This window comes from Duganella guangzhouensis, assembly GCF_009674535.1.
Lineage (GTDB): Bacteria > Pseudomonadota > Gammaproteobacteria > Burkholderiales > Burkholderiaceae_D > Rugamonas > Rugamonas guangzhouensis.
In genome coordinates, this window is record NZ_WKJK01000009.1 from 173,015 (window position 1) to 230,685 (window position 57,671).

Annotated in this window: 47 protein-coding genes and 1 pseudogene (2 of these 48 running past the window's edge); 26 read left to right on the forward strand and 22 right to left on the reverse strand. The window is 62.6% G+C overall.

All coding sequences use genetic code 11. The features are described from left to right. Positions 1-167: the start of a threonine synthase gene (thrC, locus tag GJ699_RS18370; RefSeq protein ID WP_154378880.1), read on the reverse strand. 1,309 nt of this gene lie to the left of the window's left edge; 167 of the gene's 1,476 nt are visible here — the first part of the coding sequence; its start codon is at positions 165-167; the stop codon falls past the left edge of the window. 180 nt (positions 168-347) lie between these two features. On the opposite strand from thrC, the gene GJ699_RS18375 reads away from it, so the two are divergent. From GJ699_RS18375 to GJ699_RS18385, 3 genes are all read left to right on the forward strand, one after another. Next, positions 348-3,071: a putative bifunctional diguanylate cyclase/phosphodiesterase gene (locus tag GJ699_RS18375; protein WP_154378882.1), complete on the forward strand. Its 2,724-nt coding sequence runs from the start codon at positions 348-350 to the stop codon at positions 3,069-3,071. 64 nt (positions 3,072-3,135) lie between these two features. Continuing rightward, complete coding sequence (locus tag GJ699_RS18380) at positions 3,136-3,513, forward strand: BlaI/MecI/CopY family transcriptional regulator (RefSeq protein ID WP_154378884.1); 378 nt, start codon at positions 3,136-3,138, stop codon at positions 3,511-3,513. Next, on the forward strand, positions 3,506-4,756 hold the full coding sequence (locus GJ699_RS18385; RefSeq protein WP_154378886.1) for a M56 family metallopeptidase: 1,251 nt from the start codon (positions 3,506-3,508) through the stop codon (positions 4,754-4,756). The genes GJ699_RS18380 and GJ699_RS18385 overlap by 8 nt, the downstream gene beginning before the upstream one ends. On the opposite strand, the gene GJ699_RS18390 is transcribed toward GJ699_RS18385, so the two are convergent. Genes GJ699_RS18390 through kbl form a run of 3 tightly spaced genes read right to left on the reverse strand, consistent with a single transcriptional unit; the run spans position 4,737 to position 8,312 of the window. Further along, entirely contained in the window at positions 4,737-6,116 is a 1,380-nt protein-coding gene (locus tag GJ699_RS18390; protein WP_154378888.1) for an L-serine ammonia-lyase, read from the reverse strand. The two genes, GJ699_RS18385 and GJ699_RS18390, sit on opposite strands and share 20 nt — an antisense overlap. After that, positions 6,116-7,084: an NAD-dependent epimerase/dehydratase family protein gene (locus tag GJ699_RS18395; RefSeq protein ID WP_154378890.1), complete on the reverse strand. Its 969-nt coding sequence runs from the start codon at positions 7,082-7,084 to the stop codon at positions 6,116-6,118. The genes GJ699_RS18390 and GJ699_RS18395 overlap by 1 nt, the downstream gene beginning before the upstream one ends. Before the next feature lie 25 nt (positions 7,085-7,109). Then, positions 7,110-8,312, reverse strand: coding sequence for a glycine C-acetyltransferase (kbl, locus tag GJ699_RS18400; RefSeq protein ID WP_229262179.1), 1,203 nt, complete (start codon positions 8,310-8,312; stop codon positions 7,110-7,112). 113 nt (positions 8,313-8,425) lie between these two features. Here kbl and GJ699_RS18405 point away from each other — a divergent pair, with 113 nt between their 5' ends. Then, positions 8,426-8,986, forward strand: coding sequence for a helix-turn-helix domain-containing protein (locus tag GJ699_RS18405; protein ID WP_154378894.1), 561 nt, complete (start codon positions 8,426-8,428; stop codon positions 8,984-8,986). Positions 8,987-8,990: 4 nt separating this feature from the next. Here GJ699_RS18405 and GJ699_RS18410 read toward each other — a convergent pair whose 3' ends face one another. From GJ699_RS18410 to GJ699_RS18430, 5 genes are all read right to left on the reverse strand, one after another. Continuing rightward, positions 8,991-10,193 carry an ammonium transporter gene (locus GJ699_RS18410; protein WP_154378896.1) on the reverse strand — a complete coding sequence of 401 codons (1,203 nt, stop codon included), beginning with the start codon at positions 10,191-10,193 and terminating at the stop codon, positions 8,991-8,993. 178 nt (positions 10,194-10,371) lie between these two features. After that, positions 10,372-12,867, reverse strand: a complete 2,496-nt coding sequence (locus tag GJ699_RS18415; RefSeq protein ID WP_154378898.1) for a zinc-dependent metalloprotease — start codon at positions 12,865-12,867, stop codon at positions 10,372-10,374. After that, on the reverse strand, positions 12,867-15,065 hold the full coding sequence (locus GJ699_RS18420; protein WP_154378900.1) for a prolyl oligopeptidase family serine peptidase: 2,199 nt from the start codon (positions 15,063-15,065) through the stop codon (positions 12,867-12,869). Before GJ699_RS18420 ends, GJ699_RS18415 begins: the two co-directional genes overlap by 1 nt. Before the next feature lie 95 nt (positions 15,066-15,160). Then, on the reverse strand, positions 15,161-17,584 hold the full coding sequence (locus GJ699_RS18425) for a putative bifunctional diguanylate cyclase/phosphodiesterase (protein WP_154378902.1): 2,424 nt from the start codon (positions 17,582-17,584) through the stop codon (positions 15,161-15,163). Positions 17,585-17,602: 18 nt separating this feature from the next. Next, on the reverse strand, positions 17,603-18,232 hold the full coding sequence (locus GJ699_RS18430; RefSeq protein ID WP_154378904.1) for a methylamine utilization protein: 630 nt from the start codon (positions 18,230-18,232) through the stop codon (positions 17,603-17,605). 211 nt (positions 18,233-18,443) lie between these two features. Here GJ699_RS18430 and GJ699_RS18435 point away from each other — a divergent pair, with 211 nt between their 5' ends. Then, a complete protein-coding gene (locus GJ699_RS18435; protein WP_195763587.1) occupies positions 18,444-20,198 on the forward strand; it encodes a GGDEF domain-containing protein in 1,755 nt (584 codons plus the stop codon). On the opposite strand, the gene GJ699_RS18440 is transcribed toward GJ699_RS18435, so the two are convergent. The 3 genes from GJ699_RS18440 to GJ699_RS18450 form a co-directional block, all read right to left on the reverse strand. Then, complete coding sequence (locus GJ699_RS18440) at positions 20,195-21,595, reverse strand: SEL1-like repeat protein (protein ID WP_371867591.1); 1,401 nt, start codon at positions 21,593-21,595, stop codon at positions 20,195-20,197. The two genes, GJ699_RS18435 and GJ699_RS18440, sit on opposite strands and share 4 nt — an antisense overlap. Before the next feature lie 75 nt (positions 21,596-21,670). Further along, the gene (locus GJ699_RS18445) at positions 21,671-22,294 is read right to left on the reverse strand and encodes a 3'-5' exonuclease (protein WP_154378906.1); all 624 of its coding nucleotides are present in this window, start codon (positions 22,292-22,294) and stop codon (positions 21,671-21,673) included. Between the two features lie 9 nt (positions 22,295-22,303). Further along, positions 22,304-23,554, reverse strand: a complete 1,251-nt coding sequence (locus GJ699_RS18450) for an Hsp70 family protein (RefSeq protein ID WP_154378908.1) — start codon at positions 23,552-23,554, stop codon at positions 22,304-22,306. A gap of 205 nt (positions 23,555-23,759) precedes the next feature. On the opposite strand from GJ699_RS18450, the gene GJ699_RS18455 reads away from it, so the two are divergent. From GJ699_RS18455 to GJ699_RS18490, 8 genes are all read left to right on the forward strand, one after another. Continuing rightward, positions 23,760-24,872 carry a LacI family DNA-binding transcriptional regulator gene (locus tag GJ699_RS18455; RefSeq protein WP_154378910.1) on the forward strand — a complete coding sequence of 371 codons (1,113 nt, stop codon included), beginning with the start codon at positions 23,760-23,762 and terminating at the stop codon, positions 24,870-24,872. Positions 24,873-24,875: 3 nt separating this feature from the next. After that, positions 24,876-27,047: an ATP-dependent helicase gene (locus GJ699_RS18460; RefSeq protein WP_154378912.1), complete on the forward strand. Its 2,172-nt coding sequence runs from the start codon at positions 24,876-24,878 to the stop codon at positions 27,045-27,047. A 121-nt stretch (positions 27,048-27,168) separates the two neighbouring features. After that, complete coding sequence (locus tag GJ699_RS18465; protein WP_154378914.1) at positions 27,169-27,699, forward strand: OmpA family protein; 531 nt, start codon at positions 27,169-27,171, stop codon at positions 27,697-27,699. An 80-nt stretch (positions 27,700-27,779) separates the two neighbouring features. Next, complete coding sequence (locus tag GJ699_RS18470; RefSeq protein ID WP_154378916.1) at positions 27,780-29,105, forward strand: chloride channel protein; 1,326 nt, start codon at positions 27,780-27,782, stop codon at positions 29,103-29,105. A 74-nt stretch (positions 29,106-29,179) separates the two neighbouring features. After that, complete coding sequence (locus tag GJ699_RS18475) at positions 29,180-30,619, forward strand: catalase (protein ID WP_154378919.1); 1,440 nt, start codon at positions 29,180-29,182, stop codon at positions 30,617-30,619. 45 nt (positions 30,620-30,664) lie between these two features. Then, positions 30,665-31,384, forward strand: a complete 720-nt coding sequence (locus GJ699_RS18480) for a hypothetical protein (RefSeq protein ID WP_154378921.1) — start codon at positions 30,665-30,667, stop codon at positions 31,382-31,384. Then, a complete protein-coding gene (locus GJ699_RS18485) occupies positions 31,381-33,726 on the forward strand; it encodes a hypothetical protein (protein WP_154378923.1) in 2,346 nt (781 codons plus the stop codon). Before GJ699_RS18480 ends, GJ699_RS18485 begins: the two co-directional genes overlap by 4 nt. Positions 33,727-33,783: 57 nt before the next feature. Then, positions 33,784-34,236, forward strand: coding sequence for a DUF29 domain-containing protein (locus GJ699_RS18490; RefSeq protein ID WP_154378925.1), 453 nt, complete (start codon positions 33,784-33,786; stop codon positions 34,234-34,236). Here the strand turns inward: GJ699_RS18490 and GJ699_RS18495 are convergent. Next, positions 34,226-35,668 (reverse strand): SulP family inorganic anion transporter, encoded by a 1,443-nt coding sequence (locus GJ699_RS18495; protein ID WP_154378927.1) that lies wholly within the window; start codon positions 35,666-35,668, stop codon positions 34,226-34,228. The two genes, GJ699_RS18490 and GJ699_RS18495, sit on opposite strands and share 11 nt — an antisense overlap. A 160-nt stretch (positions 35,669-35,828) precedes the next feature. On the opposite strand from GJ699_RS18495, the gene GJ699_RS18500 reads away from it, so the two are divergent. After that, complete coding sequence (locus GJ699_RS18500; protein ID WP_154378929.1) at positions 35,829-36,056, forward strand: hypothetical protein; 228 nt, start codon at positions 35,829-35,831, stop codon at positions 36,054-36,056. Here GJ699_RS18500 and GJ699_RS18505 read toward each other — a convergent pair whose 3' ends face one another. After that, entirely contained in the window at positions 36,057-36,806 is a 750-nt protein-coding gene (locus tag GJ699_RS18505) for a Crp/Fnr family transcriptional regulator (protein WP_154378931.1), read from the reverse strand. A gap of 227 nt (positions 36,807-37,033) precedes the next feature. On the opposite strand from GJ699_RS18505, the gene GJ699_RS18510 reads away from it, so the two are divergent. Further along, the gene (locus GJ699_RS18510; RefSeq protein ID WP_154378933.1) at positions 37,034-37,867 is read left to right on the forward strand and encodes a transposase; all 834 of its coding nucleotides are present in this window, start codon (positions 37,034-37,036) and stop codon (positions 37,865-37,867) included. A gap of 55 nt (positions 37,868-37,922) precedes the next feature. Here GJ699_RS18510 and GJ699_RS18515 read toward each other — a convergent pair whose 3' ends face one another. Continuing rightward, on the reverse strand, positions 37,923-40,001 hold the full coding sequence (locus GJ699_RS18515; protein WP_154378935.1) for a TonB-dependent receptor family protein: 2,079 nt from the start codon (positions 39,999-40,001) through the stop codon (positions 37,923-37,925). Between the two features lie 92 nt (positions 40,002-40,093). Here GJ699_RS18515 and GJ699_RS18520 point away from each other — a divergent pair, with 92 nt between their 5' ends. From GJ699_RS18520 to GJ699_RS18545, 6 genes are all read left to right on the forward strand, one after another. After that, on the forward strand, positions 40,094-40,453 hold the full coding sequence (locus GJ699_RS18520; RefSeq protein ID WP_154378937.1) for a DUF2946 domain-containing protein: 360 nt from the start codon (positions 40,094-40,096) through the stop codon (positions 40,451-40,453). A gap of 72 nt (positions 40,454-40,525) precedes the next feature. Then, positions 40,526-42,793 (forward strand): TonB-dependent receptor, encoded by a 2,268-nt coding sequence (locus tag GJ699_RS18525; protein ID WP_154378939.1) that lies wholly within the window; start codon positions 40,526-40,528, stop codon positions 42,791-42,793. 90 nt (positions 42,794-42,883) lie between these two features. Continuing rightward, complete coding sequence (gene hmpA / locus GJ699_RS18530) at positions 42,884-44,065, forward strand: NO-inducible flavohemoprotein (protein WP_154378941.1); 1,182 nt, start codon at positions 42,884-42,886, stop codon at positions 44,063-44,065. 97 nt (positions 44,066-44,162) lie between these two features. Beyond that, the gene (locus GJ699_RS18535; RefSeq protein WP_154378943.1) at positions 44,163-45,137 is read left to right on the forward strand and encodes an aliphatic sulfonate ABC transporter substrate-binding protein; all 975 of its coding nucleotides are present in this window, start codon (positions 44,163-44,165) and stop codon (positions 45,135-45,137) included. Between the two features lie 285 nt (positions 45,138-45,422). Further along, on the forward strand, positions 45,423-46,211 hold the full coding sequence (locus tag GJ699_RS18540; protein ID WP_371867597.1) for an ABC transporter permease: 789 nt from the start codon (positions 45,423-45,425) through the stop codon (positions 46,209-46,211). After that, positions 46,208-46,915, forward strand: coding sequence for an ABC transporter ATP-binding protein (locus tag GJ699_RS18545; RefSeq protein ID WP_154378945.1), 708 nt, complete (start codon positions 46,208-46,210; stop codon positions 46,913-46,915). Before GJ699_RS18540 ends, GJ699_RS18545 begins: the two co-directional genes overlap by 4 nt. Positions 46,916-46,929: 14 nt before the next feature. On the opposite strand, the gene GJ699_RS18550 is transcribed toward GJ699_RS18545, so the two are convergent. Together GJ699_RS18550 and GJ699_RS18555 are read right to left on the reverse strand one after the other, a co-directional pair. After that, on the reverse strand, positions 46,930-47,694 hold the full coding sequence (locus tag GJ699_RS18550; RefSeq protein ID WP_154378947.1) for a substrate-binding periplasmic protein: 765 nt from the start codon (positions 47,692-47,694) through the stop codon (positions 46,930-46,932). Beyond that, on the reverse strand, positions 47,694-49,298 hold the full coding sequence (locus tag GJ699_RS18555) for a methyl-accepting chemotaxis protein (RefSeq protein ID WP_154378949.1): 1,605 nt from the start codon (positions 49,296-49,298) through the stop codon (positions 47,694-47,696). The genes GJ699_RS18550 and GJ699_RS18555 overlap by 1 nt, the downstream gene beginning before the upstream one ends. 151 nt (positions 49,299-49,449) lie before the next feature. Between GJ699_RS18555 and GJ699_RS18560 the strand changes: the two genes are divergently transcribed. Next, positions 49,450-50,022 carry a TetR/AcrR family transcriptional regulator gene (locus GJ699_RS18560; protein ID WP_154378951.1) on the forward strand — a complete coding sequence of 191 codons (573 nt, stop codon included), beginning with the start codon at positions 49,450-49,452 and terminating at the stop codon, positions 50,020-50,022. Between the two features lie 3 nt (positions 50,023-50,025). Here the strand turns inward: GJ699_RS18560 and GJ699_RS18565 are convergent, their stop codons facing one another. Together GJ699_RS18565 and GJ699_RS18570 are read right to left on the reverse strand one after the other, a co-directional pair. Next, positions 50,026-52,002: a TonB-dependent receptor gene (locus tag GJ699_RS18565; protein WP_154378953.1), complete on the reverse strand. Its 1,977-nt coding sequence runs from the start codon at positions 52,000-52,002 to the stop codon at positions 50,026-50,028. 93 nt (positions 52,003-52,095) lie between these two features. After that, complete coding sequence (locus GJ699_RS18570) at positions 52,096-52,437, reverse strand: hypothetical protein (protein ID WP_154378956.1); 342 nt, start codon at positions 52,435-52,437, stop codon at positions 52,096-52,098. Between the two features lie 72 nt (positions 52,438-52,509). Between GJ699_RS18570 and GJ699_RS18575 the strand changes: the two genes are divergently transcribed. The 3 genes and pseudogenes from GJ699_RS18575 to GJ699_RS34635 all read left to right on the forward strand — a co-directional run. Next, the gene (locus GJ699_RS18575; protein ID WP_154378958.1) at positions 52,510-52,935 is read left to right on the forward strand and encodes a Fur family transcriptional regulator; all 426 of its coding nucleotides are present in this window, start codon (positions 52,510-52,512) and stop codon (positions 52,933-52,935) included. Between the two features lie 76 nt (positions 52,936-53,011). Then, positions 53,012-54,160: a GTP-binding protein gene (locus tag GJ699_RS18580; RefSeq protein ID WP_154378960.1), complete on the forward strand. Its 1,149-nt coding sequence runs from the start codon at positions 53,012-53,014 to the stop codon at positions 54,158-54,160. A 215-nt stretch (positions 54,161-54,375) separates the two neighbouring features. Then, positions 54,376-55,200: pseudogene (locus tag GJ699_RS34635) on the forward strand (esterase-like activity of phytase family protein); the annotation flags it as partial. On the opposite strand, the gene GJ699_RS18590 reads toward GJ699_RS34635, so the two are convergent. After that, positions 55,162-56,541 (reverse strand): RecQ family ATP-dependent DNA helicase, encoded by a 1,380-nt coding sequence (locus tag GJ699_RS18590; protein WP_154378964.1) that lies wholly within the window; start codon positions 56,539-56,541, stop codon positions 55,162-55,164. The pseudogene GJ699_RS34635 and the gene GJ699_RS18590 overlap by 39 nt on opposite strands. A gap of 112 nt (positions 56,542-56,653) precedes the next feature. Between GJ699_RS18590 and GJ699_RS18595 the strand changes: the two genes are divergently transcribed. Then, positions 56,654-56,986: a PilZ domain-containing protein gene (locus GJ699_RS18595; RefSeq protein ID WP_154378966.1), complete on the forward strand. Its 333-nt coding sequence runs from the start codon at positions 56,654-56,656 to the stop codon at positions 56,984-56,986. 3 nt (positions 56,987-56,989) lie between these two features. Here the strand turns inward: GJ699_RS18595 and GJ699_RS18600 are convergent, their stop codons facing one another. Further along, positions 56,990-57,370 (reverse strand): hypothetical protein, encoded by a 381-nt coding sequence (locus GJ699_RS18600; RefSeq protein WP_154378968.1) that lies wholly within the window; start codon positions 57,368-57,370, stop codon positions 56,990-56,992. Then, on the reverse strand, positions 57,351-57,671 hold the 3' portion of the coding sequence (locus tag GJ699_RS18605) for a DUF6036 family nucleotidyltransferase (RefSeq protein WP_154378970.1). It continues 285 nt past the right edge of the window; the window shows 321 of its 606 coding nt (coding positions 286-606); its start codon lies off the right edge, out of view; it ends in the stop codon at positions 57,351-57,353. The genes GJ699_RS18600 and GJ699_RS18605 overlap by 20 nt, the downstream gene beginning before the upstream one ends.

The following is a 57,671-nucleotide window of genomic DNA, read 5'->3' on the forward strand; positions in this document are numbered from 1 at the left end:
TAGGACAGCTTGCGCCAGGCATCCAGCTCGGCGCCGGTCACTTGCGGGTAAGCGGTCGGCAGGAACAGGCCGCCGTCAGCGGCGAGGCCACCCAGCAGAATATCGGAAAATTGTTGGGAAGACGAAGCGGCGGCCGACGACGCGGCACGGGTAGACACGTATTGCATAAAATAGAAAAAGTCCGGTTGGGCTGCAGAACGGTACAAAGGCGAGCGGGTATTATAGTGCCCCCGACGCCATCCCGTGAAATTCACGTTGTTTTATGGTCATGCCTCGCAGTTGCGGTGCTGGCCGCTGCGCTAAGCAGGCCATATACTGTCGAACTCCGCCGCTCGTCGTACAACACCATGAAGTCTTCGCCACCTTCCCCCTTCGCCAGCTATCTGTGGGCCTGTTTCGGCACCCTGCTGCTGGTGGCGGCGGCCTTCATGCTGTACGTCTGGACCGAGAAGCGCATCGACCATGCCAATGAACTGCGCTACACCTCGCACAATCTGATCGAGGAACTGCGCCAGTCGTCCGACGATCTGACCCGCATGGCGCGCACCTATGTCGCCACCGGCGAGGCGCAATACCGCAAGAATTATCAGGAAATCGTCGACATCCGCGAAGGCCGCGCGGCGCGCCCCAAGAATTATGAAAACGTCTACTGGGATCTGGTGATGGCCAACGACCGGCGGCCACGCCAGGGCGAGCTCACCGCGCCACTGATGCAACTGATGCGCGAAGCCCATTTCGCGCCGGAAGAACTGGCGCTACTGGCCGCCGCCAAGAACGAATCGGACAAGCTGATAGGACTGGAGACCACCGCCATGGACCTGCGCGCTGGCGGCGGCGACGTGGTCCAGGCCACCGCTATGCTGCACGATGCGGTCTACCACCGCGCCAAGGCCGACATCATGCGCCCGATCGGAGAAGTCAGCGAGAGCGTGGACCGCCGCACCCGCCTGCTGGTGGAGGAAACCTCGCTGGACGCCAACGTGGCGCGCATCGCCTTCATGGTCAGCTCAGTGGTGCTGGTGCTGCTGGTGTGGCGCACCAAGCGTCAGCTGAATGCCTCACTGGGCTGCTCGGTCGACCAGTTGCGCGCCGCCATGGAAAAACTGGGGCGCGGCGATTTCAGCGTGGCGCTACAGGCATCGGCGCAGGCACAGGACAGCATCTGGGGCTGGCTGGTCCACACCCAGCAAAGCCTGGCGCGGCTGGATGCCGAACGCTCGGCGGCGCTGGAGCGCACGCAGCGCGTCAGCCGACTGTACTCGGCGCTCAGCCAATGCAACCAGGCCATCGTGCGCAGTCACAGCGAGGCCGAGCTGTTCGAGCGTATCTGCCGCGACGTGGTCTGCTACGGCGGCATGGCGATGGCGTGGATAGGATTGATCGACAAGGAGCATGGACGCATCGTGGTGGCGGCATCGTTTGGCGGCGGCGTTGAATATCTGGACCAGTTGGAGGTCTCGCTCGATGCCGGCACGCCGGAGGGGCGCGGGCCGATCGGCCTGTCCTACCGCAGCGGCCAGCCTTACTGGTGTCAGGATTACCAGCACGCGCCGGAAACCGCCTACTGGCACGCGCACGGCGCGCGTTACGGCTGGTCCTCGTCGGCCGCGATTCCGCTGCGTCGCGACGGTGAGATCATCGGCTTCTTCGCGCCCTATTCCAGCGCGCTCAATGCCTTCGACCAGGAGGTGCGCGAGCTGCTGTTGGAAATGACGCTGGATATCGAATTCGCGCTGAAGAACTTCGACCGCGAAGCGATCCGCCAGCAGGCCGACCAGCGCGTGCAGTATCTGGCGCACTACGACGTGCTGACCGGCCTGCCGAACCGCTCGCAGTTGCACGAACGCGCGCGCCAATTGGTGGAGCAGGCGCGCAGCAAGCGCACGCCAATGGCGCTGATGATGCTGGACCTGGATCACTTCAAGGACATCAACGATTCGCTCGGCCACACGGTAGGCGATGCGTTGCTGTCGGAACTGGCGCTGCGCCTGACCGGCTGCCTGCGCGACGGCGACATGGTCGCCCGCCTCGGCGGCGACGAGTTCATTTTCGTGCTGCCGGATGTGAGCAGCAGCGAGGCCAGCGACGTGGCCCGCCAGTTGCTGGAGATGGCCGGCCAGTCCTACACCGTGGGGCCGCACGATCTGAAAGTATCGGCATCGATCGGCATCGCCATGTATCCGGATGATGGCGCCGATGTCGAAACCCTGCTGCAGCGCGCCGACGCGGCGATGTATCAGGTAAAGCGCGCCGGCCGGCACGACTTCCGTTTCTTCACGGCGGCCATGCAGCAGCGGGCGGCGCGCCATCTGCAGTTGGTGAATGCGCTGCGCTATGCGGTGGAGCGCGATCAGTTGCGGGTGGTGTATCAGCCGCAGGTGTCGCTGAAGAGCGGCCGCGTGGTCGGCGCCGAGGCGCTGCTGCGCTGGAGTACGCCGGAGCTGGGCGCGGTGTCGCCGGTCGAGTTCATTCCGGCGGCGGAGGAAAGCGGCTTGATTATCCCGATTGGCGAATGGGTGCTGCGTCAGGCGGTGCGTCAGGCGCGGGTTTGGCTGGATGCCGGGCTGCCGCCGCTGGTGATGGCGGTGAACCTGTCAGCGATCCAGTTCCGCAGCGCCGACCTGCCGTCGCGGGTGGCGCAGATCCTGTACGAGGAGGGTTTGCCGCCCGAGTATCTGGAGCTGGAATTGACCGAGGGCGTGGCGCTGCAGGATCCGCAAGGCGCCATCAACACCATGACGCAGCTGCACGATCGCGGCATCCGCATGTCGATCGATGATTTCGGCACCGGCTTCTCGTCGCTCAGCCATCTGAAGAAATTCAAGGTGTACAAGCTGAAGATCGACCAGTCCTTCGTGCGCGATATCAGCACCGACGCCGAGGACAAGGCCATCGTCAGCGCCATCATCAACATGGCGCGCAGCTTGGGCTTGACCACCATCGCCGAAGGCGTCGAAACGGTCGAGCAGCTGGACTTCCTGCGCGAACAGCTGTGCGACGAAATCCAGGGCTACCACTTCAGCAAGCCCCTGCTACCCGAAGCCTTCCGCGCCCTGCTCGAAAAAGAATAAGCGGTTGACGGCATCGATTACACATGTAATCATCCAATCGTTTACACTCGTAATCGATTAAGCCATGAAACCAATACCGATCAGCGAAGCAGAATCGCAGGTGATGGAAGTGCTGTGGAGCGGCAGCCCGCGCACGGCGGAGGATGTGGTGGCCGCCTTGAGCGAACGGCAGGACTGGCAGGAAGCCACCATCAAGACGCTACTCAACCGCCTGCTGAAAAAAGGTGCCTTGCGCGCCACGAAAGATGGTCGGCGCTTTCTCTATTCGCCGGTGCTGACGCGCGAGCGCTGGGTGGCGGCGGAAAGCGGCAGCCTGGTCGACCGCCTGTTCGGAGGCCGCATTGCGCCGCTGGTGGCGCATTTCGGCCAGCATGGCAAGCTGAGTGCCAGCGACATCAAAGACCTGAAGCGGCTCATCAAGGAGCTGGAAGACGATGCTTGAGCCGCATGCGTCGAGCACCGACATTGGCACCATCATTGGCGCCAGCATAGACGCGGCCCCAGGCATCGCAGCTCTCGCCCTCGCGGCCATGACCTGCGTGCTTTTGCTGATCTGCGCATTGCGACTACCGACGCGACGCGTATTCGGCGCCGTCATCGCCTACACGCTATGGGCGGCGGCACCAGCCACGTTATTGGCCATCTTGCTACCCGCCGCGCAGCTGGCCGCAGGCATCGCCGCACACATTGGCGCGCCAGGGCAGTTGGTGTTCGCGCCGTTGCACCGCGTGATCAGCATCGCCCCATCGCCCGCCAGCACACCATGGCAATCATGGCTGCTAGCCGCCTGGCTGGCCGGCACGGTAGCGATGGTGGCCAGGCTGTGGCGCACGCACGCCTCCTATCATGCCTACCTTGGCCCGCTGAGCCAGCGGCACGGTATCCACAACAGCGCATGCGACGACCACAGCCCCGCAGTCGTCGGCTTGTGGCGCCCCATCATCGTGGTTCCGCGAAATTTCGCAACGCGTTACACAAAACAGGAACAGCAGCTGATCCTGGCGCATGAAACCATCCACGCCCGCCGTCACGATCCACTGGCAAACGCCACGTGCGCCCTGCTGCAATGCCTGTTCTGGTTTCACCCGCTAGTCCACTACGCCGCCCGCAGATTCAGGCTCGATCAGGAACTGGCGTGCGACGCCGCCGTCATGCGCGTGCATCCGGGCCGCAAGCGCTGCTACGCGGAAGCCATGCTGAAGACCCAGCTCTCAACCCAGGGCGCGCTGATTCATTGCCACTGGCAGTCCATCCACCCACTGAAGGAGCGCATCATGCAATTGAACGCAAACCCGCCACGCACGCTACGCCGCTGGTCTGGCCGTATCGCCATCATTGGCAGCTGCGGCTTGGCCGCGCTGGCCGCGCATGCGGACGTCGAGCCATCAGCGGCCAGCTACGCCATCGACATGCGACTGGACGCCAGCGGCGAATCGGCCACGCCGAAACTGCTTGTGAAAGAAGGAGTACCCTTCGCTGTCGCCAGCGAAGGCAAAGGCGGCGCGTGGCGCACCGAGTTCGTCTTGAATCAGGCCGGTGAGAATACCGTGTTCCTGAAAGCCATCATCAAGCATGACAGCCAAGTGGTCAGCCAACCGGGCCTGCTGGTGCGGCTTGGCGAAAAAGCCGCCGTCACCGGCGACGATTTCAGGCTGACCGTCGCCGTCAGCAGGCAGCGTGATTGACGGTGATGACGTGGATCGCCAGGCCGCCCAGTGAGGTCTCTTTGTACTTGGCCTGCATGTCGGCGCCGGTCTGGCGCATGGTTTCAATCACTTCGTCGAGGCTGACGAAGTGGGTGCCGTCACCCTTCAACGCCAGCGAGGCGGCGGTGATAGCTTTGACCGCACCCATGCCGTTACGCTCGATGCACGGAATCTGCACCAGACCACCGATAGGATCGCAGGTCATGCCCAGATGGTGCTCGATGCCGATTTCGGCGGCGTTCTCGATCTGGCCATTGCTGCCGCCCAGCGCCGCCACCAGGCCAGCGGCGGCCATGGCACACGCCACACCAACCTCGCCCTGACAGCCGATTTCCGCGCCGGAGATCGACGCGTTACGCTTGCACAGCATGCCGATCGCCGCCGCCGTCAGCAGGAAATTGTGCACACCTGTGGCGGGATCGCTAGGCTTGCAGTCTTCCGCGTAATAGCGCAGCACCGCCGGGATGATGCCGGCCGCACCATTGGTCGGCGCCGTGACCACCCGGCCGCCGGCCGCGTTTTCCTCATTGACCGCCATCGCATACAGGCTGACCTGATGCAACGCGTCGTGCGGCAGAGCGTTGGCGTGATTGGTGTTGGCCTTGGCCTGCGACCACAGACTGGCGGCGCGGCGCTTAACGTTCAAGCCACCCGGCAGTTGGCCCGGCGTCTCCAGGCCATGCGTTATGCAATCGCGCATCACCTGCCAGATTTTATCCAGGCCGGCGTTAAGCGCTTCGTCGCTGATGCGCACACGCTCGTTCGCGCGCAGCATCTGCGGAATCGTCAGTCCACTGCGTACGCCATGCGCCAGCAGCTCGTCCATGGTGCCGAAGGAATACGGCACACTGACCGCCGCCGCTGCCGCCACGGGCGGTTCACCCTCCTCGCGGATAAAGCCACCACCCACCGAGTAATAGACTTTGGACACGCTGCTGCCATCCTTGCGCGTCAGCGTGAAGCGCATGCCGTTCGGATGCTCGGGCAGCGATTCAGCCATGTGAAACACCAGATGCGTGCCACGCTTGAACGGCACCGCGTGCGCGCCCAGCAGCTTCAACGTGCCAGCCGCTTCGGCTTCCGCCAGTTGCGCATCGACGCGGGTCGGCACCACACCCTGCGGCGTCTCGCCCATCAGGCCAAGCAGCACGGCTTTGTCGGTGGCGTGGCCGACGCCAGTCAAGGCCAGCGAGCCATACAGCTCGGCCTTGACCTCGACCACCTCGTCCAACGGAGCGTTATCCAGCAAAAAGCGGCGTGCCGCCACCATCGGCCCCACCGTGTGCGAGCTCGAAGGGCCGATGCCGATCTTGAACAGATCGAAAACGCTCATGTCCATCAGGCGGCCTTACCCAGATCAACCTTGATATTGGCCAGCATGTCGGCCACCATTTCGTCCACGCCGATGCGCGCTTTCCAGCCCCAGTCGGCGGCAGCGGCACTGTCGTCCAGGCTATGCGGCCACGAATCAGCGATGGCGTGGCGGCTATCCGGCTTGTAGGCGATTTTAAAGTCCGGCAGCTTGCGCGCGATGGCCGCAGCCAGTTGCTCGGGGTTGAACGACACACCAGCCACGTTGTACGAGGAACGCGCTTTCACCTGCTCGGCCGGCGCATCCATCAACTCGATGGTGGCGCGGATCGCATCGGGCATGTAGATCATCGGCAGCGTGGTTTGCGGGCCGAGGAAGCATTCATAACGCTCGCCGCGCAGCGCCGAGTGGAAGATCGCGATCGCGTAATCAGTGGTGCCGCCGCCCGGTGGCGACTTGAAGCTGATGATGCCTGGGTAGCGAATCGAACGCACGTCCACGCCATACTTCAGGAAGTAGTACTCGCACAGGCGCTCGCCGGCCAGCTTGCTGATGCCGTAGATGGTGGTTGGATCCATCACCGTCAGTTGCGGCGTGGCGTCTTGTGGCGTGTTCGGGCCGAAAGCGGCGATCGACGACGGCCAGAATACTTTCAGCGGCTTGCCGATGGCGCCACGTTCGCGCGCGGTTTCCAGAATATTCAGCAGGCCGTCCATGTTCAACGTCCACGCCTTCAGCGGAGCCGCTTCGCCGGTGGCCGACAGCATCGCCGCCAGTTGGTAGACCTGGGTGATACCCTCTTCGGTAATCAGTTCGCACAGCGCCTGCTTATCCAGCACGTTCAGCGTGGTGTAGCGCGCCGCGTTGTAGACATTGGTCGGGCTGATGTCGGCGGCGATGACGTTCTGCGCGCCGTGCTGCGCGGCCAAGGCTTCCACCAGTTCACTGCCGATCTGGCCATTGGCACCGATGACGAGAATTTTTTGCTGAGTCATTTCATTATTCCTGACGATTTTCATGTTAGTTCTTCAGCAGGCCCAATTCATGGCCTGCCTGTTCGAATGCTTTGAGCACGATATCCAGCTGCTCGCGGGTATGCGCGGCAGACAGTTGGACCCGCACCCGCGCCTGGCCCATCGGGACCACGGGGTAGAAGAAGCCGCTGAGCAGAACGCCCAGCTCATACATTCGCGCCGCGAACTTCTGCGCCACCGGCGCATCGAACAACATGACAGGAACTACAGGGTGCGTACCCGGCTTGATGGTGAAGCCGATACGCTCGATCTCCTTGCGGAAGTAAGCGGTGTTTTCGTGCAGGCGGTCGCGCAGTTCGGTCGACGAGGACAGGCGCTCCAGCACCGCCAGCGAGGCTCCGGCAATCGATGGCGCCAGCGTGTTCGAGAACAGATAAGGACGCGATTTCTGGCGCAACATCTCGATCACTTCCTTGCGGCCCGAGGTGAAGCCACCCATGGCGCCGCCCAGCGCCTTGCCCAGCGTGCCGGTGATGATGTCGATCTTGCCGATCACATTGTGATGTTCGTGCGTGCCGCGACCGGTCTTGCCCATGAAGCCGGAGGCGTGGCATTCGTCGATCATCACCAGCGCGCCGTATTGTTCGGCCAGCGCCACAATCTTGTCCAACTGAGCGATGGTGCCGTCCATCGAGAACACGCCATCGGTGACGATGATCTTGTGGCGCTTGTCGGCGGCAGCCTGCAGCTGCTTTTCCAGATCGGCCATGTCATTATGCGCGTAGCGGAAGCGCGCCGCCTTGCACAGACGGATGCCATCGATGATCGAGGCGTGGTTCAGCGCATCGGAGATGATGGCGTCGTTCTCGTCGAACAGCGGCTCGAACACGCCGCCGTTGGCATCGAAGGCAGCCGCGTACAGGATGGTGTCTTCGGTGCCGAGGAATTTGGAGATCGCCTGCTCCAGTTGCTTGTGCACGGTCTGGGTGCCGCAGATGAAGCGTACCGACGACAGGCCGTAGCCGTATTTTTCGGTGGCGGCGATCGACGCCTGCGCCACCCATTCCTGGCCAGACAGGCCGAGATAATTGTTGGCGCACATATTAATCAGCATTCGACCATCATCGCCCATCACTTCCGAACCTTGGCGGGAAGCCAGCACGCGCTCCGGCTTGTACAGGCCCTGTTCGCGCAGTTGATCCAGATTTTCCTGGAGACCGCTATAGAAAGTATGTTTTTGATTGCTCATCATGGTCCTTGTCTGTGATACGATTTCGCCATCTTATGCGAAATTCGTTATTTCGAATTCAAATTCGATATATTGAATTTTATAGAGAACCAGTGAACTCCGCAACCAATATAATGAACAACGCACCTCCCGAAGTCGGCGCCGCCCTGCAGCGCCTGCGTCTCGCCCGTGGCCTGACGCTGGAAGACCTGTCGCGCATCGCCGGCGTATCGAAATCAATGTTGTCGCAAATAGAACGCGAAAAGGCCAATCCGACCATCGCCATCACGTGGCGCCTGGCCAATGCATTGGGCGTACAGATCGGTGAACTGCTGGCCACCGCCGAACGGGCGACCGAGACCATCCGCGTCATCGACGCGCACGAAACGCCCACCCTGCCCGGCCATCACGCCGGCTACGTGCTGCGCATCCTCGGCCCGCTGGAACTGGCCAGTAAATATGAGTGGTATGAATTGACGCTGGCGCCGGGCGGCATACTGGATTCGCAAGGCCACGATCCAGGCGCGCAGGAGCACCTGACGCTGTTACACGGCTCGGTGGAAGTGGAAGTGGATGGGGACAAGAAGAAGGTCAAACTGGGCGGCACCGCGCGCTACCCGGGGGACCAGCAGCACATCATCCGCAACGTCGGCAAGACCGAAGCGAAGGCGCTGCTGGTGGTGATACACCGCTAGCCGATTACCAGTTCGACTCGCGCTCGGGAGTCGAGGTAATGCGGTGGATCGACAGGTCGGCGCCCTGGAATTCCTCTTCTGGATCCAGGCGCAGGCCCAGCGTGGCTTTCAGCAGGCCGTAAACAGCCGCGCCGCCCGCCAGCGCGATCACCACGCCCAGCGCGGTACCGGCCAGTTGCGACAGCAGCGACACGCCGCCCATCCCGCCCAGCGCCTTCATGCCAAATATACCAGCCGCGATGCCGCCCCAGGCGCCGCACAGGCCGTGCAGCGGCCACACGCCCAGCACGTCGTCGATCTTCCATTTATTTTGCGCCAGCGTGAACATCCAGACGAATACCGCGCCGGCGATGCCGCCGGTGACCAGCGCCCCCAGCGGATGCATCAGGTCCGAGCCGGCGCACACCGCCACCAGGCCGGCCAGCGGGCCGTTGTAAGCAAAGCCCGGGTCATTCTTGCCCATCGAGAGCGCGACCAGCGTGCCACCCACCATCGCCATCAGCGAGTTGACGGCCACCAGGCCATTCATTTTATCCAGCGACTGCGCGCTCATTACATTGAAGCCGAACCAGCCCACGGTCAGAATCCAGGCGCCCAGCGCCAGGAAGGGAATCGACGATGGTGGATGGGCGGCGATGGCACCGTTTTTCATGTAACGACCACGACGCGCGCCTAGCAACAGCACCGCCGGCAGCGCAATCCAGCCGCCGACCGCGTGCACCACCACCGAGCCGGCGAAGTCGTGGAAGGCGAAGCCGAAAGTGTGGGTCAGCCAGTCCTGCACGCCAAAACGGTTATTCCAGCTGATGCCCTCAAAGAAGGGATAAACCAGGCCGACCAGCAAGGCGGTGGCGATGGTCTGTGGATGGAAACGCGCGCGCTCGGCGATGCCGCCCGAGATAATCGCCGGAATGGCGGCGGCAAAGGTCAGCAGGAAGAAGAACTTCACCAGTTCGTAGCCGTTCTTTTCAGCCAGCACATCGGCCGAGGAGAAGAAATTGATGCCGTAAGCAATGCTGTAGCCGACGAAAAAATAGGCGATGGTCGATACGGCAAAGTCGACCAGAATTTTTACCAGGGCGTTGACCTGATTCTTTTTGCGTACGGTACCAAGCTCCAGAAATGCGAAACCGGCGTGCATGGCCAAAATCATGATGGCGCCGAGCAATATAAACAAGGCATTGGCGCCGTCTTTGTGTGCATCCATTTAAAACCCACTCCCCAAAACAATGCAAAAGTTAAGAACGTTTCATGCTGAAAGCAATATTCGTTCCACTTTGGTGCAAATTTTAAGTGACTGATTTCAATAGATTTTCAAATGGTGCAAAAATGCGCACCGCGTGGGTGCGCACTAAAACGAGGCATTATTTTGGTGCGATCACCAATCAAATCGGTGCGCCGGGCGGCACTGGTGGTGCACCGCACAGTTTGACGCTACGTGGATCTTTCAGATAGGCGGCCACCAGCTCGGCCAGCTGCTTGCGGCTGGCAGCAGTGACATCCTTGCCGGGATTTTTCTGCGTCCACTGGGTCAGGTCCAGCAGCGACTGACGCACCTCGGCCGCCACCTGCGGATGCAGCTTGCCGCCTTCCAGCAGGTTCAGTAACGCATCCGACACCACCCAGTTAGCGGTCAACTGCACCGCCTCGCCGCCAATCACCGAGGCCGGTACTGGCTCGCGCTTCCAGGTCCGGTCCAGTACCTGCGCCAGCACTTCGCGCACGCCCGGCTGCTGGACGTCGCGCGCATGCTGCCAGGCGACGCGGTTCAGACGACCCGGATCGAGCAGGAAGCCGACGGTCTGGCCGGCGCCCGCTTCGGCGATCGAGAAGGCGTCGAATACCGAATCCATGCGGGTGGCGAAGTATTCGCGATTGCGCTCGTAGCCGGCGGCCGGCGGCGTCAGCACATCCAGCACGTTGGCGGGCAGCGCAAGGTACTCGGCGCGCAGGCTGTCGGTCAGGCGTTTGAGTGCCTGGCGCTGCACCTCGGCCGGCGTGACGTTGATGCCGGCCTTGCCGGCGCCGGCGCGCACGTCGCCGGCGCTGGTGTAATCGAAGTCGCCACCGCCGATCAGACGTGCCACCGCTTCGGCCTGATAGCGCTGCAGCAGATACACCGGCACCAGGCGCGCTTCCAGTTCACCGATCTGGCGCGCGTCCGGCAGCACGCCGGGAGAGAAGGTTTGCAGCGCGCGCTGACGTACGCCGCCCAGCTGATCCCAGGTTTTAAGTGTGTCCGGACCGAAGTCCCACAGCAGGCCATCCGGATGGCTGGCGCCGGGCGTGCGGGCATCCTGATCGCTGGAATACAGCATGCCGGCGGCACGGGCGTCCGCGCGCAGCTTGGCCAGCGCCGCCTGCTCCTGCGCGCCGCTGCCGAAATCGCCGTAGATGTATTTGACGATGTAGTCGTCCCACGGGCCGACGCCAACGCCATAGGCATCGGCCAGATCGACCTCGCCCTTTGCGTTCAGCTTGAGGATCGGATGCGGATAATCCATCACCGAGCCATTGCCCATGCGGCTGGCGGCAAAGTTGTGGGCAAAGCCCAGCGTATGACCGACTTCGTGCGCGGCCAGTTGACGCAAGCGGGCCAGCGCCATTTCCTCGGCCAGCTTGTGCTTGTCGGCCGGGGCGTCTTTGCCATACGGGGCCAGCAGCGCTTCGGCGATCAGGATGTCCTGGCGCACGCGCTGAGAGCCCAGCGTGACGGCGCCGCGCAGGATTTGACCAGTGCGCGGATCGGCCACCGCATTCCCGTAGGACCAGCCGCGCGTGGCGCGGTGTACCCAAGTGATGACGTTGTAGCGGATATCCTGCGCATCCACGCCTTCCGGCAACAGCTCGACGCGGTACGCATCCTTGAAGCCGGCCTTTTCAAACGCGCTGGCCCACCACGAGGCACCGGCGATCAGCGCCGAGCGCACCGGCTCCGGCGCGCCACGGTCGACGTAGTAAACGATAGGCTTCTTTACGCTGCTGACGGCGGCCGTAGGATCGGTCTTTTCCAGCTTGTGGCGCACCTGCCAGTGCACGTCGATGCTGCTGGCCAGTGGCGTGGCGAAGTCGACGTAATTGGCGTCGAAGCCGCCGGAATACGGATGATAGGGGCGCGGATGCCAGCTGTCCGTTTCTAGTTTGGGCAGGCGCACCATGCTGATACGCTGCCGCATCGACAGGCTAGCCGGATCGGCGCCCACCTGGCGCACGTATTCAGCCTGCCCCGGACCGCTGAAGGTCAGCAACGATTCGAGTTCGACGTTGTCGGGGAAGGCTTTGGCTTCAGCGGCCAGCACCGCGCTGCGCGCGGCATCCACCGCATAGCCGCCCTGCTTGGCATCGGCCAGCCGCGCCGCGATGCCGTGGCGGTCGGTCAGCAGGAAGCTGGAGAAGTCCACCAGGTGATGGCCATTGTCGCTGGCCAGAATCTCGCCCGACCACAGCACCGAGTTGGAGAACGATTCGCGCACGGCGGCGCGCTCGTCGCGGTCCGGCGAATTGGCGACATAGTTGGTGTTCTCCTGCACCAGGAGCAGTTTGGCGCCGTGTTTTTCGAAATGGACCATGCGCGTTTCGCCCATCTGCGCGCGGTCCAGGCCTACGTCGTTGGAGCCCAGCGCGTACGGCAAGGAGCTCGCCAGTATGAACGGCTGTTCCAGCGCGCTGACCGACAGCAGCACCCTGCCCTTGTCGATATCGCGCCAGACGTCGATGAAGCCGGGCTGTGATTGCAAGCCGCGCGTCAGGTCGGCCAGTTGCGGCATAGTCGGCGCGGCTGGCGCGGCGCCGGCCGGTGCGGCGGCTTGCACCGCCACCGGCACGGCGCCAGCCATCAGCGCCGCCAGCAGCAGCGGCATTGCGTTCGATGCGGCGCGCATTATTGAGCCACCGTTGCGGTGGTGGTGGCCGCGCTGTGCGCGGCAGTCGCAGTCGCGGGATCGCCGCCCGGCATATGCAGCGCGCGAGTCAGGAAGCCCCAGCGGTCCGCCACTTCTTCGATCTGCTTGTTGGTCGGCTTGCCGGCGCCATGACCGGCCTTGCTGTCGATGCGGATCAGGATAGGCGCACCATTCGGCGCCTGGTCGGCCTGCGCGGTGGCGGCAAACTTGAAGCTGTGCGCCGGCACCACGCGGTCGTCATGGTCGGCGGTGGTAATCATGGTGGCCGGGTAGCACACGCCCTTCTTCAGGTTGTGCAGCGGCGAATATTTGACCAGCGCCTTGAACTCGTCCGCATTGTCGGACGAACCGTAATCCGAGGTCCACGCCCAGCCGATGGTGAATTTGTGGAAGCGCAGCATATCCAGCACGCCCACCTGCGGGATCGCCGCCGCGAACAGGTCGGGACGCTGGGTCATGGTGGCGCCAACCAGCAGGCCACCATTGCTGCCGCCGCCGATCGACAGCTTGGCTGGCGACGTGACCTTGTGCGCGATCAGCCATTCAGCCGCGCCGATGAAGTCATCGAACACGTTCTGCTTTTGCAGCTTGGTGCCGGCCGCGTGCCACGATTCTCCGTATTCGCCGCCGCCGCGCAGATTGGCCATCACGTACACGCCGCCCATTTCCAGCCAGGCCAGATTGGCCACCGAGAAGGTCGGCGTCAACGAGATATTGAAGCCGCCGTAGCCATACAGGTAGGTCGGGTTGCGGCCATCCAGCTTCAGCCCCTTTTTCGAGACGATGAACATCGGCACCTTGGTGCCGTCGCGAGAAGTGTAGAACTCCTGGCGGGTTTCAAACGCCGCCGGGTCAAAGTCCACCTTGGGCTGACGGTACACGCTGCTCTTGTTGGCCTTCAGGTCGTAACGGTAGATGGTCGATGGCGTGGTGAAGCTGGTGTACGAATAGAAGGTCTCGCTGTCCGAGCGCTTGCCGCTGAAGCCACCGGCGGTGCCCAGGCCAGGCAGTTCGATATCGTGCAGCGGCTTGCCTTTCAGGTCGTAGACCTTGACCAGGCTATGCGCGTCGCTCAGGTAATCGACCAGCAGTTGATTGTTCACCAGCGAGGCCGACACCAGGGTATTGCTGCTTTCCGGGACAATCTGGTGCCAGCTCAGCACACCCGGCTTGCGGGTATCGATGCTGACGATGCGGCCGCGCGGCGCATTGCGCTCGGTGCGGAACAGGAACACCGGGCCGTCGTTGCCGATAAAGTCGTAGGCCGCGTCGAAGTCTTCCAACAGGCCGATCACCTTGCTGTCCTTTTTGCTCAAGTCCTTGTAGAACACGCGGTTCTTGTTCTCGGTGCCTTGAGAAGCGTGGATCACCAGGAAGTGGCCATCTTCGGTGACTTCGGCGCTGAAGCCCCAGTCCTTGTGGTCTGGACGTTCGTACACCAGCACGTCCGCGCTTTGCGGCGTGCCCAGTTTGTGGAAGTACAGCTTCTGGAAGTAATTGACGTCGGCCAGCTTGGTGGCCTCTTTCGGCTCGTCGTAGCGGCTGTAGAAGAAGCCGGACGCGTCGTGCAGCCAGGCGGTTTGCGAGAACTTGACCCACTTGATGTGGTCATCGACATCCTTGCCGGTATCGATGTCGCGCACCTTGATCTCGTTCCAGTCCGAGCCGGAAGCGGCGGTACTGTAGGCCAGGTATTTGCCGTTCGGGCTCACCGCCAGGCCGGCCAGCGCCACGGTGCCGTCGGCGGCCAGCGTGTTCGGGTCCAGCAGCAGGCGCGGCACCTCGGCCAGCGTCTTCATGGTGTACAGCACCGACTGATTTTGCAGGCCGTCGTTACGGCTGTAGAAATAGCGGCCACCTTCCTTGAACGGCACGCTGAAGCGTTCGAAGTTCCACAGCTTGGTCAGACGGGTCTTGATCGCCTCGCGGCTCGGAATCTGTGACAGATAATTTTGCGTCAGCTTGTTCTGCGCTTCTACCCAGTCCTTGGTCTCGGCGCTGTTGGCATCTTCCAGCCAACGGTACGGATCGGCGATGACGGTGCCGTGGTAATCGTCCTGCTGGTCCACGGTGCGCGTCAGTGGGTAGCTCACCGGCGCGCCGGGTGCGGGACAATTTTGCGCCATGACGGCGGCCTGGGTAAACATCAGCGAAGCCAGTAATGCTTTACGTTGCATGTGTGATCCGTATCGAGGTAAGGTTCATCAGGAACACAGATCATAACGTGAACTATGACAAATAGGACACGTTAGCAGAAATACCAAAGCGATTTTTATTTGGCGCAGCTGACATCCACCTCCACCACCGGCGTCGCCACCGCCACCGGCGCACGCCATTTCTCCAGCCAGCCAAACAGCTGATCAGCCGGAATTGGACGGCTCATGAAGTAGCCCTGGCCCTGGTCGCAGCCCAAATCCGCCAGCAGCCGCCACACCGCTTCGCTCTCGATGCCCTCGGCCACCACGCGCAGGCCCATGTTGTGCCCCAGGTCGATGGTGGAACGGACGATCTTGGTGTCGCCCACATCGTTTTCCATGTTCAGCACGAAGGACTTGTCGATCTTCAGCTCATTGACCGGCAGGCGCTTGAGGTAGGCCAGCGACGAATAGCCAGTGCCGAAATCGTCGATCGACAGATCCAGGCCCATCGCGCTCAGACGCTCCAGCGTGTGCTGGGCGCGCACCGGATCGTCCATGATGGCGCTCTCGGTGATCTCGAGGCAGAACGAGCCGGAGGTCAGCTTGTAACGGGTCAGCAGGTCGGCAAACTTGGCCGGCAAGTCCTGATCCAGCAAGTCGCGCGTGGACAGATTGACCGACACCTTGAGATGGTGGCCACGGCTGGTCAGTTCGCGGCACAACTCGGCCGACTTCTCCAGCACCCAGCGCGTCAGGATGCGGATAAAGCCGGTCTGCTCGGCGAACGGAATGAACTCGTCGGGGAACACATTGCCGCGCTCCGGATGCACCCAGCGCACCAGCGATTCCATCCCCACCACCTTGCCGGTCTCCAGCGAAATCTTCGGCTGCACGTACAGCCGGAACTCGTCGCGCTCTGCGGCGTGACGCAGTTCGGTCAGCAGCGACAGGCTCTTGGCGCTCGACTTGTCCATCGCCGCGTCGTACACCACCGGGCCTTCGGTGCGCTGCTTGGCGGCGTACATCGCCACCTCGGCCATGCTCAGCAGGGTTTCGCCATCGTCCGAGTGATCCGGGTAGCCGGCGATGCCCAGGCCAGCGCCGATGTCGACCATCTGGTCTTCCAGCGACAACGGGGTTTCCAGCGCCTGCAGGATATCGGCCGCCATCAGCTGCGCCGCATCCAGCCCGGCGGCCGGCAGCAGCACGGCGAATTCGTCGCCGCCCAACCGCGCCACCTGCGCCGACGATTGGCGCCGGTTGGCCAGCAGCAGCTGCAAGCGCCCCGCCACCTGGCGCAGCAAGGCGTCGCCAAAGGTGTGGCCCATAACGTCGTTGACGTGTTTGAAGCGGTCCAGGTCCATCATCAACACGTACAGTCCTTCACCACGGCGCTGCGCCTCCAGCAGCGCGTCGTTCAGCAGCAGCACGAACTGGGCGCGGTTCGGCAGATTGGTCAGCGTGTCCCAATATGCCAGGCGGCGGATTTCCTGTTCGCGCTTGGCGATCCCCTCGCGCATCGAGTCGAAGGCATGCGCCAGCGCGCCGATTTCGTCCTCGCGCCGGCTGTCGATCTGCACCTTGTAATCGCCATCCTCCAGCCGTTTGGCGGTCACCGCCAGCGCGCTGATCGGCTGGGCGATGCGCTTGGCGGTGAACACAATAGCCAGCGCCGAAACGAAAATGCCGCCCAGCGTCAGCGCCACCAGCCAGCGCTCAAGACGGCGGTAGTCGGCGGTCGATTCATCGATCGAGCGCGCCAGCAGTACGCTGGCGGTCTGGCCGTTGTCTTCACCGATCGACATCACGCGCGCGCTGTACTGCGCGGTTTCCACCGTCAGGTCGAACGGGCCGGTCGGGGTTTCCTTGCCCAGCGCCTGCAACTGGTCGACCACCACCTGCGCCGACGGGCCGACAAAGGTGGAACCGGCCGACAGCCAGTGCCCCTGCTGATCGCGCGTCAGCACCGAGGTATGCAGCGAGCTAACCTGACGCATGTCGTTGGCCAACTGGCGATCGATCGGAAAGGTCATGACGATCCAGCCGATGGTAATCGGCGCCTTGACCGGCATGGCGACGATCTGGAACGGACGATGGTCGACGATGGCGATGCCGATCGCGCCATCGGCCGCTTCGGCCGCATCCAGCATGCTGAGCGCCATTTTCTGCAGGCCGGCCGATTGCACCGGATTGGTGGTGGCGGTGATCTTGCGTTCGTCGTTAATCAGCATCGACAGCGACGCCTTGATGCGGCGGCCGCTGTTCTCCAGCGCCGACTCGATGGTGGCGCGGTCACCCTCGTCGTTGTTGCCGATGGCGGCCACGAAGGCGGTGTCGCGCGCCAGCAAGCGGGCGCCGAAACGCAGGTTCTGCGCATTCTGCTCCAGCAACCGGCGGAACACCTTGGCGCCGTTATTCAATTCGCCGCTGATCGCCTGCCGCGCATTGGCGTCGATGCCACGCTGGATCACCATCAGGCCGGTCACCTGCACAGCCACAATCAGCACCAGGAATAGCGTGACGATACGGCTTTCGAGGCTGCGGAAACGAAGCTGCATGCTCAGTCCAGTCCTTTACTAAGAGGATGGAGAATCACCGGCCACCGGCGGTTTCAGGGCCAGCTTGAACACCGTGGTGGCCAGCTCGCCGCTCTTCACCGTCAGTACCTGTTCCGGCGTGGCGCCGCCGGCGGCGTTGTAATGCCATGCCTTGACTACGTACTTGCCACCGGCCGGCAGTTCGATGCGGGCCGCGCCGGAACCATCGGTCTTGGCAAACCAGGGCGTGTCGACCACTTTGACGTAGGCGATCATTTTGTCATGAATATTGCAACCCAGGACCACGGTACCGGCTTTATCGAATACCTGTGGCGCAGCTGCCTCGCCGGAATACAGTTTTTGATCGAATTTGTGCGCCGGCGAGAACGAATAGATATGGTGCCGGACTTTGTCATTGTTGGGGAAGTTGATGGTGGCGCCGACCTGCACCACCGTCACCAGCGGCACGAATTTCAGTCCCTTTTGCTCGATCTGGGCGGCCGGGCCGGACCTGCCGGCCGCCGTGCCGCTTTCAGGCTCGACGTAGATCACGGTATCGGGTAGCACCTTGCCATTAACATCCTGGACTTGCACTGCAACGCCGGTGGCGGCAGCGGCCGCGCCGGAAACAAACAAGCAGACAACGAGACAACCGGTATAACGATGCATAGCGATCCTGCTTTCTCTGGCAACCAGCCTATTGTAGCGCTGTCCTGAACAAAATGTTTCCCCAATTCATCATGGCGTCATAAATCACCAATATGATCGTACAGTTAAAGCGATATTCGGCAAACGGTTCAACGTGAATTCCACATTCCAGGCCGGCGGCGGCGCCACAGTCACTTACCTGCAACCTCGCGAAGATGACGAGGAGGCGGTGTTGCGCGCCCACTTGTACGACATTCTGGCGCGGCGCCAGCTCAGCGCGCTGTTTCAACCGATTGTACACATGCAGAGCGGCGAAATCATCGCCTACGAGGGATTGATACGTGGTCCGTCCGACAGTCCACTGCATGCTCCGCTGAATCTGTTCAAGGCGGCGCGCGCCAACGACTTGACGGTGGAGCTGGAACACCTGTGCCGCAAAGTGGTACTGGAGCGTTTTGCGGAGTTACAACTGCCCGGCAAGCTGTTCCTCAACGTCAGCCCGGAATGCCTGCTGCAGCGCGACGCGCGCCATGGCGAAACGCTGGAAGTGATCCAGCAGATCGGTATCAATCCGGAACGCGTCATCATCGAGCTGACCGAAAACCAGCCGACCTACGATTATGACCTGATGCGCGAAGCGGTACTGCATTACCGCAAAATGGGCTTTCAGATCGCTATCGACGACTTGGGCGAAGGCTTTTCCAGCCTGCGCTTGTGGTCCGAGCTGCGGCCGGAATACGTCAAGATCGACATGCACTTCATCCAGGGCATCAACCACGATCCGGTGAAACTGCAATTCGTGCGCTCGATCCAGGAAATCGCGGAAAAATCCAATACCCGGGTGATTGCCGAAGGCATCGAAACCCAGGCCGAGCTGCTGGTGTTGCGCGATGTCGGGGTGGCCTGCGGCCAGGGCTACCATTTGGGCCGGCCGCATCCGCTGCCGGCGCGCACCGCTCCGGCCGAGGTGATCAAGGCGCTGGCGCGCGGCGGGGTCGCGGTCTATCCGCAACGCGCGGTCGACAAGCAGGCCACGGTGCAAAAACTGCTGCACGAGGTGACGGCGGTGCCGCCGTCAATGAACAACAACGAAGTGGTGGAAATCTTCCAGCGCGCGCCCAAGCTGATGATATTGCCGGTGGTGGATGGCGAGCAGCCGCTGGGCCTGATCACGCGCGCGGTAATGATCGAGCACTTCGCCCGCCCCTACGAGCGCGAGCTGTACGGCAAAAAGTCCTGCACCCAGTTCATGGACCACAAGCCGCTGATCGCCGACAAGAACACCAGCCTGCAGGAACTGAGCTTCCGCATGGCCGAGGCCGACGCCCATCATCTGTTCAACGGCTTCATCATCACCGACCAGGGCCGCTATCTGGGCATGGGCACCGGCCACGACCTGATGCGCGAGATCACGCAGATGCAGATCCACGCCGCACGCTATGCCAATCCGCTGACCCAACTGCCGGGCAACGTCCCGATCAACGAGCACATCGACCGGCTGCTGGAAAGCGGCTGCCGCTTCGCCGCCTGCTATTTCGACCTCGACCACTTCAAACCCTTCAACGACGTCTACGGCTACCGCCGTGGCGACGACGTGATCCAGCTGACCGGCAACATCCTCAGCGGGTATTGCGATCCCGACCGCGACTTCATCGGCCACATCGGCGGCGATGATTTCATGGTGCTGTTCCAGAGCGAGGATTGGGAGCGGCGCTGCGAGGCGGTGCTGGAACAATTCAGCCGCCACGTGCAAGACTTCTACAGCACCGACGACCGCGAGCGCGGCGGCTACATCAGCGAAGATCGCCAGGGCAAGAAGGTGTTTTATTCGCTGATGAGCCTGTCGATCGGCGCGATCCGGGTCGAACCGCACCAGTACTACACCCACCACCAGATCGCGGCCGCCGCCACCGAATCCAAGAAGCAAGCCAAGAAAATCCACGGCAACAGCCTGTTCCTCGACCGCCGCCACGCCGGTTCGCTTTAGTCCAGGACCTGGTTGCCTTGCTGCGGCTGGCGCGGATGGGCATCGCGCCAGCGCCGCGCCAGCGCCTGCGCGTCGGCCACGGCTTGCGGTGTCATCGCCAGCGCCATGCGGCGGCGATTGCTGAGCGCAGCCATGTCCCCGGCCTGCGCGGCCAAGGTCAGCCACATGAACGACAGCGCCGGATCGCGCCGCACGCCACGGCCGCTGCCGTACATGCCGCCCAGATTGAACTGGGCCAGCGCGTGATCCTGTTCGGCCGCCTTGCCATACCAGTCCACCGCCTGCACATCGTCGTGCTCGACGCCGACGCCGTTGGCGTACATGGCGCCGAGATTGTTCTGGGCACTGGCGTCGCCCTGCTCGGCGGCGCTGCGGTACCAGGCGGCGGCCAGCACGTCGTCGCGCTCCACGCCGTGGCCGTTGGCGTACATCACCGCGACATTGAACTGAGCGTGCGCCGTGCCCTGCTCGGCTGCCTTGCGGTACCACTCCAGCGCACGCCGCTCGTCACGCGCCACGCCCCGGCCGCGTGCGTACAGACCGCCCAGATTGTACTGGGCCAGCGCATGGCCGCCCTCGGCGGCGCGCCGATACCAGGTGTAAGCCTGTTCCTCGTCCTGATCGACACCCTTGCCGGTGGCCAGCATCACGCCCAGGTTGAACTGGGCGTCGGCATCGTCCTGTTCGGCGGCGCGCAGCAGCCAGGCGAAGGCGCGGCGCGGCTCGGCCCGCACGCCCAGTCCCTCGGCATAGGCGACGCCGATCAGGCGCTGTGCCACCGGATGATCCTGCGCCGCCGCCTGCTTGAACCAGGCCACCGCCTGCGATTCGCTGCGCGCCACACCGCGCGCGTGCTTGTACATCAGCCCCAGCTGCAACTGCGCGCTGGCGTCATTCTGCAGCGCGGCCTTGCGGAACCACGCTAGCGCCATCGGATAATTGCGCGCCAGGCCACAGCCGTGCAGATAGGCTTCGCCCAGCAGCGTCTGCGCGCTGGCCAGCCCCTGCTCGGCGGCGCGCGCGAACCAGCCCAGCGCCAGCTCGTCGCTTTGCACCAGTCCGCGTCCCTTCTTGTACATTTGGCCGAGATTTTGCTGGGCCGAGGCGTCGCCCTGGCGCGCGGCGGCGCGGAACCAGTAGGCGGCGTGATAATCGTTGAGGTCGACGCCACGACCGTAGTAGTACATGGCGCCCAGGTGGTTCTGCGCGTAGGCCAGCCCCTGGCAGGCGGCCTTGATCATCCATTCGAAGGCGCGCGCCTCGTCGCGCGCCACGCCGTCGCCGGACTTGAACATGCGGCCGAGATTGAATTGGGCATAGGCGTTGCCGCCCTCGGCGGCTTCGAGAAACCACAGATAACTGTCATAACCGTCTTTGGCCGTGCATTGTTTTTTCACGATACACCTCTGACCAACATGGCAACATTGTTGATTAAAGTGTAAAACGCGCCCCCAGCGGGGATTTGACGGCGGTCAAACGGGTTGGCCGCGCTTTTGCAGGAATTGCGGTACTTTGGCGGCCGCCAACTTGTTGACTGATACCAGCAGATCGGAATCGACCTGGCGGATGCCATAGGCCGAGCGCAAATGCTGGCCGATATGGATCAACACCTGCGCCGCCACCTCGGCATCGGCCTCGGCGCGGTGGGCGGTGCCACGGAAGCGGATGCCGAGCGCACTGGACAGATTGCCCAGCTTGTAGCTGCCCAGTTCGGGAAACACGCGGCGCGACAGTTTCAGCGAGCACACCAGCGAGGCATGACGCGGCGCCAGTTGCAGCCGCGCCGCTTCAGCCAGCAGGAATTTCTCGTCGAAACTGGCGTTGTGGGCCGACAGCGTATCTGCGCCGATGAAGTCGAGCAACTGCGGCACCACTTCATCCACTGGCGGCGCGTTGTCAACCATCTGCTGGGTGATGCCGGTCAGGCCGGTGATGAAGGCCGGAATGCGCACGCCGCAATTCACCAGCGACACATAGCGCCCGACCACTTCGCCGCCCACAATACGCAGCGCCGCCACTTCGGTGATGCGGTCGCCCTGCACTGGCGACAGCCCGGTGGTTTCAAAGTCCAGCATGATGATGGGTTGGTCGAGCATGCTCCGTCCTTAACCGAACTTGCGTACCGCATCCAGCGCCAGGCCGGCGCCGATGCTGCCAAACAGATCGCCCTCGACCTTGCGCGCCGACGGTACCAGCGCGCCGATGCGCTCGCGCAGCTTGAGCACGCCGCTGGAGCCGCCGGTGAAGAATACCGTGTCGACGTCTTCGGCCTTGACGCCGGCGTCACGCAGCAAACTCAACACCGTGCCTTCCACCGAGCCGACCAGATGGTCGATGGCGCCATCGAATTGATCGCGCCGCAGTTCCAGCGTCACCGGCGGCGCCAGACGATCCAGTTCCAGCTGCACCACAGCGTCGCTGGACAGGGCGATCTTGCCCTCTTCCGCCTTCATCGCCAGCCAGTGACCGGCGCGCTCATCGATCAGGCGCTGCAGGCGGCCCAGCTTTTCCTGCTCGGCCGAATCGCGCAGCAGGTCGGACAGCTGGCTCCACATCTTCTTGGTGTAGACCTGGTTGATGGTATGCCAGGTGGCCAGGTTGAAGTAATAGCTGGACGGAATCTCGCTGTTATTGCGCAGACGGCTGCCATACCCCAGCAGCGGCATCACGGACGACAGGCTCAGGTACTTATCGAAATCGGTACCGCCGATGTGGACGCCGCCGTTGGCCAGGATATCGTCGCGGCGCTCGGCCTTTTTGGCACGCTCGGGCGACAGCCGCACCAGCGAAAAGTCGGAGGTACCGCCGCCGATGTCGGCGATCAGCACCAGCTCTTCGCGGTCGATTTGCGACTCGTAGTCAAATGCCGCCGCAATCGGCTCGAACTGGAAGGCGATATCCTTGAAGCCAACCGAACGGGCAATCTCGGCCAGCGTATCTTCGGCCAGCTGGTCGCTATCCTTGTTATCGTCGATGAAATGCACCGGACGGCCGAACACGGCGGAAGTGAACTGACGGCCGCCGGCACGCTCGGCGCGGCGCTTCAGTTCACCGATGAACTGGGCCAGCAGCATGCGAAACGGCAGCGCCCGGCCACCGACCTCGGTCTGGCCGTCAATCAGGCTGGTGCCCAGCAGACTCTTCATCGAGCGCATCAAGCGCCCTTCGTAACCGGCCAGGTATTCGGCCAGCGCGGCGCGGCCGTAACTCACCTGGTCGTCATCCGCATTGAAGAAGACCACCGACGGCAAGGTAGTCTTGCCCTCTTCCAGTTCCAGCATCACCGGCTGGCCGGGACGTACCCACCCCACGGTGGAATTGGACGTGCCGAAATCGACGCCGCAAGCAATGGTCATCTTGCCCCTTCCGTTCGCTAAAGGGGCGATATGTTATCAGAAAAAGCCCCGGGACTCCAAAAATTGCATCATAGCCACACAGACAGCACTATTTCTTTTCAGAAAGGCGATATTTATTGCCATTGGGTAAGATTTTTATTATGCTGGGACAACATGAAAATTATGCAAGCTTAGCGCTGCGCCAGATGAGACGAAGAGCCCAACCATGTCGACAGTAGAGCATCGCGCCGCTGCGCTGAAAGCCTTGATCGCCAGTGAACATCGCCGCGTGACCTCGTATGATGTGGCGACGCTGGCTGGCGTCTCGCAATCGGCGGTGTCACGCTGCTTCAAGCCGGGCGCCAGCGTGTCCAAGACGACTTATGAGCTGGTGATGAAGGTCGCCGCATTGCTGGACTATATCCCCAACGCCGCCGCCCGCAGCCTGATTACCCGCCGCTCCAATATGGTGGCGCTGATCATCACCAATCAAGCCAATCTATACTACCCCGAGTTGCTGGCCGAAGTCAGCCAGCAAATCAATGCGCGCGGCAAGCGGGTGCTGCTGTTTACATTGCAGCGAGAATCCCAGGTCGACCACGTGCTGGCCGACGTCTGGCAGTACCAGGTGGATGGCGTGATCGCCGCCGCCCAGCTGTCGCCGGTGCACATTGCCGAATTTGAGCGGCGCGGCATGCCGCTGGTGCTGTTCAACCGCACCATGCGCGACCAAATCGTCAACACCGTCACCTGCGACCATCTGGAAGCCGGGCGCCTGCTGGCCTCGCGGCTGGCGGCCGCCGGCCATCGCCAGTTCGGCATCATTGGCGGCGGCCGCGATTCCAGCGTCGCCACCGAGCGCCAGCGCGGCGCCTGCGAACGGCTGGCGGAACTGGGCCTGCCACCGCCGGTGGTGGTGCCGGGCCAGTACGATTACCGCAGCGGCGCGGCCGGCCTGAAAGCCGTCATCGCGCAACTGGGCACGGTGCCGGACGCGGTCATCTGCGGCAGCGACGTGATGGCGATCGGCTGCCTGGACTGCGCCCGCCACGAACTGGGACTGGACGTGCCGGGCCAGCTGTCGGTGGCCGGTTTCGACGCGGTCGAGCCGTCCAACTGGGCCAGCTACAATCTGACCACGCTGCGCCAGCCGGTGCCACGCATGGCGGCGGCCGCCGCCGACCTGCTGTGCGAGCGCATCGACAGCCATGACCCCGGCACCGAAAAGCGCGTCTTCAGCGTCGAATTCATCGACGGCGCCACCGCGCGACTGACGCCGGCCGGCGCCACGCCGCCGCGTGTCGCTACCGGCTTGCCGCGGCCGGTCGCTATAATGTAGCGGATGAACCAACCCACTCCGCAAAATACGCCCCGCTTCACGCCGCAAGGACTGATCCCCACCGCCGAACAGACCGCCATTCAACTGGCGCAAAACAAGGTGGTGCTGGTGGACGCCAACGCCGGCGCCGCCAAAACCACCACGCTGGCACTGCGCATCGGCGAGGCGCTGGCGCGCAAGCTGGCGCCGGAGCAGATCCTGGCGCTGACCTTCACGCCGGAGGCGCGCGAAGTGCTGCGCCGTCGCTTGCTGGAAGTCGGCGTGCCGCCGGCCGTGGCGGCGCGGGTGCCGGTGCTCAGCTTTGAGGACTTCGCAGCCTGGATGATGGACCTGGCCGATGGCGACCAAGTCCGCCAGTGCGGCGAGACGCGCGCGCTGAAGGATTTTGCGCTGCAGGCGGTGGACCGCACCGGCGAACGCTACGCCGGCAGCATCGAAGGACTGGAACTGCATACGCACAGCGTGGCGCTGGCGCAGTTCCTCGAAGTTCAGCAGACCTTGAAAGCCACCATGGCGCTGGACGCCGACGTTGAATTCCTGGGCCTTGATGAAGCCGCCGAACTGCTGGGCATACCGTTGACCGACTATCTGACCACCATCGAATACGAAACGCTGCGCCTGGACGGCGGCGCCGGCGCGGTGTTTCGCGGCCCGTTCGACGCCACCTACGACCTGGCCTGCAATCTGCACGACGGCGCGCGTCTGGCCGAGCAATTCCCTGATTACCGGCTGGTGCTGTGCGACGAGCTGCACGACTTGAACGAAGCCTCGTTCCGTATTCTCGAAGCACTGATCGACCGCCCGCAAAGCTTCTTCGTCGGCGCCGGCGACAAAGACCAGGTGATCCACGCCAAACTGGGTGCCAGCGACGAATACCTGCGGCGCCGCTTCAGCGAACGCTTCCCGCGCCTGACCCGTTATCCGCTGACGCAAACCTGGCGCCACGGCCCGCATCTGGCCTATGCCATGGCGGAGTTCAAGCAAAAGACGGTGGAATCGGCGCTGCCGCAGCGCACAGAGATCCGCCACGCGCACTACGCCAGCGCGGCCGAATGCGCGCAGCGCGTGGTAGCTGCGGTACGCGAGTGGAAGGCCGACGGCCATGACTACGACGGCTGCGCCATCCTGATCCGCGACCGCCATCAGTCGATGGACATCGAAAACGCGCTGATCGAGGCCGACATCGATTACCGCACGCCGCCGATGGCCGGCTACCTGCAGCGCGACGAAATCCTGTTCCTGCGCGGCCTGCTGGCGATTGCGCTCAAGGACTTCGGCGCAATCAAATCCGAGCAGGTGCGCACCGCCATCGTTGACGCGCTGGTGGCCTTCAGCGAAATGAAGTTCTCCGCGCACAGCATGGACAACTTCAAGCAGCAGATCCTGAAAAGCCCGGACCTGCTGGGTGAACTATTCCTGATCGAAGACGAGCGCCGCGACGGCGTGCTCCCCGGCTACCGCGATGTCGCCAGCGAAGGCACCAAGCGCGCGGTGATCGCGGCGCTGGCGTGGCTGTCGCAAGTCGATCCGGCCACGCCGGCCGCCGCCGTGCTGACCGAATTGTGCGAACGGGTACAACTGGTGGCCACCGCGCGCCGCATCTTTGTGCGGCCTTACGACGCCGGCGTCATCAACAAATCGGTGGCCAGCCTGCTGGCGGCGGCCGCCGCTTCCGGCCACAGCCTGCGCGAGTTCTGGAACGCGGTCAACGCGCGCGAAGCCTTCGTGCGCCGCAAGCGCGACCGCAAGTCGGTGCTGATCGAATGCGCGGCCAATGCCAAGGGCAAGGAATTCGAACATGTCATCTTGCCCTTCCTGCAAGATGGCGAATTCCCTAACACCAGCCAGCCACGCGGCGAGGAAGAAAACCTGTTCTACGTGGCCGCCACCCGCACCCGCGCTCGCCTGACGCTGGTGTCGCCAGCCGAGACGGCGCAGCGCAGCAGCTTCATCAACCAGATGCGTTTGCCCAAATCTTCAGCAGCCGCCGAGGCCGCGATGACGCGCAACCAGCACGTCGTCCCGGCCGCGACCAGCCGTCACTATTTGAACGCCAGCTTCCACGACAAGGACCAGGTCAAGGCGCTGGGCGCCAAGTTTGACATCGCCAGACGGGCTTGGTACGTGGAAAACGACAGGGATTTAAGTCCTTTTTCAGCTTGGTTGAAAAAATAATGCATTCGACCAATTATTTCCAAGGGAAACCCTTATATAATATTGGTCGCGGCTGCAGAACAGCCACACACCTAGCGTGTATCTTTAGTCCCTCAAACAAAACCAATTCGGGAGTTTTTCCATGAAAGCTAAAACCCAAAGTCTGCTGGCAGCCTGCACCGTAGCTCTGCTGAGCGCCTGCTCGACCCCAGCACCTGCTCCAACCCCAGTTCCACCAGCACCAGCCCCGGCGCCGGCACCTGCTCCAGCGCCAGTTGCTGCTCCGGCACCAGCTCCAGCACCAGCACCGCTGCCAGCCTACCTGGATCCAAACAGCTCGATCTACAAAAACCGTAGCGTTTACTTCGACTTCGACAAGTACACCGTCAAGTCGGACTTCGACGCGCTGGTCGCCGATCACGGCAAATTCCTGGCTGCTAACCCGAACGTAGCGGTTAAAGTCGAAGGCAACACCGATGACCGTGGCACCACCGAGTACAACCTGGCCCTGGGTCAGAAACGTGCTCAAGCCCTGATCACCGCCCTGAAAGTACAAGGCGTGAAAGAAGGCCAGCTGGAAGCCGTATCGTACGGTAAAGAAAAAACCACCGGCACCGACGACGCAGCCCGCGCGCACGACCGTCGTGACGACATCGTCTACCCAAGCAAGTAATTTATCACTGCTAGACTGATGTAAGATAGAACGCCCGGCCCCAAGCCGGGCGTTTTTCATTTCCAGCCACCGATACCACCATGAAGACCCGCCACGATATCCGCCACGCCTTCCGCCAAGAGTTCAGCGATTGGAAGATCTGGCGGGCGCGCGGCGTGGTGATGGCCTTCGCGGCGTTGGCCGGGTTGGCGGTGGTCGGCTTCAGCAGCGTTTCCGAATTCGCCTTTGCCCAATTTTTCGGCATTTATCAACGCTGGTGGTGGGCGCCGCTGCTGTGGACGCCGGCCTGCGCCGCCGCCATCGTCTGGCTGACGCGCCGCTTTGCCGCCGGCGCCGGCGGCTCCGGCATTCCGCAGGTGATGGCGGCGCTGGAGCCGGTCACCGTGCCGGACACGCAAGGCTTGTTCGTCTCGCTCAAACTCAGCATCGCCAAAGTGTTGCTGACCACCTGGGGCTTGCTGGCCGGCCTGTCGCTGGGCCGCGAAGGGCCGTCGGTGCAAGTGGCAGCCGGCGTGATGCTGAGCGCACGCCGCTGGCTGCCCGAGCGCAGCGGCGTCAGCGCCCACGGCTTGCTGGTGGCGGGCGGCGCGGCCGGCATCGCGGCCGCGTTCAATACACCGCTGGGCGGCGTGATGTTCGCCATCGAGGAATTGTCACGCACACCAGAACAACGCAGCAGCGGCCTGCTGATGGGCGCGATCGTGCTGGCCGGCCTGATGGCGGTTTCCATCAACGGCAACGCCACTTACTTTGGCCTGATCCCGGCCAGCGTCATCGACACCACGCTGATCGTGCCCGGCCTGATGGTGGCCTTGCTGAGTGGCCTGTGTGGTGGACTGTTTTCGCGCCTGCTGATCGCCTCGCTGAGCGGTCCGCCGCGCGACTGGTTCAGCCGCCTGCGTGCGCGGCGGCCGGTTTGGTTTGCGGCAGGCTGCGGCCTGGCGGTAGCCGTGATCGGCGTCTATTCGGGCGGCGCGGTGTTTGGCAGCAGCTCGGATCACACCCGCGCCATGCTGACCGGCGGCGAGCATGAACCGGGCCTGTTTTTCTTCCTGAAGTTTATCGCCACCTGGTTCACCGCATGGTCCGGCGTGCCGGCCGGGATCTTCGCCCCCTCGCTGTCGATCGGCGCGGCGCTGGGTAATGACATCGCGCTGCTGCTGCACTATCCACACGCCAGCGCACTGATCGCGCTGGGCATGGTCGGCTTTTTGGCGGCCGCCACCCAGGCGCCGCTTACCTCATTTATCATCGTGATGGAAATGGTGGATGGGCATGCGATGGTATTGAGCCTGATGGCTTGCGCCGTGGTGGCGCGCACCGTGTCCCATGTACTGAGTCCACCGCTGTATGCGAATCTGGCGCAGGCGCAATTACTGCGTTTGCCCCAGGCGTCCTCTCCCTAAAGAGAGCGGCGCGAACCTGCTGTAGTCGTTAAGCTGGAAGTTTCCATTCAACCCATTCAGGCGAAGGAAGTTTCATGAAGAATCTCACTACTGCTGCCGGCGCGCCGGTCGTCGACAACCAGAATACCCAGACCGCCGGCCCGCGCGGCCCGGTCCTGCTGCAGGATGTGTGGCACCTCGAAAAGCTGGCCCACTTCGCGCGCGAAGTGATCCCGGAACGCCGCATGCACGCCAAGGGTTCCGGCGCTTACGGCACCTTCACCGTCACCCACGACATCAGCCAATATACGCGCGCCGCGCTGTTCTCCGAGATCGGCAAAAAGACCGACGTGTTCCTGCGTTTCTCCACCGTGGCTGGCGAACGCGGTGCGGCCGATGCGGAACGCGATATCCGCGGCTTCGCCGTCAAGTTCTACACCGAGCAAGGCAACTGGGACATCGTCGGCAATAACACGCCGGTGTTCTTCTTCCGCGATCCGCTCAAGTTCCCGGACCTGAACCACGTGGTCAAGCGCGATCCGAAGACCAATCTGCGTAGCGCCGAAAATAACTGGGACTTCTGGACCCTGCTGCCGGAAGCGCTGCACCAGATCACCATCGTCATGAGCGATCGCGGTATTCCGAAGGGCTACCGCCATATGCACGGTTTCGGCAGCCACACCTTCTCGTTCATCAACGCCGCCAATGAGCGCTTCTGGGTCAAGTTCCACTTCGTGTCGCAGCAAGGCATCGAGAATCTGAGCGATGCCGAAGCGGCGGCTCTGGTCGGCGCCGACCGCGAAAGCTCGCAGCGCGACCTGTTCGACGCCATCGAACGCAATGAATACCCGCGCTGGAAACTGGCGGTGCAGATCATGCCGGAAGCCGATGCCGCCAAAGTGCCTTACCATCCGTTCGATCTGACCAAGATATGGCCACATGGCGATTACCCGCTGATCGACGTCGGCGTTCTGGAACTGAACCGCAATCCGGAAAACTACTTCGCGGAAGTGGAGCAATCGGCCTTCTCGCCGGCCAACGTGGTGCCGGGTGTTAGCTTCTCGCCGGACAAGATGCTGCAATCGCGCCTGTTCTCATACGGCGACGCGGCGCGCTATCGTCTGGGTGTGAACCATCACCAGATTCCGGTCAACGCGCCCAAGTGCCCGTTCCACAGCTACCATCGCGACGGCGCCATGCGCGTGACGCCGAACGGCGGCGGCCACACGCCATATGAGCCGAACAGCCGTGGCGAATGGCAGCAGCAGTCGCAGTTTGCCGAACCGCCGCTGCCGCTGGAAGGCGCGGCCGGCCACTGGGATCACCGCGTCGACACCGACTACTACTCGCAGCCGGGCAATCTGTTCCGCCTGCTGACCGACGAGAAGAAGCAGCTGCTGTTCGAGAACACGGCGCGCGCGATTCATGGCGTGTCGAAGCCGGTGCAGGAACGTCACATCCACAACTGCACCCAGGCCGATCCGGCCTACGGTGCTGGCGTGGCGGCCGCCATCGCGGCGCTCGAAGCCAAGTAAAAATCGGTACAATGGGGCGGCCTGATTCTTCCGCCCCATTGTCCGATGCCCTTCATTTTTTTGTTCATCGCCCTGCTCTTTCCTGGCGCCGCCAAGGCGCAGCAAATCGCATGGCTGTGGGACGAAGCGCAAGCGCCGGCATGGTCGCTGCGCGAGGTCGCGGTGCTGCAGCGTCATATCCTGCTGTCCGGCGACCAGATTCAGATGCGGCCGCGCATGCGCTGGCCGGCGCTGCCGCCCGGCGCATTGGTGACGCCGGTGCTGCATGTGGAAGTCAGCATTGTTAATCCACCCGTACAGATTGAACGCGCGCGTCCGCTGATTCTGCATGCGATGATGGATGCCGCCGCCGTCAGCAGCACCGGTTGGGTGCAGCTGGATATGGAAGCGCGGCCGTCGCAGCGGGCTTTCTACCGCGCGCTGGTGAAGGAGCTGCGCGCCGCGCTACCATCTCATATCAAACTCAGTGTCACCGCCTTAGCCTGGTGGTGCCGTTCGCCGGCTTGGCTGGACGATCTGGCCGCCGATGAAGTGGTGCCGATGTTCTTCCGCATGGGGCGAGATAGCACCGCCATGCACGCCCTGCTCGACCTATCCCCCGACACCCTGCACCCAAGCTGCCGCGCCGGCGCTGCCGGCTTCTCGCCGCAGGAACCGTTTGCACGCAATGTCGTAACGCGTTACACAAAGACCTACTGGTTCGATCGCCACGCGTGGAAGCGCGGTGATGCCGACCTGCCGCCACTTTCAAGGAATTCGCCATGATATCTGCCTTACGCCACCTGTTCGCCGCTGCCGCCGTTGTGGCTTGCGCCGGTGCTTACGCCAGCGGCGGCGGTACGACATGGGACCCCTACGTCAACCGCGATGCGCCCGATATTGCACTGAGCCGCTATCAGTCCGGTGAGCTGGGCGTGGTGGTGAACAGCTACGATCGACTGTATCTGTACACCGCGTGGCGCAGCGTAATGCTCGGCGCGGAAGGTGTGAAGAAAGCGCCCAATCCGGATGGCGGCCTGCTGCGCGCACTCGGTGCGCGCGATGGCGGCTGGACCGGCAGCACACAAAGCGCCAACGCCTATCGTGTCTGGGAGGATGCCATCGCCAACGCGCTGCATCAGGCGCCGCTGAAGGCCAAGGATGGCAATGGCCTGGGTTATGGCTACGTCCAATGTCCGCTGGCCAGTTATGCGTTTGCGACCGACACGCTGAACGGCCTGGCCAAGCGCGACGACGCCACACCGGCACGGCTGGCGGCGTGGGTGGCGTCGCAACGGCAGGTGTTCAAGGTGTGCGGCGACGACCCGACTTCGACCCGTCCACCGTACAGCAGCGAGAAACCGGTGATCGCGGCGCCGCCCGAACTGCCGGCCAGCGAGGCGCTGTACTGGCGTCAGATGCAGCAGTATCACCTGGCCTCCTTCGCTTTCTATAACAACGACTATGAGCGCGCGGCCGCGCTGTTTGGCGCGATCGGCGCCACCGACAAGCATCCACTCCGTCAGTGGGGCGAATATCTGGCGTTGCGCGCGCAAGCTCGCGCGGCCGACTATGTGCCGGAAGACGAGCGCTGGAAGCAAATGCAGGCCATGCGCCAGGAAGGTCCGCAGGAAGCGGCCGCGCGTCAGGCCGTTCAGCAGAAAAAACTGGCGGCGATCCAGGCCAGCATCGCGCACATTCTCGCCAAGCCGGAGCTGGCATCACTGCACGAAGCCAGCCGCGCCATCGGCCGCTCCATGCAGGTGCGTTTGACGCCTGCGCTGCGCTTCGCGGAGCTGGGCAAGCTGCTGGACGATCCGCGCGCCAATCCGTATCTGGACGATCACCTGGGCGACTGGCGCGTGCTGGCCAGGAGCGAGTTGGAAGCGCCCGGTCGCAATCAAGCCGACAAGCGCGACGCCGTGCGCGCGCAAGCCGGTTTTGTCGACTGGATCCAGACGATCGGGCAGTGCCGCGAATTTGAAGCGCAACGCGATTGCGCCGTCGAGCGCCAGCATGCGCTGGAGATCTGGCGCCGCTACGTCAAGGAAGACAACAAGCCGCAGGCGCGCGCGTGGCTACTGGCATCGGTGCTGATGTCGGACCGTCTGACGGCGGAACAGGAGCAGGCCGCATCGCAAGTGGCGGCGTCGGCACCCGAATACCTGACCATGCGCCACGCGCTGGCGCGCCACTACCGCCTCACCGGTGCCGCCGACAAGGCACGAGCGATTGCGGATGCGGTGCTGGCCAGCCCCGCGCTGGCCGCAGCTAGCTCCACCAGCGCGCGCAACCTGTTCCTGCAAGAGCGCTTTGCGCTCGCAACCTCGCCGGCCGACGCGGCCAAATACCTGATGCGCGCACATAGTCGCAATCTGGATCCGGATACCGGTGAACAAGTTAAAAAGGAAGAAGCGCAGATCGACATCGCGGCCGATGGTCAGCGTTGGCTGAACAGCGGCCTGTCGGCGGCGGATATCCAGACAGTCGCCGCCGAGCCATCGCTGCCGGCGACCTGGCGCGCACGCATCGCCGTTGCGGCGTGGCTGCGCTTCGACCTGCTCGGCCGCCAGGATGCGGCGCTGACTGCAGCCAAACTGGCAGAACAAAGCGCACCCGAACTGGCGCCGGCGGTACAGGCATATCGCAATCAGCCAGCCGCTCCGGAGCGGCATTACACATTGCTCGTGAACGCCCTGAAATACGGCATGTCGCCGGTATTCCAGAGCTATGCCCAGCCACCGCAACTGCGCGCCGCCGATGACACTCTGGCCGACATGTGGTGCAAGCTGCCGGCCAAGACGGGCGACAGCTACAACGAAAACGTCGATGCCGAATTCTCTCTGCCGACGCCGCAGTTGGGCGACATCGCCACGCGCGACAAGGAACTGGCGCAACTGGGCGCACTGAAAACCGCCACCGGCTACATCGGAGAGGCCGTGCTGGCTCGCGTGAAAGCCACACCGACCGATCCGGATCTGCCATGGCTGCTGTACGTCACCGTGCAATCCACGCGCGGCGGCTGCCTGGACGGCGACGCCAAAACACTGTCGCGCAATGCGTTCTCCGTGCTGCACAAGCGCTACGGCAAAAGCGAATGGGCGACCAAGACGCCGTATTACTATTGATTGATCTCAAACGCGGGGCAAACCGCCGGCCTAAGCTGAAGCTTTGGGAGGCGCATCATGCAAACACTGGCCCAGCCCCGCACTATTTCATGCTACGACGAAGATTGGGTACTGTGGATAGACGCGCAGATCCGTTTACTGTCGAAAAAAAGATACTCCGAGCTGGACCTGGAGAATCTGGTCGAGGAGCTCGACGGCATGAAAAAACAATTTTCGCGCGAACTAAAACACAGACTCATCGTGCTAGTCATGCATTTACTCAAGTGTGAATATCAGCAAGATCACGCCAAAAACAAATGGCGCTCCACGCTAATCGAGCAGCGCTGCCGGATACTACTGCTATTGGAAGACAGCCCGAGCACTCGCAGCAAAGTCTTGCCGTATGCGATAAAGCACTATCCAGAGGCCAGGCGCATGGCGGCGGTAGAAACGCGAATGGCGATAGAAGCATTTCCGCCCCAACTTCCTTATTCCGTCGAGCAACTGCTCGACCACGACTTCATGCCGTAGCCATCACGCCCGAGCGCTGCAACAGGGATTCGCAGCGCTGCGACAGATGGCGCACCTGCAGCGCCTTGCCGGCTTTGGCGTAACGTTCGCTGAGCGCAGCCACCGCCACCACGGCGGAATGATCGGCCAGCCGCAGATGACGGCAGTCCAGTACCACCTGTTGCGGATCGGTCGCCACCTCGAACAGCTCATTGAAGTGCGCGATCGAGGCGAAGAACAGCGTGCCATGCGGGGTATAAGTCTTGACGCCGTCCACCACCGCCACCTCGCTGCGTACCTCGCGCGCGTGGCGCCACGAAAAGCTCAGTGCCGCGATGACGATACCGCACAACACCGCAGTCGCCAGATCGGTGGCCACCGTAATCGCCGTCACCGCCACAATCAGCAAGGCATCATGGCGCGGCACCTTGCCCAGCACCCGCAAGGAGCCCCAGGCGAAAGTCTGCTGCGCCACCACGAACATCACGCCCACCAATGCCGCCAGCGGAATGCGCTCGATCAGCGGCGACAAAAACAGGATAAACAGTAATACCATTATGCCCGCCACCGCACCCGACACCCTGGTGCGGCCGCCGGAACTCAGGTTGATCATGGTCTGACCGATCATCGCGCAGCCGCCCATGCCGCCGAACAGGCCGGACGCCACATTCGCCGCACCCAGCGCCACGCACTCCCGGTTTGGCAGGCCACGTGACTCGGTAATCTCATCGGTCAGATTAAAGGTCAGCAGCGTTTCCAGCAGGCCAACCATCGCCATCAACAACGCGTACGGCAGCACGATACGCAAAGTCTCCAGATTCAGCGGCACCGCCGGCAAAGCAAACACCGGCAGGCCGCCAGCGATATGCGCCATGTCGCCCAAGGTGTGCACCGGCAGATGCAGCACGGCCGCCAGCACGCCAACGCCCACAATCGCCACCAGCGCCGGCGGCAGCGCCTTGGTCAGGCGTGGCAGCAGATACACCACCAGCATGGTCAACGCCACCAGTCCGATCATCCACGCCAGCGCGCTGCCCTGCAGCCAGGCGCCATCGGCCTTGAAATGCTGCAGTTGCGACCACGCGATCACAATCGCCAGGCCGTTGACGAAGCCCAGCATCACCGGATGCGGCACCATGGTCACCAGCTTGCCCAGCCGCAGCGCGCCAAACAGCAGCATGATCAGGCCGCTCAACACCACGGTCGCCAGGAAATACTGCAGACCATGCTGGGCCACCAGCGCCACGATCACCACCGCCATCGAACCAGCGGCGCCGGACACCATGCCCGGCCGGCCGCCAAACAGCGCGGTAATCGTGCAAATAAAGAAAGCCCCGTACAAACCGGTCAAGGGATTGAGATGCGCAACCAGCGCAAAAGCGATGCACTCAGGCACCAGCGCAAATGACGTGGTCAAGCCCGCCAGCGCGTTTTTGGAAAAATTGGATGACATGAAAGAGGAAAGGAACGATGCGAAAAAGCAACAGCAACGATATTTTACACTCGCGGCTGTGTTTACTGATCGTTATGGGTGAACTGGCGCACATTCAGGCGGGGGCGCAAGCGTGCACAATGGCAACGTCTAACCGATCAACTCACAGTCAAACTACGCCATGACTACCTTGCTCACCGCCAGCCGTGCCCTGCACCGCCAGAAAATCGCCGTGGAAAGAACGCTGTATGCGCGTTCGGCCGAAGAATCCCAGTTGGCGGCCCGTTGGGCCAGCGCCTGGCACAAGCTGGTGCAGCGCAAGCTGGACCAGAATCTGGCCATGCGTCCCATGACGCAGGTCGATTTTGGCGGCTTCCTGATCCAGCCGCCGTCCCGCGTACTGCACTGATTAAGCCGCGTAGCGCTGCGACTGCGTGCCAGTGGTGCTGACCCGGCCCTGATAGCAGCTACCGGCGCGGCGTTCCATGCCATCCCGATCCAGCACCGTGACGCAACCGCGACGGTAGGTAATCAGCCCTTCCTGGGCCAGCTTGCCAGCGGCGCCGGTGATGCTTTCACGGCGCACGCCCAGCATATTGGCGATCATCTCCTGCGTCACCTTCAGCTCATTGCTCAGCGAACGGTCGAGGCGTTCCAGCAGCCAGCGGCACAGCTTCTGCTCGATGCTGGTGTGACGGCTGCCGGCCACGCTCTGCGCCAGCTGGGCGAACATCGCGCTGGTATAACGCATCAGCTGCTGGGCCAGCGGGCCGCCGGTATAAAACACCTCACGCAACAGCGAGGTTTTCAAGCGATAACCATAACCGGCGGTTTGCACCACAGCGGCATAGCTGGCACGCTCGGTTGGATGCAGCGCCACGCCAACCACGCCCTCACGGCCGACCACCGCAATTTCGGTGGTGGCGCCATCTTCCATCACATACTGCAGCGAGACGATAGCGTTGGTCGGGAAATAGGTGTACTCGACAGCATCGCCATAATCGAACAGATGCTTACCTTCCGACAACGTCACCAACTCCAGATCGCCGAACAGCGCGAGTAAATCCTCGCGGGACAGCGCGCGCAGCAAATCATTCTGTTGCGCGCCGATCAGGCTGACGGATTGTGGTGCGGCTGGGGAAGTATGGATAGCGTTCATAGTAAGCCTCGGAAAGTGTCTTATGTGTGGTTGATGTAGACACTATATCCAGCGGCCTTAACTGCCGGTATAGGAGCACTTTGTCATCCTATGTAGGCTGCGAACATTGCAAAATGTCATCTTAGTCCTACACCCACTCCGGGGTCAGGTCCATCATTTCTACACGACCTCGTCCGTATCTGCGGCAAAACAAGGTTTCGTTGCTGCAATTGCCGTAATTTGGCGCAATGACTCGGCCACTCAGAATTGAATTTCCAGGCGCCCTCTACCACGTCACCAGTCGCGGTAACAGGAAGGCGGCGCTATATCGCGATGACACCGACCGCGCGGTGTGGTTGCAGACCCTGGCCAACGTGTGTTCGCGATTCAACTTCTCCATCCACGCGTTTTGTCAGATGGGAAATCATTATCATTTGTTGGTGGAAACCTGGGATGGCCATCTGGGGAAAGGGATGCGCCAACTCAACGGCGTGTATTCGCAGTACTTCAACCGGCGGCATGAGCTCGTCGGCCACGTGTTTCAGGGGCGCTATCAGGCCATTCTGGTCGACAAGGAAAGCTATCTGCTTGAGCTGGCGCGCTATATCGTGCTGAATCCGGTCCGCGCCGGACTGGTGGAGCGGCCTGAGCAATGGCGCTGGAGTAGCTACAACCTCACCACGTCCCGCCATCCGCCGCCGGAATGGCTGGAAATTGACTGGCTGCTGGCCAAATTCGGCCCGCCGCAGGCAGAGACGATCGAGGCGTATCGCCATTTCGTCTACGCAGGGATCGGCGCGACCAGCCCGCTAGCAAACACATACCGGCAACTGATACTTGGCAGTGAAGAATTTATCAAACGCCTTCAACTGCCGAACTGCCCGCCTGCCGGCGCAGGCATCAACAAGACACACCGCAGCAGCCTTGCCCTCCCCTTGCTGAGCTACCAGCAAAACTTCCAGGACCGCGATACCGCGATGGCGGAAGCCTATCGCAGCAATGCCTACAGCATGAGCGAAATCGCCCGCCACTTCGGCGTCTGCGCCGCAACGGTCAGCCGCGCGGTCAAAAAACGCGGCTGATGCCGTTGAGCTCGTGTAGAAATGATGGACCTGACCCCGGAGTTGACCCCGGAGTTTAGTAGGTGGCGCGGAGTTGCAGGTAGGCGGTGCGGGGTGCGCCTGCCATGCGGCCGGCGTTGCCGTCGACGTTGCGGGTGTAGTAGCGCTTGTCGGCGATGTTGTTGATGCCGGCGCCGATTTCGTACGCGCGCAGTTTCCACGTCAGGTTGGCGTTCCACAGCCGGAAGCCGGGGATCAGGCCGGCGCCGCCGTTGGCCGCTTCGGCCACGGTGTTGGCGGTGTCGGAATACTGTTTGGTCTGGTGCGTGGTGGACAGGTTGGCGGTCCACGTGCCTACCCGGTAGCGCGCGCCGATGGTGTCGGTGTTGCGCGAGTAGAACGGCACATCCAGACCCGCCGTGGCGCCAGACTCCTGGATCGCTTTGGTGTAGCTGTAGTTGGCGTAGACGTTCAGGCCGGCCAGCACGCTGGCATCGTCAAAGCTGTAGTCGACGGCGCTTTCGATGCCTTCGTGATTGGTGGCGCCGATGTTCTGGAAGGTCGCCGGCGTTACGCCCGCCACTTGCACGATCTGGTTGTCGAACTTGAGTTTGAATACGGTGACTTCGGCACTCACCGCGCGATCCTTCCAGCGCGCGCCCAGTTCGGTGGTCTTGGCCAGTTCCGGTTTCAGCGGATTGGCCGGCGTCTGCGAGTTCAACTGGGTGTTCTGCACCGCGCCAAACGAGGTGGTGTAGCTGGTGAACACGGTCAGCGCCGGCGTCAGCAGATAGCCGATGTTCAGCGATGGCAGCGCTTTGTTATTGTCGGTCTCGAAGCTCGATTTGGCGGCAATGTCGTCACGCGTCGACGAGATTTTCTCGTAGCGTACGCCCGGCGTGATGCGCCATTGGCCCAAGGCGATGCGGTCGTCGATGTAAGCGGCGTGGGCATCGGTGCTGTTGACGAAGGTGCTGGTGGCGCCGAATGCGCCGCTGGCCACGGTCTGGATGTAGCTGTTGTCGTCGCCACGCTCGCGCAGGTAGCGGTAGCCGACCGTGACGTCATGCGTCATGCCTGCGGCCTTGAAGCGCTGGGTGTAGCGCGGTTCGATGCCCAGCACTTCGTAGTTGCGCGGCTGCCAGGTGATCTGGGTCTTGGCGGTGTTGATCAGCGCGCTCTGGCGGAAGCTTTCGTTGTAGTACGCCTTGATTTCGAATTCCTGATTGGCGGACAAAGTATTCAAATAACCGACGTCCACGCCCTTGCGGTCACCGCTCCAGAAGTCGGTCGGACGGGTGTTCTGGTACGGGTCGGCGTTGTACTGCGCCACGGTCAAACCACCCGGCGTGCGCGACAGCACGTCGTAGTAGGAGATCTTGCCGTACACCTCGCTGTGCTGGTCCAGCGGATAGCGGAATTTCAGTGCGACGTCGCTGACGCGCTCGCCACTGCCCTGGCGCCATTCGCTGCCTTCCATGCCGGAGTACAGCAGTGCGACACCGAGGCCGTTGCTGGCGGTGCCGCCGACAAAGGCGCTGTACTGGCGGTTGCTACCGCCCTCGCCAAAATCGTTGTAGCGCACGCTGGCGTCGCCATGCACGCCGTCGCCCGTAGGGATGGCGCGGCTGCTGAAGTTGATGATGCCGCCGACGTTCTGCGGGCCGTAGCGCACCGCGCCGCCGCCACGCACGACGTCAATCGAGTCGATGTTGTTCAGGCTGACCGGCGCGAACGACAGTTGCGGCTGGCCGTATGGCGCCACCGCCAGCGGGATGCCGTCCAGCAGCACGGTGGAGCGCGGCGAATAGCGCCCGGTCAGGCCGCGCACGCCGATGTTCAGCGAGATAGCGCTGCCCGCCGTGCCCGAGTTGTCGGTCGATTGCACGCCGGGGATGCGGCGCAACACGTCGCCAATGTTGGCGGCGCCGGTGTCGGCGATGTCTTCCCGGTCCACCACGCTACGCGCGCCGGCAAAGTTCTTCACGCTGTTCTGCAGGCCGGAACCCAGCCAGCTGCCGGACACCTGGATCGATTCGATCGGTGCATCGTCGGCTTGCTGCGCGTGCAGCGCGCCGGAGACGGTCAACAGGGATACCGCGGCGGCCAGCGCGGTCAGTTTGAAAGGCGCAACGTTCAAGGCAAAAGCAGGCATGGGAAGAAATGTTGTCATGTTAAACAGTCTGAATGATAACACTTCTCATTCTCAGTTGCCAAGAAAAAACATGGTTAAGCTATAATTGCCACATGCTGAAATCTCTCCGTCGCCAAACGCTGCATTTATGGATCGCCATGTTGGCCGTCCTGTTTGCCGCGCTCGCGCCGACGGTGTCCCATGCGCTGGCCTCGACCACCGAGGCGGCGCTGGCGGAGATGTGTACCGTCGGCGGCCCGTCCAAGAAGGCGCCGACCAACACCATGCACGGCATGGAGCATTGCCCTTACTGCGCCACCCATGGTGGCGCGCCAGTACTGCCACCGCCGGCCGCGCTGAGTTTCGCTGTCATCGGCGGCCATGACTTCTATCCGCCGCTGTTCTACACGGCGCCGCAACCGCTACACACCTGGAGTGCCAGCAGCCCGCGCGGGCCGCCCGTTTTCGCCTGATCGTTCGCTTTGTGCCGCTGCCCTGCGCTGTGCGTGGGCGGCGGTGTATCTCTACGCATCATCAGGATTAACATGAAAACCAATCTGTCTCCATTGGCATTGGCGCTTTTTGCCGCCTTTGCCGCCTCCGCTCACGCCGACGACGCGCCTGAACATCAACTGGGCACGGTTACCGTGATCGGCAACCGCCCTACTTCGCTGCCTTCGCAGATCCCCACCACCATTGAAGGCATCACGCGCGAAGAGATCGAGCGCGATATCAACGCCACCGACGCCGAGGACGCGCTGAAGTATCTGCCGTCGCTACTGGTCCGCAAGCGCTATATCGGCGATTACAATCATGCGGTGCTGTCGACCCGCGCTTCCGGCACCGGCAACAGCGCGCGTTCGATGGTGTATGCGGATGGCATCCTGCTGTCCAACTATCTGGGCAACGGCGCCACCTTCGCGCCGCGCTGGGGCATGGTCAGCCCGGACGAAATCGAACGGGTAGATGTGCTGTATGGCCCCTTCTCCGCTGCCTATGGCGGCAATTCAGTGGGCGCGGTGGTCGATTACATCACGCGCATGCCGACCAAGTTCGAGATGCACGCCAAGCTGACGCTGACGCATCAGCCTTTCAAGCTGTATGGCACCAACGATAATTACGATGGCAAGCAAGGCAGCATCGCGGTCGGCAATCGCAGCGGCGCGTGGTCGTGGTATGTGGATGTGAGCCACACCGACAGCGAGGGCCAGCCGCTGACCTTCCCGGCCAAGGCGGTCAGCGCCGGCGCGGTCGGCAACGCGGGCACGGTGGTGACGGGCGCGGTGGCGGGACTGGACCGCACCAACAATCCCTGGTACCTGCTAGGCGCCGGCACGCAGTATCACACGGTGCAGGATCAGGTCAAAGCCAAGCTAGCCTACGACTTCTCGCCCACCATGCGCGCGACCTATACCTTCGGCTTGTGGCGCAATGATTCGGAAGGTCGCCCGACCACGTATCTGCGCGACACCGCCGGCAATCCGGTCTACAGCGGGACAGTGAATATCAATGGCCGCAGCTACACGCTGGCTCCGACCGACTTCAATCTCTCCAACGAAGATCTGCAGCACGTCATGCACGGCCTGACCTTGAAAACCAATACCAAGGGCGTGTTCGATTGGGAAGTCGCGGCCAGCCTGTATGACTACGATAAGGACCAACTGCGCGCCGCCACCGTGGCGCTGCCGGCCGCGCTGAACGGCGGTGCCGGCCGGCTGGTGGACCAGCATGGCACCGGCTGGAATACGCTAGCGGCACGCGGCGTGTGGCGGCCGGATGCGGATCACATCGCGGAATTCGGTTATCAGCGCGAAGCCTACAAGCTGAGTACCGTCGAATATCCGACCATCAACTGGATCGACGGCGCGCCGGGCGCCACGGCCAACTCGCGCTTCGCCGGCAAGACCGAGACCAACAGCCTGTATGCGCAGGATACGTGGAAGTTCGCGCCGTTGTGGAAGACGGTGCTGGGCGCGCGCTTCGAACATTGGCACGCGCACGATGGCCTGACCGCCAACAGCTACGGCACTTACCACCATCCCGAGCGCAGCGAGAATTACGTCTCGCCCAAGGCGGCGCTGGCTTACCAGGCCAGCGAGGACTGGGTACTGAAAGCTTCGCTGGGCCGCGCGGTGCGCATGCCGACGGTGTCCGAGCTGTATCAGGGCAGCGTCAACGCGCAAGGCATACTGACTGCGGGCGATCCGAATCTGAAGCCGGAAAAATCGTGGACCACGGAGTTGAGCGGCGAACGCAAACTGGCCAGCGGCTATCTGCGCCTGACCGCGTTTGGCGAGCGCACCACGGACTCGCTGTACTCGCAGACCAACGCGCAAACGCTGGTGACCAATATTCAGAACATCGATCTGGTGCGCACCAAGGGGCTGGAAGTTTCTTACGCCGCGAATGACGTCGGCTTGCATGGCCTGGATCTGAGTTCCAGCCTGACCTGGACCGACTCCAAGATCATCCGCAATGCGAAGATGCCGACCAGCGTCGGCAAGTGGCAGCCGCGCATTCCGGAATGGCGCGCAACCGGCGTGGCCAGTTACGCCTTCAGCGACCGGCTGTCGGCAACGCTGGCGGCGCGCTACAGCGGCAAGCAGTATTCAACGTTGGATAACTCGGACGTCAACGGCTTCGCCTATATGGGCGCCAGCAAATACTTCACGGTCGACACCCGACTGCGTTATCGCTTCAATCAGCAGTGGAGCATGGCGCTGGGCGTGGACAACCTGAATAACTACCAGTACTGGAATTTCCACCCCTACCCTCAGCGCACTTACGTCGCTGAGCTGAAGTTCGATCTGTAAGCATGGAGGGCGCCATTTCGGCGCCTGCACGCCAAAACATTCATATGATATACTTCTTTACGTCGAAACTTCCTGAAGACAGAGATCATCATGCTGAGCACCGAACACAAAGCCATTATTAGCGCCACCGTCCCTATCCTGGAGCAAGGCGGCGAAACCCTGACCCGCCACTTCTACCAGTCCTTGTTCCGCGACTATCCGGGGGTGAAGCCACTGTTCAACCAATCGAATCAGCAGGACGGCAACCAGCAGCGCGCGCTGGCCAATGCGGTGCTGATGTATGCGAAGAATATCGAGAAGCTGGAGAATCTGGGGCCGCTGGTCAGCACCATCATCAACAAGCACGTGTCGCTGCAGATCCAGCCGGAGCACTATCCTATCGTTGGCGCCTCGCTGCTGAAGGCGATCCGCGAGGTGCTGGGCGCGGAAGTGGCCACCGACGCGGTGCTGGAAGCCTGGGGCGCGGCCTATGGTCAGTTGGCCGATATCCTGATCGGTGCGGAAGAAAACATCTATAAACAGAACGAGCAGGCCGAAGGCGGCTGGCGCGGCGCGCGTGCGTTCAAGGTGGTCGCCAAGGTTGAGGAAAGCGAAGAGATCACTTCCTTCGTGATGGCGCCGGCCGATGGTGGCAAGGTGGTGGCGCATCAGCCGGGCCAGTACATCGGTATGCTGGCCAACGTGAACGGTGGCGAGCAACGCCGCCAGTATTCGCTGTCCGCAGCGGCCAATGGCGAGACCTATCGCATCAGCGTGAAGCGTGAGCCGGGCGGCCTGGTGTCGAACTTCCTGCACGATCAGGTGAAGGTCGGCGACAGTATTCAGGTGTTCCCGCCGGCCGGCGACTTTGTGCTGGCGGACAGCGACAAGCCGCTGGTGCTGATCAGCGGTGGCGTGGGCATTACGCCAACGCTGGCGATGCTGACGGCTGCCTTGAGCGCCAAGCGTCCGGTGCACTTCATTCACGCGGCACGTCACGCCGGCGTGCATGCCTTCCGCCAGCATATCGATGCGCTGGCGGAGCAGCATCCGCAACTGCAGCGGTTCTACTGCTATGAGAAGGCCGACGCTGCGGCGCCTCAGCCGCATGCGACTGGTTATCTGAATCCACAGCAGTTGTCACAATGGCTGCCGCAGTCGCGCGACGTGGATGCCTACTTCCTCGGCCCCACGCCGTTCATGAAGGCGATCAAGGCGCATCTGGCGGAGCTGGGCGTGCCGGCGGCGCAGACGCATTACGAGTTCTTCGGTCCTGCTGAATCGCTGGCCTGATACGGTTTCCAACTATGTAAAGCAGCTTTTCTTCGTGTACTTGGGTGGGTGGCGATGCAATACTTTATGTATTTAACGCCTCTCTTCCAAGGACATCATGAAGCGCAGAACCCTGCTTAAACTGGCCGCTGTTTCGGGCCTGTCTCCTGTTTCGCTGGTGGTCGCCGCACCGCTCAAGGAGCTGCGGCTGGACTACGCTTACTATTCGCCTACCAGTCTGGTGCTGCGGCGCTTCGGCTGGCTGGAGGAGGAATTCAAGGCGGATGGCGTGCAGGTACGCTGGGTGCTAAGCGCCGGCAGCAATCGCGCGCTGGAGTATCTGAACGCGAACAGCATCGATATCGGCTCTTCGGCCGGGCTGGCGGCTTTGCTGGCCAAGGCGAACGGCAATCCGATCAAGACTCCCTATATTTTCTCGCGTCCAGAGTGGACGGCGCTGGTGGTGCGCAAGGATTCGCCGATCCGCACGATTGCGGATTTGAAGGGGAAGAAGGTCGCCGCCACCAAGGGTACCGATCCTTATCTGTTCCTGCTGCGGTCTTTGCAGACAGCGGGCTTGAAGCGTAGCGATATCGAGCATGTGAGTTTGCAGCATGCCGATGGCCGCGCGGCGCTGGAGCAAGGCAAGGTGGATGCGTGGGCGGGGCTGGACCCGCACATGGCGGCCAGTGAGCTGGAAAGCGGTTCGCGGCTGATTTACCGGAATGTGGCGTTCAATACCTACGGGTTCCTGAATGTGCGCGAGGATTTCCTCGCCACGCGGCCGGCTGAGGTGGCGCGGGTTATCAAGGCGTACGAAAAGGCGCGCGCATGGATACGGGCGAATCCTTCCGAGGCGGCGAAGATTCTGTCGGAAGAGGCCAAGGTGTCACTGTCGGTGGCGCTGTTGCAGGTGAAGTTACGTAGTGATTTCAGTAATCCGCAGCCGGGCAGCGAGCATGTGAAGGCGTTGCAGGTGGCGGCGCCGATTCTGAAGGACGAGGCGCTGGTCAAAGCGGATACGGATCTGAACCGCGCCATCGCGGAGCTGGTGGATACCCGCTTCGCGCAGCCGTACATCGCGCGGGCATAAGGAGCGGCGGTGAGCAGTCAACTGGCCGACATCAGCCGCACCCCAAGCGCCGACACCACGCCGCCAACGATCGCGCCACGCGACCTGGCCGGACTGGCGACCGCCAACGCCGCACCCGCAGCGAGACCGGCCGGCGCGGACAAGGCGCCCGCCGCGACAGCCGGCGACCGCGCCACGAGTGCTGCGCGCGCGCACCATATCGGCACTAATGCCGACACGGGCGAACGCGTGGCAGATGCCGAGCGCGGGCGGCGCGTTGGTGTTGATGTTAACGAACACGCGACGGTGGCGCAGCGAGGGCATCGCGTTGGTGCCGGTGCGGCCTGGCGGCGCTGGTTGCTTGGCGCGCTGCTGCCGGTGATGGCGCTGGTGGCGCTGGAGTTGGCGGTACGCAGCGGGCTGATTCCCGCCAATCTGCTGCCGGCGCCATCGCAAATCGTGGATACACTGCGCGACTTGGGTGCACAAGGACTGCTTGGCCACATCGCCGCCAGTACCGCGCGCGTGGCCGCCGGCTTCGCGGCCGGCGCGGTGCTGGCTGTGTTGCTGGGCGCCGCCGTGGGCCTGAGCCGCCACGTCGAAGCCCTGCTCGACCCGACTTTCCAGGCACTGCGCGCCATCCCATCTCTGGCCTGGGTGCCGCTGCTGCTGCTCTGGCTAGGCATCGACGAAGCCCCCAAGATCACGCTGATCGCGATCGGCGCCTTCTTCCCGGTCTACATGGGCGTAGCCTCCGGCATCCGGGGCGTGGACCGCAAACTGATCGAAGTCGCCCGCCTGTACCGCCTGTCCAGCTACGCCCTCACCAAACGCGTGCTGCTGCCGGCCGCGCTGCCCGCCATCCTCACCGGCTTGCGCAACGGCCTCAGTCTGGCCTGGATGTTCATGGTGGCCGCAGAACTGATCGCCGCCAGCAAAGGATTGGGCTACCTGCTCTCCGACGGCCGCGAAACCAGCCGCGCCGACATCGTGCTGGCCGCGATCGCCCTGCTGGCCATCCTCGGCAAAATCAGCGACAGCCTGATGGCCGTCATCGAACAACGCAGCCTCGCCTGGCGCGACTCCTACGCATGAGCATCGCACTCGACATCCACATCAAGCAAAAACGCTACGGCGAACGCACTATCCTGCGCGATCTGCGCCTACAGCTGCAAGAAGGAGAAGTGGTCAGCCTGATCGGCGCCAGCGGCTGCGGCAAAAGCAGCCTGCTGTCGATCGCCTCCGGCCTGGATCGCGAATTCAGCGGCGAGATCAAACTGGATGGCAAACCGCTGCAAGGCGTCAGCCGCGAGATCGGCTTCATCTTCCAGGAACCACGCCTGTTCCCGTGGTTAACCGTGGCAGAAAACGTCGCCTTCGACAGCGCCAACGCGCTATCCAGCCAACGCCTGGTCACGCGCCTGTTGGCAGAAGTCGGCCTGCAGGACCAGGCCCACGCGCTGCCGAAGCAGCTATCCGGCGGCCAGGCACAACGCGCCGCCATCGCGCGCGGCCTGTTCACGCAACCGCGCGTGCTACTGCTCGACGAGCCCTTCTCCGCCGTCGACGCCTTCACCCGCATGAAACTGCAAGACCTGCTGCTAAAGGTCGCCTACCAGCACAAGCTCACCGTGCTGCTGGTCACGCACGATATCGACGAAGCGCTCTACCTCAGCGACCGCGTAGTCCTGCTGAACGGAACGCTGACCGAGTTCACACCCGGCCCGGCACCCCGCAAGCGCGGCGACCTCGAAGCCGCCGTACTGAAGGCCGCCATCCTCGACAGCCTGCACGCATGAATGCCTGAATGCCGCTACTGCACGCCGTACTTGCTCCGAATCCGGCCAGCCGTGCCATCCCTCCGCATCGCCGCCATGACACGGTTTAATCTGCGCAGAAAATCGTCGCTCACCATGCCCTTCCTGAACATCAAATAACTACCGGTGAGCTCCAACGGCCTGCCCGCAACCAGCACGCTTGCACTTCCGCCCAGCTTTGCCAACATCGCCATGCCGGCTTGCCTGCCACAAATCACCGCATCGATACGACCCGCCATCAGCTTGCGGAAGTTCCACTCGTCCTGCGCAACATACTCAAGCCGTGAAAACATCCCGCCCGCAACCGCCGCATCAAATACCTCGCCATACGAAGCGCCGCGCAGCAAGCCAATCGAGCGACCAGATAAAACGCGCAAATCCCCCGTGTAGCCTATCATCGAGTCTTTGCGCACAAACAGCACAACCTCCTGCGTGAACAGCGGCTGGTCCGAAAAGGCGTAGAGCGCCTGCCTGGCCGGATTCCTCTTCATGATGAAGATGCCGGCGGCGTCGCCATGCGCAAACAAAGCCTGGGCGCGCGCAAGCGGGTAAACCCGCATTTCCGGCGCTACGTGCATGCGGCTGAATATCTCCCGCACCATCTCCACCGCCGCGCCTTGCGGCAAACCGTTCGCATCGACATGAATATAGGGCGGCTGGTCAAACGTGAGCAAGCGGAACTTGTCTAGCGTTGCCGCGCCGCCGGGCGGAGCGCATACACCGAGAAGCGACAGGATCAGAATAGCCGTCGCCAGCCGCATCAATTCAACAATTTGAGCGCACGCGTTTGCAGCAACGCTCGTTCCTGCTCGACGCGGAAGCCCGAGACCGTGGACCGCAAGTCCTGCGCCTGCACCGCCAGCGCATGTGCCGCCGCCGTGGCCTGCTCCACCAGTGCCGCGTTCTGCTGCGTCACATCGTCCATGCTGATGATGGCGGCGTTGACTTGTTCAACCCCGGCGCGCTGCTCCACCGATGCCGCCACCACGTCGCGCATGATGCCGTTCACGCGGCCGATCGCATCCGAAATCTCCGCCATCGCACGCCCGGCGTCGCTCACCGCCGTCGCGCCGCTGTCGATGTCGGACGCCGATCCCAGTATCAACTGCCGGATCTCCTGCGAGGCGGCGCTGCAGCGCTGCGCCAACGCGCGCACTTCGCTGGCGACGACGGCAAAGCCACGCCCCTGTTCACCGGCACGCGCCGCCTCAACCGCCGCGTTCAACGCCAGAATATTAGTCTGGAACGCGATACCTTCGATAGTGCCGATGACCTCCGTCATGCGTGCGCTGCCTGCGGACACCTTGTCCATTGCTGCGGTAACGCGATCCACCACCTGCGCGCCCGCCGCCGCGCGCCGCAGCGCCGATTCGGCCAGGTTTTGACCCTGCAGCGCATTGTCGCTGTTGTTACCGATGGTGGACGTGATCTGCTCCATGCTGGCGGCAGTTTCCTCCAGCGACGACGCCTGCGCCTCGGTACGGCGCGACAAATCGCTATTGCCTTCGGCGATTTCGCCGGCGGCGTTGGCGATGGCATCGGCCGCGCCCTGAATTTGCGCGACCACGCGACTCAGGCTGCTCCGCATCTGCTCCAGCGACACCATCAAGCTGTCCGGTGCCGCATGCTGCGCCGCCACCGCAACCGCCAGATTACCTGCGGCGATTTCGCCGGCAATCCGCTGCGCCTCGGCCGGGTCGCCGCCCAATTGCTTCATGACCGATCGCATTAACAACACGCTCACCGCGACACTCACCAGCAGCACCACGCCGGCCAGCACCATGATGGTACTGTACGCCACTGCGGCGCTGCGCTTGGCGGCATCGCCGGCTTCACTGTTAAGCTGCATTTCCTTCTGCTGCAGCGCCAGCGCCCCATTGATCCAAGCGCGTTGCAAAGGTCGCAGCTTTTCGACCGCCAGCCTGGTGGCCAATTCGCGTTGATTATTGACGCCCGCGTTCAGCACCTCGGCAAACACCGGCTTGACGGCCGCTTCATAATCGCTCAACTTGGCGAACAGACGTTTTTCTTCTTCGGTGGTGCCGGCTTCCTCGGCAAACAAGCGGCCCAGCTTATCGTGGGCCTCCTTGTAATTGGCTTCCTGACGCTGGATGCGCTCGATTTCACCAGCCACCAACTGCTGATCGGTAAACAGAATAACGTTGCGCACGGCGATCATGCGGTCCTGTATTGAGACATGCAGCTCGCCGGCATATTGCATTTCAGGGTTATTAATATCCACGATCTCACGCAGATTGCGCTCCAGCGCCGTCACCCCCAGCATGCCGGCCGCGCCGATCATTAAGGACAGTACCAGCAACAGGCTCAAACTCAGGATCAGTCGTTGCTTCAATTTTAACTTCATGATCTCTCCAGTAACTTTACTGTACGTATAGTACAGTGTTTTTCGCGAGAAATGGAAATTACAAAAGATTCATATCAACTACTGAATTTTCGATGCGTTGAAAGTACGCGTTGTAAAATGACGTGACTATTGCTATCAGATCAATCACCAAATGAACTCAACTCACGGCGCGCGCACCAGTCATCGCGACACGCTTTTGGATGCGCTGCAATCCATCATCATGGAAAGCGGTGTGCAAGAGGTCACGCTGGATAGCGTAGCGGCGCGCGCGGGCGTGACCAAGGGTGGCTTGATCTACCATTTCAAATCCAAGGAAGCCCTGCTGCTTGCACTGACCGAGCGCTTGCGGGCGCAGGTTGATGCCTACTGTGTCGATCCACAAGAAAATCCGCAGGACTCGGTACGAAAATTTCTGATCGCCCGCATCAACTATGCGTTCAATATGAACGCGCAGGAGAAAAAGCTGATGGCCAATCTGTTGATGGCCACCGGCTCCTACCCGTCGCTGCTGGGGCCAGTCAAAAGCATGTACGACGCCGGCACCGGCGAACTGGCGCTGATGGAGGATAGTGCTGGCCTGGCACTATCCGTGTGGACCGCACTGGACGGCTTTGTGCTGCTGGAGATGCTGAACATCCGCCACTTCTCGGCGCTCGAGAAGCAGCAGATGCAAGCGGCGCTGATCACCCTGGTCGAGCAACAACTGACCCGCCCACGCGACTAAGCGTCAGAACTTGGCGCGTACGCCAAACACCACGTTACGGCCCGGCAGCGGCGCGATATCCTTCAGCACCGAAGTCGAAACGCGGATTTCATCGTTGGTCAGGTTCTTCGCCAGCAGGAACCAGGTCAGGTCGTAATTATCGACCTTCTGCGTGTACGACAGATTCGCGTTCAGCTGATTGTAGGCTGGCGTGTCGCTGCTTTCGAACGACGCCAGACGGTCTTGCGACTGTGCGTGCACCAGCGACAGGCCGGCGCGCCAGGCGCCCATCTTGTACGCGGTGCTGACGCCGACACGGGTGGCTGGCTGCAGCGGCAGGCTGCCGCCCGCATCCAGCTTGCCGCGCGAGGTATCGGCAAACACGCGGCCGGACCAGCCGGCGCCGGTCGGGTTGTACTCCAGCTCCGCCTCGGCGCCCTGGATGGTGGCGTCGGCTTGTTCGAAGATGCGCTCGCGCAGCTCGTCGCCCGGATTGCCGTCTTCGTCCAGCAGATTGCCGGTGACATGGCCATAGATGAAATCACTGACCTTGTTGCGGAACAGGTTAGCCTTCCAGCGCACCAGGCCTGTGGTCTTCTGCAGGCTGACTTCAATGTTACGCGAGGTCTCTTTCTTGAAATCGGCGTTACCGATGTCGAATGTGACGGTGGCGTCGTGCGGGCCGTTCGAATACAGCTCCTCGGTCGACGGTGCGCGCTGTGCGTACGACAGCGTGGTGCCCAGCGCATAGCCAGGCACGAACGCCCACATGCCACCTACCGAGCCCGATTGCAGATTGAACGAACGCGCCACGCCAGTCACCGGCTCACGCTTGACGCGCTCAAGGCGCGCGCCGGCATTGAACTTGACCGGGCCGAAGTCGGTCTCCTCGACCATGAAGGCGGCGTTGGAGGTCGAATGCGTGACCGGCACCGTGTCAGGCCCGCCCTCGGCGCTCAGCGCGGAGAAGTTGGTGTTTTCGGTCTGCACGCCAAAGGTGCCGTGCCAGCCGGCCACCGGCTTGTGGGTCAGCTCCAGACGGGTTTCGGTCGAGTGGTTGCTGAACAGGACCTCAGGCGCGCCATCTTCGCCGATTTCCGCGTGCTTGTAATCGGTGTAGCCGGCCTTGAACTTCAGGCTCTCGAAGCCCTCAAACGGCGCCTTCACCAGGCTGTCGATGTCGTAGCGGGTTTGCTTCTGATCGATCTTCGAACCCTCGTCGCTGGGGATGCCATAAACATTGGACAGGCGCGATACCGACGCGCCGACAAAGCCCCAGCTATCCACCCACGAGCCACCGATACCGCCGGTGCGTTCGCGCGTGTCCGAGTGCGGCAGACGGCCGCTGGCCGAATCCGGATCGCCGGCCTTGGCGTTGCCGGGGATTTTATAATCGTCCGCGTTACGGAAATTGCCATCGACGTGCCAGGCGAATTTATCGACCGAGCCATCCAGCGTGCCGGACACATTGCGGCCGCTGTCGACCGTGCTGCCGCGCGCTTCGACCTGGCCGGTCAGCTTCGGCTCCAGCGTGGTCGGGATGCGTTCATTGACGACGTTGACCAGGCCACCAATCGCGCCCGAGCCGTACAGCAGCGCGGCCGGGCCACGCAGGATTTCGATCTGCTGCGCCACCGCGCCCTCCGCCGCCACCGCGTGGTCGTTGGACAGGCCGGAGACGTCGGAAACCGCCATGCCGTTTTCCAGCATCTTGACACGCGCCCCTTCCAGGCCGCGAATGATAGGGCGCGACGCGCCGGCGCCGAACGCCGAGGCGGACACGCCCAGCTCCTGCGACAGCGTTTCGCCCAGCGAGCTGCCGGTTTTGTCGCGCAGTTCGTCGCCGGCCAGCACCTTGGCCGGGGCCAGGATCTGATCGGTGGCGGTATTGCCAAACGGGTTGGCGGTGACCACCACCTGTTGAACGGTGGACTGGCCGAAAGCCAGCGAAGTATAGGCGGACAGGATCGCGCTGGCCAGCAGCGTACGTTGGATATTCATGTAAAACCTCTAGCGATATAGGAATAGCCGCGCAACAGCGCCTTGTGGGCGCCGGCGGCAAACAAACTCAAAATTCAGGACGGATTTCGGGTATCAGGCCAGAGGGGGAGCGCGCGACTGAAATACGCAGACGGTACGCTCGCAAGCCGGCAGCGTGACCGGCAGCGACACCGGACCGCTGCTCAGCGTGGAGATGGCCAGCGTCAGCGGCGCGGTGGTGATGGCCGCGGCCATCTGCGCCACCGACACGCACTCGGCACACATCTTGTGCGCGGCGATGCGCTTGCGATGCTCGCTTTCCTGGTCTTCGTCGCTGAGCTGCAGATTCTGCTGCTCGGCCGCGACCAGGTGGGTATAGACGTGCGTTACCCCCAGCTGCTGGGTCAACAGCAGCAGCAATGCCAGCAGAGAGTGAAGGAAGGTACGGCGCATCATGGCCGGTATTCTAACCGCAACCATGACGGAAGCGCCACCAGCTGGTTTCACGCTGCGTGTTACCATAGCGGTATGCAAACCTCGAATGCCGAATCATTGATACGCGCCACCGGCGCCCGCGTCACCCGCCAGCGCATCCTGGTGCTGGAGTTCCTGCTGCAACAGGAAAAGTCGCTGACCCACCACGAAATCCAGACCCACCTGGCCAAAAAGGTCCACGCCGAACTGGACTCGGTAACGCTGTACCGGGTGCTGGAATGGTTGACCGAAAATGAACTGATCCACCGCATCGCCGGTGCCGACCAGGTGTGGCGCTTCAGCGCCGGCGCCGGCCATCACGCACACGAACATGCGCACTTCCAGTGTGTCAGCTGCGAGCAGGTGACCTGTTTCACCGACGTCGCGCTGCCGAAGAAGATCAAGCTGCCGGACGGCTTCCACACCCAGGAAATCGACTTCCTCATCAAAGGCACCTGCCCTAACTGCAGTAAAAAGTAATTAACGCAACTCGATTGCATTTAATTTTGAATCCGCTTAATATGCAACTCGTTTGCATTAACTAGCGAGATTAGCCATGTCCGTCACCGATACCCGCCTGCCCGTCACCGTTCTTTCCGGCTTTCTGGGGGCCGGCAAAACCACCCTGCTCAACCACGTATTGGCCAACCGCGACGGCTTGCGCGTGGCCGTCATCGTCAACGACATGAGCGAGGTGAATATCGACGCCAGCCTGCTGCGCGATGGCGCCAGCAACGCCGGTGCAGCGCTGTCGCGCACCGAGGAAAAGATGGTCGAGATGAGCAATGGCTGCATCTGCTGCACGCTGCGTGAAGACCTGCTGCTGGAAGTGCGCAAGCTGACCGCCGAGGGCCGCTTCGACTACCTGTTGATCGAATCGACCGGCGTTGGCGAACCGATGCCGGTGGCCGCCACCTTCGATTTCGAGGACGAACACGGCGCCTCGCTGAACCAGGTGGCGCGCATCGACACCATGGTGACGGTGGTCGACGCCGTCAATCTGCTGGCCGACTATCACAGCACCGATTTCCTGGCGCAGCGCGGCGAAACCGCCGGCGAAGGCGACGATCGATCCTTGGCCGGACTGCTGTCCGAACAGATCGAGTTTGCCGACGTGGTGGTGGTCAGCAAAACCGATCTGGTGACGCCCGAACGGTTGCAGGAAGTGCGCGCACTGATTCACGCGCTGAATCCCGGCGCCGAGATCGTAAACGCGGAACGCGGCCGGGTGCCGCTGCATCGGCTGCTGGGCACCGGCAAGTTCGACATCGAGCAAGCCAGCGCCATGGCCGGTTGGGCGCGCGAGCTGGCCGGTGAGCATACGCCGGAGACCGAGGAATACGGCATCAGCAGCTTTGTGCTGCGCGAGCCGCGCGCCCTGCACCCGCAGCGCTTCGACCATTTCCTCGGCCTCGCCTTCCCTGGCCTGCTGCGCGCCAAGGGCTATCTGTGGCTGGCGACGCGGCCGGAATGGGCGGTGGCGTATTCGCGCGCCGGCCAGATCGCGTCAGTGGAACCGGTTGGACGCTGGGCCGAGCCATACGACGACCGCGTCAACGAGGTGGTGTTCATCGGCTGCGGCATGGACCGCGCGGCGATCGAGGCGGCGTTTGCCGGCTGTGTGCTGACCGCCGATGAAGCGGCGGCAGGCTTCAGCGCCTGGCGACGCTTTCCCGATCCATTCCCGGACTGGCAGATCGAGTGATATCATGCTGCCCCATGAAAAAACTGATTACCCTCCTCGCTTGCGCACTCGCCATCAGCGGCTGCGCACAGCTGCCGCCGCGCCAGCCCGACACCACGGTCTCCGCCCTGCGCTTCATCGGTGAACAGCGTTTGCCATGGCGCCTGAATTATCAGAACACCATGGTTGGCGGCCTGTCAGGCATCGATTATGACGCCGCCAATGATGAATGGGTGATGATCAGCGACGACCGTTCGCAGCACAATCCGGCGCGCTACTACCGCGCCAAACTGGCTTACGACCAGCATGCGTTCACGTCGGTGCAGCTGACCGGCGTGACCACGCTGCTGCAGCCGGAAGGCACACCCTATCCGGCCAAGGAAGGCTATCAGCCCGGCATCGGCATGGTGCCGGATCTGGAAACCATGCGGGTCGATCCGCGCGACAGCAGCATCTGGTACGCCAGCGAGGGCGACGTGAAGCTGTCGCTGGATCCGTTCGTGCGTCATGCCACGCGTGAAGGTGCCCATCTGTCCACGTTGCCGCTGCCGGCCATGTTCACGGTGTCGAAGCAGCAGTTGTCCGGGCCGCGCAACAACCAGGCGTTCGAGGGCATTTCGTTTACGCCGGATGGCAATACGCTGTGGGTGTCGCTGGAAGGCCCGATGTATCAGGATGGTCCGGCGCCCGATCCCACCCATGGCGCGGTCAATCGCATCACACACTTCAGCCGCGATGGCAAGGTGCTGGGCCAGTACGTTTATCCGCTGGGCGCGATTCCGGCGGTGCCGGGCAAAGGCAAGGAGTCCGACAACGGCATCTCGGAAATCCTGGCGCTCAGCGACACCCGCATGCTGGCCCTGGAACGCTCCGGCGTGCAGGCCGACGATGATTCGTACCGCACCTTTGTGCGTATCTATGAAATCGACGCCGCCGGCGCCAGCGACATCCAGCAACTGGCGACGTTGAAGGACGCGCACTATGTGCCGATGAAGAAGCGGCTGGTGCTGGATCTGGCGTCGCTAAACCTGCCTATCATCGACAACCTCGAAGGATTGGCGTTCGGCCCCACGCTGGGCAACGGCCACCGCAGCCTGGTGCTGATCTCCGACGACAACTTCAGCAAGACCCAGGTGACTCAGTTCCTGCTGTTCGAGGTCATCCCCTGACAATGCCGGCGGCGACCGGCAATTATCGCAGCGGCAGCAACGCTCGAAGCCCGGCGCCGCATCGCCGAAGTAATCCAGCAGCAGCTTCCAGCGGCAAAAGCCGCTTTGCGCGTAGCCGATCATGCGCTCCAGCTTTTCGCGGTCGAGTTCATGTTTTTCATCCGGCGCCTTGCTCTTCATGAGGAAGAATTTCTGCAAGCGGGTGTCTTCATGGAAGTACAGCAGCGTGCATTCGGCATCCTCGCCATCGCGGCCGGCGCGGCCGGATTCCTGATAATAGGCTTCCAGATTGCCCGGCACCTGGTAGTGGATGACGAAACGGGTGTCGGTGTTATCGATGCCCATGCCGAAGGCGTTGGTGGCAACCATCACGCGTCGTTCGCCGTTCATGAACAGGTTCTGATTCTCGCTGCGTTCTGCGGCCTTCAGGCGGCCGTGGTACAGCGTGACACTTTCGCCGGCATCGGCCAATAGCTGGTACGCCTGCTTCACCGCTTTGACGCTGGCGGCGTAGACGATGCCGACGCCGGGCGTGGCGCGCACCAATTCAATCAGCGTGGCGTCCTTTTCCTCGGGGTTGGTGACCTGCCGCACCCGGTACTGCAGATTGGGCCGGTAGATGCCGGTGTTCACCACCCGCAGCGCCGTCCGTCCCAGTTGGGTACGGATGTCGGCAATCACATCGTCGGTAGCGGTGGCGGTCAGCGCCAGCACCTGTGGCTGGCCCAGCACCGCCAGCGCCGCGCCGAGTTCAAGATAGGCCGGGCGGAAGTCATGACCCCATTGCGAGATGCAGTGCGCCTCATCGATCACCACCAGCGCGATATCGGCTTGACGCAGCAGTTGCTGGAATTCGTCCGTGGCCAGCCGTTCGGGCGTGCAGAACACCACGTCCTTGCCAGCGTTTTCGATCGCGTCCAGCGCGTCCAGCTCGTCGGCGCGCGACAGGCTGCTGTTGACCTGGGCGGCGCTGGCGATGCCGGCCTGCTCCAGCTTCTCGGCCTGGTCCTTCATCAGCGCGATCAACGGCGACACCACCACCGTCAGGCCCGGCCGCAGCCGCGCCGGCAGTTGGTAGCATAGCGACTTGCCGCTGCCGGTTGGCATCACAGCCAGCGTATCGCGGCCGGCCAGCACGCTGTCGATCACGCGCCGTTGGCCGTCGCGCAGCGCCTCGATGCCAAACACCTTGCGCAGCACGCGTTCTATTTGTTGGTGGGAGGAGGTTGTCATACCACCAGCGTAGTCAAGATCGCAACGCCGGTATGTGCGCCATCACACGGCGCTGGCAGTCTGACCAGCGGATCTGTCATACTACTGCTTTCACAGGCTATCCCAAACCCCGATGGACCCTAGACGCGAGCATGTACGGCGCTTGTTGCAAGTAGATGCCTACATCACCGATCTCCACGGCGACCACCCGGCGCCGGCGCAGATCATCGACATATCCCGCATGGGGGTCGCCTTTGTCAGCGATCGCCAGCTGCTGGCCGACGCCCAGTTCGTGCTGAGCTTTTGCTTCCCCGGCAGCAGCGAGCGCAACGACATCACCCTCACCGTCCTGCACAGCAATCCGGTCGGCACCCAGGGCCGTTATCGCAACGGCGCCCGCTTCCTCAGCATTTCCGACGCCAGCGCCGAGCGCATCTTCGAATACGTCACCACCGCGCCGGTCTGAGCTTCACCAGCCGTGACCAGCTGCGTAATGCCGCGTCTGGAACGGCAGGATGTCGCCCATGAAGGCTTTTAAATCGTAGCTAGCCCCCCACGCAATTGCACGCGGATCAAGGCAATTTTCAGACGGCATTGGACAGGCAGGCTTGTATGGGGCAACGGCATCGATCAACGCCAACTTGCGTTCTTTGGTCAGGACATTGAAGCGAGCCAGGCAATCAAACAAGTAACCCACATCGTTACGGAATGGTCCGTTGACAGCACTGAGGTCTGGTATCAAATCGTAATACCAAACGCTTTTGGCGATGTGAATGACATCCTCAGGATCTGCATACCCGAGCCCGTCTCGTGCTATCCGATTCAGCATATCAGTCACCGAAATCATCATCACCCCTTTCCTGATAACGCCACTTCAAGTGGGCAATTGCCCCTGCCAGATCTGGCCCAACGTAATACTGCGAGGACTCCATTGCAAGCCGTTCGAACTCGGCCCAACAAGCACCGGGTTGTTTAAGCAGGAGCAGAATGTCGTCGATATCAACTGTTGAAAATCTACCCAGCTTGGATATTGCCAAATCCAGAGGACTCGGCAGCCATACGGTCAGTGGCACCGTGTTTCTTTGACCTAGTTCCAATTGCACCGCACGATCTTGATAGTCCACGTGCAACGGGCACAAGGTCGTGGTGAA

Coding starts and splice junctions, on each gene's coding strand:
- GJ699_RS18500 (WP_154378929.1), top strand. CDS start 35,829: ATGACTACCTTGCTCACCGCCAGCCGTGCCCTGCACCGCCAGAAAATC.
- GJ699_RS18550 (WP_154378947.1), bottom strand. CDS start 47,694: ATGCGGCTGGCGACGGCTATTCTGATCCTGTCGCTTCTCGGTGTATGC.
- GJ699_RS18385 (WP_154378886.1), top strand. CDS start 3,506: ATGCTTGAGCCGCATGCGTCGAGCACCGACATTGGCACCATCATTGGC.
- GJ699_RS18515 (WP_154378935.1), bottom strand. CDS start 40,001: ATGCCTGCTTTTGCCTTGAACGTTGCGCCTTTCAAACTGACCGCGCTG.
- GJ699_RS18555 (WP_154378949.1), bottom strand. CDS start 49,298: ATGAAGTTAAAATTGAAGCAACGACTGATCCTGAGTTTGAGCCTGTTG.
- GJ699_RS18545 (WP_154378945.1), top strand. CDS start 46,208: ATGAGCATCGCACTCGACATCCACATCAAGCAAAAACGCTACGGCGAA.
- GJ699_RS18490 (WP_154378925.1), top strand. CDS start 33,784: ATGCAAACACTGGCCCAGCCCCGCACTATTTCATGCTACGACGAAGAT.
- GJ699_RS18595 (WP_154378966.1), top strand. CDS start 56,654: ATGGACCCTAGACGCGAGCATGTACGGCGCTTGTTGCAAGTAGATGCC.
- GJ699_RS18520 (WP_154378937.1), top strand. CDS start 40,094: ATGCTGAAATCTCTCCGTCGCCAAACGCTGCATTTATGGATCGCCATG.
- GJ699_RS18390 (WP_154378888.1), bottom strand. CDS start 6,116: ATGGACATGAGCGTTTTCGATCTGTTCAAGATCGGCATCGGCCCTTCG.
- GJ699_RS18420 (WP_154378900.1), bottom strand. CDS start 15,065: ATGCAACGTAAAGCATTACTGGCTTCGCTGATGTTTACCCAGGCCGCC.
- GJ699_RS18450 (WP_154378908.1), bottom strand. CDS start 23,554: ATGACCATTGCTTGCGGCGTCGATTTCGGCACGTCCAATTCCACCGTG.
- GJ699_RS18475 (WP_154378919.1), top strand. CDS start 29,180: ATGAAGAATCTCACTACTGCTGCCGGCGCGCCGGTCGTCGACAACCAG.
- GJ699_RS18570 (WP_154378956.1), bottom strand. CDS start 52,437: ATGATGCGCCGTACCTTCCTTCACTCTCTGCTGGCATTGCTGCTGCTG.
- GJ699_RS18460 (WP_154378912.1), top strand. CDS start 24,876: ATGAACCAACCCACTCCGCAAAATACGCCCCGCTTCACGCCGCAAGGA.
- GJ699_RS18470 (WP_154378916.1), top strand. CDS start 27,780: ATGAAGACCCGCCACGATATCCGCCACGCCTTCCGCCAAGAGTTCAGC.
- GJ699_RS18525 (WP_154378939.1), top strand. CDS start 40,526: ATGAAAACCAATCTGTCTCCATTGGCATTGGCGCTTTTTGCCGCCTTT.
- GJ699_RS18425 (WP_154378902.1), bottom strand. CDS start 17,584: ATGCAGCTTCGTTTCCGCAGCCTCGAAAGCCGTATCGTCACGCTATTC.
- GJ699_RS18535 (WP_154378943.1), top strand. CDS start 44,163: ATGAAGCGCAGAACCCTGCTTAAACTGGCCGCTGTTTCGGGCCTGTCT.
- GJ699_RS18465 (WP_154378914.1), top strand. CDS start 27,169: ATGAAAGCTAAAACCCAAAGTCTGCTGGCAGCCTGCACCGTAGCTCTG.
- GJ699_RS18560 (WP_154378951.1), top strand. CDS start 49,450: ATGAACTCAACTCACGGCGCGCGCACCAGTCATCGCGACACGCTTTTG.
- GJ699_RS18590 (WP_154378964.1), bottom strand. CDS start 56,541: ATGACAACCTCCTCCCACCAACAAATAGAACGCGTGCTGCGCAAGGTG.
- kbl (WP_229262179.1), bottom strand. CDS start 8,312: ATGAGCAATCAAAAACATACTTTCTATAGCGGTCTCCAGGAAAATCTG.
- GJ699_RS18480 (WP_154378921.1), top strand. CDS start 30,665: ATGCCCTTCATTTTTTTGTTCATCGCCCTGCTCTTTCCTGGCGCCGCC.
- GJ699_RS18565 (WP_154378953.1), bottom strand. CDS start 52,002: ATGAATATCCAACGTACGCTGCTGGCCAGCGCGATCCTGTCCGCCTAT.
- GJ699_RS18455 (WP_154378910.1), top strand. CDS start 23,760: ATGTCGACAGTAGAGCATCGCGCCGCTGCGCTGAAAGCCTTGATCGCC.
- GJ699_RS18600 (WP_154378968.1), bottom strand. CDS start 57,370: ATGATGATTTCGGTGACTGATATGCTGAATCGGATAGCACGAGACGGG.
- GJ699_RS18445 (WP_154378906.1), bottom strand. CDS start 22,294: ATGCTCGACCAACCCATCATCATGCTGGACTTTGAAACCACCGGGCTG.
- GJ699_RS18380 (WP_154378884.1), top strand. CDS start 3,136: ATGAAACCAATACCGATCAGCGAAGCAGAATCGCAGGTGATGGAAGTG.
- GJ699_RS18430 (WP_154378904.1), bottom strand. CDS start 18,232: ATGCATCGTTATACCGGTTGTCTCGTTGTCTGCTTGTTTGTTTCCGGC.
- GJ699_RS18410 (WP_154378896.1), bottom strand. CDS start 10,193: ATGGATGCACACAAAGACGGCGCCAATGCCTTGTTTATATTGCTCGGC.
- GJ699_RS18505 (WP_154378931.1), bottom strand. CDS start 36,806: ATGAACGCTATCCATACTTCCCCAGCCGCACCACAATCCGTCAGCCTG.
- GJ699_RS18575 (WP_154378958.1), top strand. CDS start 52,510: ATGCAAACCTCGAATGCCGAATCATTGATACGCGCCACCGGCGCCCGC.
- GJ699_RS18395 (WP_154378890.1), bottom strand. CDS start 7,084: ATGACTCAGCAAAAAATTCTCGTCATCGGTGCCAATGGCCAGATCGGC.
- GJ699_RS18485 (WP_154378923.1), top strand. CDS start 31,381: ATGATATCTGCCTTACGCCACCTGTTCGCCGCTGCCGCCGTTGTGGCT.
- GJ699_RS18415 (WP_154378898.1), bottom strand. CDS start 12,867: ATGCGCGCCGCATCGAACGCAATGCCGCTGCTGCTGGCGGCGCTGATG.
- GJ699_RS18405 (WP_154378894.1), top strand. CDS start 8,426: ATGAACAACGCACCTCCCGAAGTCGGCGCCGCCCTGCAGCGCCTGCGT.
- hmpA (WP_154378941.1), top strand. CDS start 42,884: ATGCTGAGCACCGAACACAAAGCCATTATTAGCGCCACCGTCCCTATC.
- GJ699_RS18580 (WP_154378960.1), top strand. CDS start 53,012: ATGTCCGTCACCGATACCCGCCTGCCCGTCACCGTTCTTTCCGGCTTT.
- GJ699_RS18375 (WP_154378882.1), top strand. CDS start 348: ATGAAGTCTTCGCCACCTTCCCCCTTCGCCAGCTATCTGTGGGCCTGT.
- GJ699_RS18495 (WP_154378927.1), bottom strand. CDS start 35,668: ATGTCATCCAATTTTTCCAAAAACGCGCTGGCGGGCTTGACCACGTCA.
- GJ699_RS18510 (WP_154378933.1), top strand. CDS start 37,034: ATGACTCGGCCACTCAGAATTGAATTTCCAGGCGCCCTCTACCACGTC.